The 42,652-nt window shown below is 73.4% G+C and carries 41 protein-coding genes and 1 pseudogene (1 of these 42 running past the window's edge); 27 read left to right on the top strand and 15 right to left on the bottom strand.

Features of this window, described 5'->3' with window-relative positions; all coding sequences use genetic code 11:
• The first annotated feature begins 176 nt into the window (after nucleotides 1–176).
• On the top strand, nucleotides 177–554 hold the full coding sequence (locus ACIRJT_RS35875) for a hypothetical protein (RefSeq protein WP_403917957.1): 378 nt from the start codon (nucleotides 177–179) through the stop codon (nucleotides 552–554).
• Between the two features lie 113 nt (nucleotides 555–667).
• Nucleotides 668–1,807, top strand: a complete 1,140-nt coding sequence (locus tag ACIRJT_RS35870; RefSeq protein WP_403917954.1) for an amidohydrolase — start codon at nucleotides 668–670, stop codon at nucleotides 1,805–1,807.
• 85 nt (nucleotides 1,808–1,892) lie between these two features.
• On the opposite strand, the gene ACIRJT_RS35865 is transcribed toward ACIRJT_RS35870, so the two are convergent.
• The 3 genes from ACIRJT_RS35865 to ACIRJT_RS35855 all read right to left on the bottom strand — a co-directional run bounded on the left by ACIRJT_RS35865 (nucleotide 1,893) and on the right by ACIRJT_RS35855 (nucleotide 4,670).
• On the bottom strand, nucleotides 1,893–2,876 hold the full coding sequence (locus ACIRJT_RS35865; protein WP_403917952.1) for a heme A synthase: 984 nt from the start codon (nucleotides 2,874–2,876) through the stop codon (nucleotides 1,893–1,895).
• Between the two features lie 88 nt (nucleotides 2,877–2,964).
• Nucleotides 2,965–3,732, bottom strand: a complete 768-nt coding sequence (locus ACIRJT_RS35860; RefSeq protein WP_403917950.1) for an ABC transporter permease — start codon at nucleotides 3,730–3,732, stop codon at nucleotides 2,965–2,967.
• Entirely contained in the window at nucleotides 3,729–4,670 is a 942-nt protein-coding gene (locus ACIRJT_RS35855) for an ABC transporter ATP-binding protein (RefSeq protein WP_403917948.1), read from the bottom strand. The genes ACIRJT_RS35860 and ACIRJT_RS35855 overlap by 4 nt, the downstream gene beginning before the upstream one ends.
• 136 nt (nucleotides 4,671–4,806) lie before the next feature.
• On the opposite strand from ACIRJT_RS35855, the gene ACIRJT_RS35850 reads away from it, so the two are divergent.
• The 8 genes from ACIRJT_RS35850 to ACIRJT_RS35815 all read left to right on the top strand — a co-directional run bounded on the left by ACIRJT_RS35850 (nucleotide 4,807) and on the right by ACIRJT_RS35815 (nucleotide 11,433).
• The gene (locus ACIRJT_RS35850) at nucleotides 4,807–5,550 is read left to right on the top strand and encodes a helix-turn-helix transcriptional regulator (RefSeq protein ID WP_403917945.1); all 744 of its coding nucleotides are present in this window, start codon (nucleotides 4,807–4,809) and stop codon (nucleotides 5,548–5,550) included.
• Entirely contained in the window at nucleotides 5,547–6,968 is a 1,422-nt protein-coding gene (sufB, locus tag ACIRJT_RS35845) for a Fe-S cluster assembly protein SufB (protein ID WP_215110317.1), read from the top strand. Before ACIRJT_RS35850 ends, sufB begins: the two co-directional genes overlap by 4 nt.
• Nucleotides 6,969–7,069: 101 nt before the next feature.
• On the top strand, nucleotides 7,070–8,251 hold the full coding sequence (sufD, locus tag ACIRJT_RS35840; RefSeq protein ID WP_403917940.1) for a Fe-S cluster assembly protein SufD: 1,182 nt from the start codon (nucleotides 7,070–7,072) through the stop codon (nucleotides 8,249–8,251).
• A complete protein-coding gene (locus ACIRJT_RS35835) occupies nucleotides 8,251–8,568 on the top strand; it encodes a bifunctional 3-phenylpropionate/cinnamic acid dioxygenase ferredoxin subunit (RefSeq protein ID WP_403917937.1) in 318 nt (105 codons plus the stop codon). The genes sufD and ACIRJT_RS35835 overlap by 1 nt, the downstream gene beginning before the upstream one ends.
• Nucleotides 8,569–8,575: 7 nt before the next feature.
• On the top strand, nucleotides 8,576–9,367 hold the full coding sequence (gene sufC, locus ACIRJT_RS35830; RefSeq protein ID WP_403917934.1) for a Fe-S cluster assembly ATPase SufC: 792 nt from the start codon (nucleotides 8,576–8,578) through the stop codon (nucleotides 9,365–9,367).
• Nucleotides 9,364–10,632, top strand: coding sequence for a cysteine desulfurase (locus ACIRJT_RS35825; protein ID WP_403917931.1), 1,269 nt, complete (start codon nucleotides 9,364–9,366; stop codon nucleotides 10,630–10,632). The genes sufC and ACIRJT_RS35825 overlap by 4 nt, the downstream gene beginning before the upstream one ends.
• Nucleotides 10,633–10,642: 10 nt before the next feature.
• Nucleotides 10,643–11,098: a Fe-S cluster assembly sulfur transfer protein SufU gene (gene sufU / locus ACIRJT_RS35820; RefSeq protein ID WP_403917928.1), complete on the top strand. Its 456-nt coding sequence runs from the start codon at nucleotides 10,643–10,645 to the stop codon at nucleotides 11,096–11,098.
• The gene (locus ACIRJT_RS35815) at nucleotides 11,095–11,433 is read left to right on the top strand and encodes a metal-sulfur cluster assembly factor (protein WP_003969897.1); all 339 of its coding nucleotides are present in this window, start codon (nucleotides 11,095–11,097) and stop codon (nucleotides 11,431–11,433) included. The genes sufU and ACIRJT_RS35815 overlap by 4 nt, the downstream gene beginning before the upstream one ends.
• Nucleotides 11,434–11,629: 196 nt before the next feature.
• Here the strand turns inward: ACIRJT_RS35815 and ACIRJT_RS35810 are convergent, their stop codons facing one another.
• Nucleotides 11,630–12,619, bottom strand: coding sequence for a hypothetical protein (locus ACIRJT_RS35810; RefSeq protein WP_403917924.1), 990 nt, complete (start codon nucleotides 12,617–12,619; stop codon nucleotides 11,630–11,632).
• 288 nt (nucleotides 12,620–12,907) lie between these two features.
• Here ACIRJT_RS35810 and ACIRJT_RS35805 point away from each other — a divergent pair, with 288 nt between their 5' ends.
• Nucleotides 12,908–13,234, top strand: a complete 327-nt coding sequence (locus ACIRJT_RS35805) for a multidrug efflux SMR transporter (protein WP_215111704.1) — start codon at nucleotides 12,908–12,910, stop codon at nucleotides 13,232–13,234.
• Nucleotides 13,234–13,794 carry a TetR/AcrR family transcriptional regulator gene (locus tag ACIRJT_RS35800; protein ID WP_403917921.1) on the top strand — a complete coding sequence of 187 codons (561 nt, stop codon included), beginning with the start codon at nucleotides 13,234–13,236 and terminating at the stop codon, nucleotides 13,792–13,794. Before ACIRJT_RS35805 ends, ACIRJT_RS35800 begins: the two co-directional genes overlap by 1 nt.
• 81 nt (nucleotides 13,795–13,875) lie before the next feature.
• On the opposite strand, the gene ACIRJT_RS35795 is transcribed toward ACIRJT_RS35800, so the two are convergent.
• Entirely contained in the window at nucleotides 13,876–16,275 is a 2,400-nt protein-coding gene (locus ACIRJT_RS35795) for a BTAD domain-containing putative transcriptional regulator (protein WP_403917919.1), read from the bottom strand.
• Nucleotides 16,276–16,702: 427 nt separating this feature from the next.
• Between ACIRJT_RS35795 and ACIRJT_RS35790 the strand changes: the two genes are divergently transcribed.
• The 7 genes from ACIRJT_RS35790 to dapD all read left to right on the top strand — a co-directional run bounded on the left by ACIRJT_RS35790 (nucleotide 16,703) and on the right by dapD (nucleotide 22,276).
• Nucleotides 16,703–16,924, top strand: coding sequence for a hypothetical protein (locus ACIRJT_RS35790; RefSeq protein ID WP_361867594.1), 222 nt, complete (start codon nucleotides 16,703–16,705; stop codon nucleotides 16,922–16,924).
• 47 nt (nucleotides 16,925–16,971) lie between these two features.
• Complete coding sequence (locus tag ACIRJT_RS35785; protein ID WP_403917916.1) at nucleotides 16,972–17,187, top strand: hypothetical protein; 216 nt, start codon at nucleotides 16,972–16,974, stop codon at nucleotides 17,185–17,187.
• 258 nt (nucleotides 17,188–17,445) lie between these two features.
• Nucleotides 17,446–18,006: a MauE/DoxX family redox-associated membrane protein gene (locus tag ACIRJT_RS35780; RefSeq protein WP_403917914.1), complete on the top strand. Its 561-nt coding sequence runs from the start codon at nucleotides 17,446–17,448 to the stop codon at nucleotides 18,004–18,006.
• Complete coding sequence (locus ACIRJT_RS35775; RefSeq protein ID WP_403917911.1) at nucleotides 18,003–18,692, top strand: redoxin domain-containing protein; 690 nt, start codon at nucleotides 18,003–18,005, stop codon at nucleotides 18,690–18,692. Before ACIRJT_RS35780 ends, ACIRJT_RS35775 begins: the two co-directional genes overlap by 4 nt.
• On the top strand, nucleotides 18,689–20,659 hold the full coding sequence (locus tag ACIRJT_RS35770) for an ABC transporter ATP-binding protein (RefSeq protein WP_403917908.1): 1,971 nt from the start codon (nucleotides 18,689–18,691) through the stop codon (nucleotides 20,657–20,659). The genes ACIRJT_RS35775 and ACIRJT_RS35770 overlap by 4 nt, the downstream gene beginning before the upstream one ends.
• Nucleotides 20,656–21,126, top strand: coding sequence for a S26 family signal peptidase (locus ACIRJT_RS35765; RefSeq protein ID WP_403917905.1), 471 nt, complete (start codon nucleotides 20,656–20,658; stop codon nucleotides 21,124–21,126). Before ACIRJT_RS35770 ends, ACIRJT_RS35765 begins: the two co-directional genes overlap by 4 nt.
• Before the next feature lie 151 nt (nucleotides 21,127–21,277).
• Nucleotides 21,278–22,276 (top strand): 2,3,4,5-tetrahydropyridine-2,6-dicarboxylate N-succinyltransferase, encoded by a 999-nt coding sequence (gene dapD, locus ACIRJT_RS35760; protein ID WP_403917902.1) that lies wholly within the window; start codon nucleotides 21,278–21,280, stop codon nucleotides 22,274–22,276.
• A 24-nt stretch (nucleotides 22,277–22,300) separates the two neighbouring features.
• On the opposite strand, the gene dapA is transcribed toward dapD, so the two are convergent.
• Nucleotides 22,301–23,182, bottom strand: coding sequence for a 4-hydroxy-tetrahydrodipicolinate synthase (gene dapA, locus ACIRJT_RS35755; protein ID WP_403917899.1), 882 nt, complete (start codon nucleotides 23,180–23,182; stop codon nucleotides 22,301–22,303).
• 174 nt (nucleotides 23,183–23,356) lie between these two features.
• Here dapA and ACIRJT_RS35750 point away from each other — a divergent pair, with 174 nt between their 5' ends.
• The gene (locus ACIRJT_RS35750; protein WP_403917897.1) at nucleotides 23,357–24,040 is read left to right on the top strand and encodes a DUF4232 domain-containing protein; all 684 of its coding nucleotides are present in this window, start codon (nucleotides 23,357–23,359) and stop codon (nucleotides 24,038–24,040) included.
• A gap of 27 nt (nucleotides 24,041–24,067) precedes the next feature.
• Here the strand turns inward: ACIRJT_RS35750 and ACIRJT_RS35745 are convergent, their stop codons facing one another.
• Nucleotides 24,068–24,841, bottom strand: a complete 774-nt coding sequence (locus ACIRJT_RS35745) for a phosphodiesterase (protein ID WP_403917894.1) — start codon at nucleotides 24,839–24,841, stop codon at nucleotides 24,068–24,070.
• 167 nt (nucleotides 24,842–25,008) lie between these two features.
• Between ACIRJT_RS35745 and ACIRJT_RS35740 the strand changes: the two genes are divergently transcribed.
• The gene (locus tag ACIRJT_RS35740) at nucleotides 25,009–25,722 is read left to right on the top strand and encodes an antibiotic biosynthesis monooxygenase (protein ID WP_403917892.1); all 714 of its coding nucleotides are present in this window, start codon (nucleotides 25,009–25,011) and stop codon (nucleotides 25,720–25,722) included.
• A 122-nt stretch (nucleotides 25,723–25,844) separates the two neighbouring features.
• Nucleotides 25,845–27,320 carry a hypothetical protein gene (locus tag ACIRJT_RS35735; protein ID WP_403917889.1) on the top strand — a complete coding sequence of 492 codons (1,476 nt, stop codon included), beginning with the start codon at nucleotides 25,845–25,847 and terminating at the stop codon, nucleotides 27,318–27,320.
• A 79-nt stretch (nucleotides 27,321–27,399) separates the two neighbouring features.
• Here ACIRJT_RS35735 and ACIRJT_RS35730 read toward each other — a convergent pair whose 3' ends face one another.
• Both ACIRJT_RS35730 and ACIRJT_RS35725 read right to left on the bottom strand, forming a co-directional pair.
• Nucleotides 27,400–29,787 carry a protein kinase gene (locus ACIRJT_RS35730; RefSeq protein WP_403917886.1) on the bottom strand — a complete coding sequence of 796 codons (2,388 nt, stop codon included), beginning with the start codon at nucleotides 29,785–29,787 and terminating at the stop codon, nucleotides 27,400–27,402.
• The gene (locus ACIRJT_RS35725; protein WP_403917883.1) at nucleotides 29,784–32,144 is read right to left on the bottom strand and encodes a PQQ-binding-like beta-propeller repeat protein; all 2,361 of its coding nucleotides are present in this window, start codon (nucleotides 32,142–32,144) and stop codon (nucleotides 29,784–29,786) included. Before ACIRJT_RS35725 ends, ACIRJT_RS35730 begins: the two co-directional genes overlap by 4 nt.
• Nucleotides 32,145–32,914: 770 nt before the next feature.
• On the opposite strand from ACIRJT_RS35725, the pseudogene ACIRJT_RS35720 reads away from it, so the two are divergent.
• A pseudogene (locus ACIRJT_RS35720) lies at nucleotides 32,915–33,211 on the top strand (TROVE domain-containing protein); the annotation flags it as partial.
• An 85-nt stretch (nucleotides 33,212–33,296) separates the two neighbouring features.
• Nucleotides 33,297–33,527 (top strand): hypothetical protein, encoded by a 231-nt coding sequence (locus ACIRJT_RS35715; protein WP_003969918.1) that lies wholly within the window; start codon nucleotides 33,297–33,299, stop codon nucleotides 33,525–33,527.
• A 110-nt stretch (nucleotides 33,528–33,637) separates the two neighbouring features.
• Here the strand turns inward: ACIRJT_RS35715 and ACIRJT_RS35710 are convergent, their stop codons facing one another.
• The 3 genes from ACIRJT_RS35710 to ACIRJT_RS35700 form a co-directional block, all read right to left on the bottom strand.
• On the bottom strand, nucleotides 33,638–34,876 hold the full coding sequence (locus ACIRJT_RS35710; protein WP_403917881.1) for a TerD family protein: 1,239 nt from the start codon (nucleotides 34,874–34,876) through the stop codon (nucleotides 33,638–33,640).
• A 75-nt stretch (nucleotides 34,877–34,951) separates the two neighbouring features.
• Nucleotides 34,952–35,173, bottom strand: a complete 222-nt coding sequence (locus tag ACIRJT_RS35705; RefSeq protein ID WP_403917879.1) for a hypothetical protein — start codon at nucleotides 35,171–35,173, stop codon at nucleotides 34,952–34,954.
• A gap of 108 nt (nucleotides 35,174–35,281) precedes the next feature.
• Complete coding sequence (locus ACIRJT_RS35700) at nucleotides 35,282–36,091, bottom strand: NAD-dependent epimerase/dehydratase family protein (RefSeq protein WP_403917876.1); 810 nt, start codon at nucleotides 36,089–36,091, stop codon at nucleotides 35,282–35,284.
• A gap of 208 nt (nucleotides 36,092–36,299) precedes the next feature.
• On the opposite strand from ACIRJT_RS35700, the gene ACIRJT_RS35695 reads away from it, so the two are divergent.
• Entirely contained in the window at nucleotides 36,300–37,262 is a 963-nt protein-coding gene (locus ACIRJT_RS35695) for a 5-dehydro-4-deoxyglucarate dehydratase (protein ID WP_403917873.1), read from the top strand.
• Nucleotides 37,259–38,434 carry a hypothetical protein gene (locus tag ACIRJT_RS35690; RefSeq protein ID WP_403917870.1) on the top strand — a complete coding sequence of 392 codons (1,176 nt, stop codon included), beginning with the start codon at nucleotides 37,259–37,261 and terminating at the stop codon, nucleotides 38,432–38,434. Before ACIRJT_RS35695 ends, ACIRJT_RS35690 begins: the two co-directional genes overlap by 4 nt.
• Here the strand turns inward: ACIRJT_RS35690 and ACIRJT_RS35685 are convergent.
• Nucleotides 38,420–39,706, bottom strand: coding sequence for an MFS transporter (locus tag ACIRJT_RS35685; protein WP_403917868.1), 1,287 nt, complete (start codon nucleotides 39,704–39,706; stop codon nucleotides 38,420–38,422). The genes ACIRJT_RS35690 and ACIRJT_RS35685 overlap by 15 nt on opposite strands.
• A 153-nt stretch (nucleotides 39,707–39,859) precedes the next feature.
• Between ACIRJT_RS35685 and ACIRJT_RS35680 the strand changes: the two genes are divergently transcribed.
• On the top strand, nucleotides 39,860–40,444 hold the full coding sequence (locus tag ACIRJT_RS35680; protein WP_403917865.1) for a YdeI family protein: 585 nt from the start codon (nucleotides 39,860–39,862) through the stop codon (nucleotides 40,442–40,444).
• A gap of 134 nt (nucleotides 40,445–40,578) precedes the next feature.
• On the opposite strand, the gene ACIRJT_RS35675 is transcribed toward ACIRJT_RS35680, so the two are convergent.
• Complete coding sequence (locus ACIRJT_RS35675) at nucleotides 40,579–42,030, bottom strand: peptidoglycan D,D-transpeptidase FtsI family protein (RefSeq protein ID WP_403917864.1); 1,452 nt, start codon at nucleotides 42,028–42,030, stop codon at nucleotides 40,579–40,581.
• A 90-nt stretch (nucleotides 42,031–42,120) separates the two neighbouring features.
• Nucleotides 42,121–42,652 carry the 3' portion of a response regulator gene (locus tag ACIRJT_RS35670; RefSeq protein ID WP_403917861.1) on the bottom strand. Its footprint extends 131 nt past the window's final position, so 532 of the gene's 663 nt are visible here — the last part of the coding sequence; the start codon falls outside the window, past its right edge — the gene reads right to left on this strand; its stop codon occupies nucleotides 42,121–42,123.

Here is a 42,652-nt window from a genome sequence, read left to right as displayed (position 1 = left end):
GGGGGGGGGGGGGGGGGGGGGGGGGGGCGGGGGGCGGGGGGGCGCGCGGGCGGCCGGCCGCCGCGCCCCCCCCCCCCCCCCCCCCCCCCCGCCGCCCGGCCCCCCCCCCCCCCCCCCCCCCCCCCCCCCCCCCCCCCCCGTCGCCAGTTCATCTACCCGTCGGTAGCATCCTGTTCATGGCAGAGACGGCAGCAGACGTAAGCGGCAGCGGGCAGACCTCACGCACGGACGCCAGGAAGGCGGCCCGCGCCGAGCGCAGGGCGGCGAAGCTGGCCCGCGAGATCGGTTCCTTCGCCAAGGAGCACGGCGGCGCCGAGGGACAGGTCGCCTACATCGGCCAGGCGGGCGCCCGCATCGTGCTGGTAGGCGAGGACGGCGCCTGGGGCGACCTCGTGGCCCCGACCTACGCGGTGGCCGAGAGCGCGGCGCGGAAGTCCGGCATCACGATGCACGAGGAGTTCGACGGCGAGTTCGCGCTCAAGGTCCGCACCGGCCCGTACGAGTGGTCCCGGATGGCCGGGATCCAGGTCGGCGGCCCCTCCAACGACGGCTGAGACGACAGCCGACCGCCGAGGCGCGGCGCCGCTTCCGGCGCCGCCGGGCAACACCTGACGCGGGGCCCGCCCGTTAGGCCGTGCACACGCACGCCTTCCCCAGGGAGCCCCGGATGACCGACACCGTTCCCGTGGCCGACCTGGTCGACCAGAACTGCCACGGCGTCCTGCGCACCGAGCTGGGCCTCGGCACCTTCGAGGCCCGGCTCACCGCCGCCCGCGCACCGGCGGCGCCCGGCACCACCTTCTTCGACACCCAGACCGGCTTCGCGGTACGCCGCTGGTGCCCGCCCCTGCTCGGGCTCGAAGCGCACTGCCCGCCCGCCCACTACCTGGCCAGGCGGCGCGAACTGGGCGTCGCCGAGGCCTCCCGCCGCCTGCTGCGCGCCACCGGGGTCTCCGCCCACCTCGTCGACACCGGACTCCCCGGCGACCTCACGGGACCGGCCGAGCTGGCCTCGGCGGCCGGGTCCGAGGCCCGTGAGATCGTCCGTCTCGAAGTCCTCGCCGAACACGTCGCCGACACCTCGGGCACCGTCGACGCCTTCCTCGTCAACCTCGGCGAGGCCGTCCACACCGCCGCGGCCTCCGCCGTCGCGTTCACCTCGGCCGCGGCGGTCGCCTCCCTCGGCGGGGCCGCCCCCTTCGTCGCCCCCGAGCCGCCGGGGCCGGTCCTCCTGCGGGCGGCGGCCGGGCGCTGGCTGGCCCGGCGGGAGGAGGCGCGCCGGGCGGCCCGCCGGGGCGCGGGGGAGAGGGGCGGCGGGGCCTTTGCCGAGCCGGAGCTGCTGGACCATCTGCGCTGGTCCGCGGTGGCCTGCGGGCTGCCGCTGCAACTGCGCCTGGGCGCCGCGGATCCGGCCGGCCTCGCCGGCTTCGCCGCCGCGACCGAGGGCCACGGCTGCGACCTCGTCCTTCTGCACGGCTACCCGCACCACCGGCAGGCCGCAGCCCTGGCCGGCCGGCACCCGCACGTCTACGCCGATCTGGGGACCGTACCGGCGTGGACCGGGGCGCGGGCGGCGGGCGTGCTGGCGGAGGTCATGGAGCTCGCGCCGTTCGGCAAGCTGCTGTTCTCCAGCGGGGCGCAGGGGTTGCCGGAGCTGCATCTGGTGGGCGCGCGGCAGTTCCGCGAGGCGCTGGGGCGGGTGCTGGGCGGCTGGGTCGCGGACGGCGCGTGGACCCGGCGGGACGCGGTCCGGGTCGCCGCGATGGTCGGGTCGGGCAACGCGCGCCGGGTGTACGGGCTGGAGTGAGGGGCCGCGGCAATGTTAGGGGACACGGCACATGTGAGGGGCGGCGGGCCACCGCGGCCCGCCGCCCCTCAGTGACGGATGTCCGTCAGACCGCCGCCGGTGTCGACTCCGGCCGCTCGGCGGACGGGCAGGGCAGCGGGGCGGGTGCGTCGTCGCCGCGCTCGCGCATGCTCAGCACCAGCCGGATCACGGCGATCCACAGGATGGCCGAGCCGAACATGTGGACGCCGACCAGGATCTCGGGGACGTCGCTGAAGTACTGGACGTACCCGATCGCTCCCTGGGCGAGCAGCACGACCAGCAGGTCGCGGGCGCGGGCCCGGGTGTCGGCGGGCGCGTCGACCACCCGCAGGGCCAGCCACATCGCGATGGCCAGGGCGCAGACGACCCAGGCGGAGATGGCGTGCACATGGGCGGCGGCCGACCAGTCCCACGGCATGCGCGGTACGTCGCTGCTGTCGCCGGCGTGCTTGCCGGACCCGGTCACCGAGGTGCCCAGCACGATCAGGATCACCGTGGTCGCCACGATCGCCCAGGCCAGGCGCCGCACCGGCAGGGGGGTGCGGGGGCGCGCGGGACCGTCGCCCTCGCCGACCCGCACCCAGGTGATCACGGTGACCGCGAGAAGCGCGTTGGCCAGCAGGAAGTGCCCGGCCACCGTCCAGGGGTTGAGGCCCGCCCAGACCGTGATCCCACCGAGGACGGCGTTGCCCAGCACGATCCAGAACTGCAGCCAGGCCAGCCGGGCGAGCTTGCGGCGGCGCGGCTTGACCGAACTGATGGCGATGATCGCCCAGCCGACCGCGGCCGAAAGGACGTAGGTCAGCATCCGGTTGCCGAACTCGATCGCGCCGTGCAGCCCCTGTTCGGGCGTCGCGAACAGACTGTCGTCGGTGCACTTGGGCCAGGTGTCGCAGCCGAGGCCCGAACCGGTGAGCCGGACGGCCCCGCCGGTGACGATGATGAAGACGCTCATCATGACGGCGGAGAGCGCGGCGCGCTTCACCACCCTGGTGGACGGCGTCCAGCGCTTGGCGATGAGGGAGATGGGGGTTTCCACGCGGACCATCGTAGGACGGGGCTTGTGCATGTTTTCACGAGGGGGTGGGTTCGTACCCGGTTGCCCGCACACGTCCCCGGAACATGCCCCGGTCGGGCTACTCCCAGCGGAAGAACTTCGCCGCCGCGCCGAGCCCCAGCACCGCCCACACCACCAGGATCCCGGCCTGCGTCCACGGCATCGACGCACCGTGCTGGAGGACGTCCCGCAGGCCCTCCGAGAGCGCCGATACGGGCAGCAGCCCCAGCACCGACTGCACGGCGTCCGGGAACTTCTCCAGCGGCACGATGACCCCGCCGCCGACCAGCAGCAGCAGGAACACCAGGTTGGCGGCGGCGAGCGTCGCCTCCGCCTTGAGCGTCCCCGCCATCAGCAGCCCGAGCCCGGAGAACGCGGCCGTTCCCAGCACCAGGAGCAGCAGCACCGAGAGCGGATTGCCCTGCGGCGACCAGCCCAGGGCGAAGGCGATCGCCGTCAGCAGCACGATCTGGAGCACCTCGGTGACCAGCACCGACAGCGTCTTCGCGGTCATCAGCGCCCAGCGGGGCAGCGGAGAGGCCCCGAGGCGCTTGAGGACCCCGTAGCGGCGTTCGAAGCCGGTGGCGATGGCCTGGCCGGTGAAGGCGGTGGACATCACGGCGAGCGCCAGGATGCCCGGGGCCAGGAAGTCGACCGACGCGCCCGAGCCGGTGTCCACGATGTCGACGGCGCTGAACAGCACCAGCAGCAGCGTCGGGATGATCACCGTCAGCAGCAGCTGTTCGCCGTTGCGCAGCAGCATCCGGGTCTCCAGCGCGGTCTGCGCGGCGATCATCCGGGGGAGCGGGGCCGCGCCGGGGCGCGGGGTGTACGTACCGGCGCTCATGCGCGCAGCTCCTTGCCGGTCAGTTTCTTGCCGGTCAGTTCGAGGAAGACGTCCTCCAGGGTGTGCCGCTCCACGGAGATGCCCTCGGGCATCACGCCGTGCTGGGCGCACCAGGAGGTCACGGTGGCCAGCAACTGCGGATCGATGGACCCGGTGATCCGGTACGTCCCCGGCAGCGGCTCCGCGGCCCCGGAGCCGTCGGGCAGCGCCTTGACGAGCGAGCCGAGGTCGAGGCCCGGGCGGCCGGTGAAGCGCAGGGTGTTCTCCGCGCCGCCCCGGCAGAGCGCCTCCGGGCTGTCCCGGGCGATGACCCGGCCCGCGTCGATGATCGCGACGTCGTCGGCGAGCGTCTCGGCCTCGTCCATGAAGTGGGTGGTCAGCACCACGGACACCCCGTCGGCGCGCAGCTCGCGCACCAGCTCCCAGGTGGAGCGGCGGGCCTGCGGGTCGAGCCCGGCGGTCGGCTCGTCGAGGAAGACCAGCTCGGGCCGGCCGACGACCGCCATGGCCAGCGAGAGGCGCTGCTGCTGGCCGCCGGAGAGCCGTCGGTAGGTGGTCCGGCCGCAGTCGCCGAGGCCGAGGCGTTCGGTCAGGGCGTCCACGTCGAGGGGGTGGGCGTGCAGCTTGGCCATGTGGCGGAGCATCTCGTCGGCGCGCGCTCCGGAGTAGACGCCGCCGGACTGGAGCATCACCCCGATCCGCGGACGCAGCCGCTCCGCGTCGGCGACCGGATCGAGGCCGAGGACGCGTACGGTGCCGGCGTCGGGGCGGCGGTAGCCCTCGCAGGTCTCGATCGTGGTGGTCTTCCCGGCGCCGTTCGGGCCGAGGACGGCGGTCACCGCGCCGGTCGCGACCACCAGATCGAGGCCGTTCACCGCGGTCTTCGTGCCGTACCGCTTCACCAGGCCCTTGACCTGTACGACGGGCTCGTTCTCCATGGCGCACCAGTCTAGGCAGCGTTCGGGAGGGGGCGTCTCCCGGGGCCGGATTAGGTAACCCTAAGTGACGAACCACACCGTTGATCGTTCCGGACCGTGGTTGTCAGAGTCGAATGAATTACGCAACAATGGTGTTGTGAAATACGACGGACGGGCTCCCCAGGAGGAACTCGCGACCGGTGAGCGCTCGACGCGCAACCGGGTCGCGCGCTCCATCCTGGACCACGGCCCCTCCACCGTCGCGGACCTCGCCAAGCGCGTCGGCCTCACCCAGGCCGCCGTCCGCCGCCACCTGGACGCCCTCGTCTCCGACGATGTCGTCGAAGCCCGCGAACAGCGGGTCTACGGGGCAAGGACCCGCGGCAGGCCCGCCAAGGTGTTCGCCCTGACGGACTGCGGCCGGGACGCCTTCGACCAGTCCTACGACAAGCTGGCCGCCGACGCCCTGCGCTTCATCGCCGCGTCCGGGGGCGACGAGGCGGTCCTCGCCTTCGCCCGCGCCCGGATGGCCGCGGTGGGCGAGGCGTACCGCGCCGTGGTCGAGGCCGCGGCGCCCGAAGGGCGCACCGAGGCCCTGGCCAAGGCCCTGTCGGCCGACGGGTACGCTGCTATGGCGCGAAGCGCGCCGGGCCCGCAGCAGGGCGAGCAGCTGTGCCAGCACCACTGCCCGGTGGCGCATGTCGCCGAGCAGTTCCCACAGCTGTGCGAGGCGGAGACGGAATTCTTCTCCAGCCTTCTCGGGACCCATGTGCAGCGTCTGGCCACCCTCGCCCACGGCGATGGTGTGTGCACGACCTACGTGCCGAGAAGCGGCCACGCTCCACCCCCACAGACCACCCATTCAGCATCTGCAAGCACGGCCGGGAGGAACCCCGCATGACGCTCCCCACGGAGACTGCCCACCCTGAGCTCGAGGGTCTGGGTACGTACGAATTCGGCTGGGCCGACTCCGACGCGGCAGGCGCGGCGGCGAAGCGCGGTCTCTCCGAGGCTGTCGTCCGCGACATCTCGGAGAAGAAGAACGAGCCCGAATGGATGCTGAAGCTGCGGCTCAAGGGCCTCAAGCTCTTCGGCAAGAAGCCCATGCCGAACTGGGGCTCCGACCTGTCGGGCATCGACTTCGACAACATCAAGTACTTCGTGCGGTCCACGGAGAAGCAGGCGGCCTCCTGGGAGGAGCTGCCCGAGGACATCAAGAACACGTACGACAAGCTCGGCATCCCCGAGGCGGAGAAGCAGCGCCTCGTCGCCGGCGTCGCCGCGCAGTACGAGTCCGAGGTCGTCTACCACCAGATCAACGAGGAGCTGGAGGCGCAGGGTGTCATCTTCATGGACACCGACACCGCGCTGAAGGAGCACCCGGAGCTCTTCAAGGAGTACTTCGGCACCGTCATCCCCGTCGGTGACAACAAGTTCGCCTCGCTGAACTCGGCCGTCTGGTCCGGCGGATCGTTCATCTACGTGCCCAAGGGCGTCCACGTGGACATCCCGCTCCAGGCCTACTTCCGTATCAACACGGAGAACATGGGCCAGTTCGAGCGGACGCTGATCATCGTCGACGAGGACGCCTACGTCCACTACGTCGAGGGCTGCACCGCCCCGATCTACTCCTCGGACTCGCTGCACAGCGCCGTGGTCGAGATCATCGTGAAGAAGGGCGGCCGCTGCCGCTACACGACCATCCAGAACTGGTCGAACAACGTCTACAACCTGGTCACCAAGCGGGCCGTGGCCTACGAGGGCGCGACCATGGAGTGGGTCGACGGCAACATCGGCTCCAAGGTGACCATGAAGTACCCGGCCATCTACCTGATGGGCGAGCACGCCAAGGGCGAGACCCTGTCCATCGCCTTCGCGGGCGAGGGCCAGCACCAGGACGCCGGCGCCAAGATGGTCCACATGGCCCCGAACACCTCCTCCAACATCGTCTCCAAGTCGGTGGCGCGAGGCGGTGGCCGCACGTCCTACCGCGGTCTGATCGAGATCGGCGAGGGCGCGCCGGGCGCGAAGTCCAACGTGCTCTGCGACGCTCTGCTCGTCGACACGATCTCCCGCTCGGACACCTACCCCTACGTCGACGTCCGCGAGGACGACGTGTCGATGGGTCACGAGGCGACCGTCTCCAAGGTCTCCGAGGACCAGCTCTTCTACCTCATGAGCCGCGGGCTCACCGAGTTCGAGGCCATGGCGATGATCGTGCGCGGCTTCGTCGAGCCGATCGCGAAGGAGCTGCCCATGGAGTACGCCCTGGAGCTCAACCGGCTGATCGAGCTGCAGATGGAGGGTTCGGTCGGCTAGGTCCTCGTCCGAGGACCACCGGGACGGCCGTTCGCGGCCGTCCCCGCACCCCCACCGAACCACCCCCCTTCTTGACTGAGAAAGCGAGCACTACGACAGCCATGGCTGAGGCTCAGAACACTCCGGTGGGCTCCACCACCGCCGGCTCCATCGCGGTGGCCGCCGAGTCGACCGTCGCCACCCGCATGAGCGCACCCCCGTCCTTCGACGTCGCGGACTTCCCCGTCCCGCACGGCCGTGAGGAGGAGTGGCGCTTCACGCCGCTGGAGCGACTGCGCGGACTGCACGACGGCACCGCGGTCGCGAACGGCGGCGGCGTGAAGGTCGCCATCGAGGCCCCCGAGGGCGTCACGGTCGAGACCGTCGGCCGCGACGACTCCCGGCTCGGCAAGGCCGGCACCCCGGTGGACCGGGTCGCCGCCCAGGCGTACAGCTCCTTCGAGCAGGCCTCGGTCGTCACGGTCGCCAAGGAAGCCGTGCTCACCGAGCCGATCCGGATCGCCGTGCACGGCGAGGGCGGCGTCGCCTACGGGCACCAGCTCATCCAGCTGGGCGCCTTCGCCGAGGCCGTCGTCGTCATCGACCACACCGGTGACGCGGTGCTCGCCGCCAACGTCGACTACGTGCTGGGCGACGGCGCGAAGCTGACCGTCGTCTCCGTCCAGGACTGGGACGACACGGCCGTCCACGTCGGCCAGCACAACGCGCTGGTCGGCCGGGACGCCTCGTTCAAGTCGATCGTCGTCACCTTCGGCGGCGACGTCGTGCGCCTGCATCCCCGGGTCGCCTACGCGGCCCCCGGCGGCGAGGCGGAGCTCTTCGGCCTGTACTTCACCGACAAGGGTCAGCACCAGGAGCACCGCCTCCTGGTCGACCACAACACCCCGCACTGCAAGTCCAACGCGGTGTACAAGGGCGCCCTCCAGGGCGACGGCGCGCACGCCGTCTGGATCGGCGACGTCCTCATCCAGGCCGCGGCCGAGGGCACCGACACCTACGAGATGAACCGGAACCTCGTCCTCACCGACGGCGCCCGGGTCGACTCCGTGCCCAACCTGGAGATCGAGACCGGCGAGATCGTCGGCGCCGGCCACGCCTCGGCGACCGGCCGCTTCGACGACGAGCAGCTCTTCTACCTCCAGTCCCGCGGCATCCCGGCCGAGGAGGCCCGCCGTCTCGTCGTGCGCGGCTTCTTCGCCGAGCTGGTCCAGCAGATCGGTCTGCCGGACGTCGAAGCGCGTCTCATCGAGAAGATCGAGACCGAGCTGAAGGCGTCCGTCTGATGTCCTTCGTCAAGGTCTGTGCGCTGAGCGAGCTGGAGGACGACACCCCCAAGCGGGTGGAGCTCGACGGCACGCCCGTCTCCGTCGTCCGCACCGAGGGCGAGGTGTTCGCGATCAACGACATCTGCTCGCACGCGAACGTCTCCCTCTCGGAGGGCGAGGTGGAGGACTGTTCGATCGAGTGCTGGCTGCACGGATCGTCGTTCGACCTCCGCACCGGCAAGCCGTCCGGCCTTCCCGCGACGCGCCCCGTCCCCGTATACCCCGTAAAGATCGAAGGGGACGATGTGCTCGTCTCCGTCACCCAGGAGTCCTGAGTCACCCATGGCAACGCTTGAAATCCGCGACCTGCACGTTTCCGTCGAGGCCGACAACGCCACGAAGGAGATCCTCAAGGGCGTCGACCTGACCGTGAAGCAGGGCGAGACGCACGCCATCATGGGCCCCAACGGGTCCGGCAAGTCCACCCTCGCGTACTCGCTCGCGGGTCACCCCAAGTACACGATCACCGGTGGCACGGTCACCCTGGACGGCGAGGACGTCCTGGAGATGTCCGTCGACGAGCGGGCCCGCGCCGGCCTGTTCCTCGCCATGCAGTACCCGGTCGAGATCCCCGGTGTCTCGGTCTCCAACTTCCTGCGCACCTCCGCCACCGCCATCCGCGGCGAGGCCCCCAAGCTGCGTACGTGGGTCAAGGAGGTCAAGGAGACGATGGCCGGGCTCCAGATGGACCCGTCCTTCGCCGAGCGCAACGTCAACGAGGGCTTCTCCGGCGGTGAGAAGAAGCGCCACGAGATCCTCCAGCTGGAGCTCCTCAAGCCGAAGATCGCCGTCCTGGACGAGACCGACTCCGGCCTGGACGTCGACGCGCTCAAGACCGTCTCCGAGGGTGTCAACCGGGTCCGCGAGTCCGGCGAGGTCGGCACCCTGCTGATCACGCACTACACCCGCATCCTGAAGTACATCAAGCCCGACTTCGTGCACGTCTTCGCCAACGGCCGTATCGCGGCCTCCGGCGGCGCCGAGCTGGCCGACCAGCTGGAGAACGAGGGCTACGAGGCCTACACGAAGGGTGGCCCCGTGAACGGAGGGAACTCAGGAGGTGCAGCCGCGTGACTGACGCCCGACAGGGGCTCACCGGCCTCCTCGACACCGAGGCGATCCGCAAGGACTTCCCGATCCTGGACCGCACGGTCCACGACGGCAAGAAGATCGTTTACCTGGACTCCGCGGCGACCTCGCAGAAGCCGCGTCAGGTCCTCGACGCGCTCAACGAGTACTACGAGCGGCACAACGCGAACGTGCACCGCGGCGTCTACACGATCGCCGAGGAGGCAACCGCGCTGTACGAGGGCGCCCGCGACAAGGTCGCCGCCTTCATCAACGCACCCAGCCGCAACGAGGTGATCTTCACGAAGAACGCCTCGGAGTCGCTCAACCTCGTGGCGAACATGCTCGGCTGGGCGGACGAGCCCTATCGGGTGGACCGTGAGACCGAGATCGTCACCACGGAGATGGAGCACCACTCCAACATCGTGCCGTGGCAGCTGCTCTCGCAGCGCACCGGCGCGAAGCTGAAGTGGTTCGGCATCACCGACGACGGCCGGCTCGACCTGTCGAACATCGACGAGATCATCACCGAGAAGACGAAGATCGTCTCCTTCACGCTGGTCTCCAACATCCTGGGCACCGTCAACCCGGTCGAGCAGATCATCCGCCGCGCCCAGCAGGTCGGCGCGCTGGTCTGCATCGACGCCTCGCAGGCGGCGCCGCACATGGTGCTCGACGTGCAGGCGCTCCAGGCCGACTTCGTGGCCTTCACCGGTCACAAGATGGTCGGCCCGACCGGCATCGGCGTGCTGTGGGGGCGGCAGGAGCTCCTGGAGGACCTGCCTCCGTTCCTCGGCGGCGGCGAGATGATCGAGACCGTGTCGATGCACTCCTCGACGTATGCTCCGGCGCCGCACAAGTTCGAGGCCGGTACGCCCCCGATCGCCCAGGCAGTCGGCCTCGGCGCGGCCGTGGACTACCTCTCGGCGATCGGCATGGAGAAGATCCACAGCCACGAGAAGGCGATCACCGAGTACGCGGTGAAGCGCCTCCTGGAGGTCCCGGACCTGCGGATCATCGGTCCGGCGACGGCCGAGGACCGCGGGGCCACGATCTCCTTCACCCTCGGCGACATCCACCCGCACGACGTGGGCCAGGTCCTCGACGAACTGGGCATCGCCGTCCGGGTCGGCCACCACTGCGCCCGCCCGGTCTGCCTGCGGTACGGAATTCCCGCGACGACGCGAGCGTCGTTCTATCTGTACTCCACGCCCGCCGAGGTCGACGCCCTGGTGGACGGTCTGGAGCACGTCCGGAACTTCTTCGGCTGAGGGTTGACTGGTGAAGCTTGAATCCATGTACCAGGAAGTGATCCTGGACCACTACAAGCACCCCCACGGGCGCGGCCTGCGGGACGGCGACGCCGAGGTGCACCACGTCAATCCGACGTGCGGCGACGAGATCACGCTCCGGGTGAAGTACGACGGCGAGACCATCGCCGACGTGAGCTACGAGGGCCAGGGCTGCTCCATCAGCCAGGCCAGCGCCTCCGTGCTGAACGAGCTGCTCGTCGGCAAGGAGCTGTCCCGGGCGCAGAAGATCCAGGACACCTTCCTGGAGCTGATGCAGTCCAAGGGCCAGCTGGAGCCGGACGACGCGATGGAGGAGGTGCTGGAGGACGCCGTCGCGTTCGCCGGCGTCTCCAAGTACCCCGCCCGGGTCAAGTGCGCGCTGCTGAGCTGGATGGCGTGGAAGGACGCGACGGCCAAGGCGCTGTCCGAAGGGAAGACCGCATGAGCGACAACGAGACCGCGACCATGAAGCCGGCCTCCGAGGAGGAGGTCCGCGAGGCGCTGTACGACGTCGTCGACCCCGAGCTGGGCATCGACGTCGTCAACCTGGGCCTGATCTACGGCATCCACGTCGACGACGCCAACATCGCCACCCTCGACATGACCCTGACGTCCGCGGCCTGCCCGCTGACCGACGTCATCGAGGACCAGGCGAAGTCCGCCACGGACGGCATCGTCAACGAGCTCCGGATCAACTGGGTCTGGATGCCGCCGTGGGGCCCGGACAAGATCACCGACGACGGGCGCGAGCAGCTCCGCGCCCTGGGGTTCAACGTCTGACACGCTCCGCGAGGAGCGATAACGGCCATGCCCGCCAGGCAGACTGGCGGGCATGGCCGTTTCCCGGTACCCCGTCGACGCTCACGACCTGCCGCGCGTGGCCCGCTTCCGGAGCTCTGTGTGCTGCGCCCCGGGTTCTGTGCGCTGCGCCCCGAGCGGACCCTGACCGACTGGTCCGGGCCCGCCCTTCGCGTGCTCAGGCGTGGGCGGGCGGCGGCGGGCCGTACTGCTCGGGCAGCGTCGTCGCCGCCGCCTCGGCCAGGACCGGGCCCAGGTTCTCCGTGCGCATCCGGAGGTCAACGTACAGCAGGCCGACCACCAGCGGCGGGAAGATCGCCGTGATCAGCTGGGAGATCATCTGGCTGAGGAAGGACAGCAGCATCACGCTGCCGATCACGGCGATGATCATCCCGTTGCTCGGGTCGGCGTCCATGTCCGCGGGGTCGAACATGCCGGGAAGCGCGCCGGCCATCTGGAACGGCATCTGGATCATGAAGCCCATCATGGACGCCAGCGTGTAGGCGAGCAGCCCGATACCGAAGGCCCGCCACCACGTGCCCCGCACCAGCTGGGCCGAGCGGCGCAGGGCCGCGACCGGGCGCTGGTTCTCGAAGACCACCACCGTCGGGGCCAGCGAGAACCGCACCCAGAGCCAGACCGCCACCGGGCCCACGATCAGCACGCCGACGAGGCCGGTCACGATCAGCGGCACGACGCCGTCCTCGTCGCCCAGCGAGATGGTGTAGATCATCAGGCCGGTGAAGCCGACCAGGAAGAGCGCCATCGGCACGATCATGATCAACCCGGTCAGGAACACCGTGCCGATGATCGACCAGACCCGCGACCACGCCCGCTTCCAGACCTCCCCGAAGCGGATCGGGCGGCCGAGGACGGCCTCCTGGAGGACGACGGGGACCGCCGCCTGCACCACGGCCGACGCCAGCATGTAGGTGATCAGGCCGACGATCATCAGCACGCCGAAGGCGATGCCCAGCGGGACGAGTTCGGCGGCGTCGGGGGAGCCCGAGGAGTCGGACGTCAGCTCGTCCCAGTGGGTCGCGACGGCGGAGGCGGCGACCACCAGCGCGGTGATCATCATGAGCGTCGCCGCGCCGAACAGCGTCAGAGCCATCCCGATCAGGGGTTTCCAGTACCGCCCGAGCGTCGAGAAGGCACCGCTGAGCATGTCCGAGACCCTCAGCGGCGCCAGGGGTATGACCCCCGGCTTGGGCGGTGCGGCCCATCCGCCGTGCCAGCCGCCGCCCGGTCCCTGCGCGCCCCCGTGGAAGGGCCCCCCACCATGAGGTGCGCCCCCGTACGGGCCGCCGCCCCACCCTGCGTCCTGCGCCACTGCGTCTCCGTCGTGTCGTCGGCCCGGATGCCGGGCCGTTGTGGTCGGTCGGCACACCGTAGCGCCCTCGACGTGGGCCGATGATATGTACGGGCGTACGCAACGTTGGGTACAGTCGTACACATGGGATACGCATACGGACTGCTGGCAGCCGCGATCGCGGCGGAGGTGGCCGGGACGACGGCCATGAAGTACAGCGAGGGCTTCACCCGGCTCTGGCCGTCGATCGGCACCGTGGTGGGCTACCTCATCGCCTTCACCCTGCTCGCGCAGACCCTCAAGACGCTCTCCGTGGGCACCGCCTACGCCATCTGGGCCGGCGTCGGCACCGCGGCCGTCGCCCTCATCGGGATCCTGTTCCTGGGGGAGTCCAGCGGCCTGGTCAAGATCACGGGCATCGCCCTGATCGTGGCCGGGGTCGTCGTCCTCAACCTGGGAGGGGCGCACTGATGGCCCGGCGGTACGACCCCGGGCGACGGGCGCGGATCATCGACGCGGCGCTGCGCGTGATCGCGGCCGACGGCATGGCCGGTCTCAGTCATCGCACCGTGGCGGCCGAGGCCGATGTGCCGCTGGGCTCGACCACGTACCACTTCGGCTCCCTCGACGAACTCCTGGTCGCCGCCCTGCGCCGGTGCAACGAGAACTTCGTGCAGGAACTGCGCGGCAGTGAGGCCCTGGCCGAAGGGGCTGCCGGCTCCGCCGGTCTCGCGGAGGAGCTGACCCGGCTGCTGGGCCGGTGGTTCGCGGGCGACCGCGGGGCGATCGAGCTGGAGTACGAGCTGTACCTCGCGGCCCTGCGCCGCCCCGCGCTGCGCCCCGTCGCCGCCGAGTGGACGGAAGAGGCCGTCGAGCTGCTGTCCCGGCGCGCCGACCCGGATACCGCGCGGGCCCTCGTCGCGCTGATGGAGGGCGTCTGCCTCCAGGTGCTGCTCACCGGCGGCACGTTCGACGCGCCCTACACCCGCGAGATGCTGACCCGGATCGTGGGCTGCGGCAGCAGTCGCTGATGCTCACGCGAGCCCCCCGCGCCGTCCCCCCACCGGCGTGTTCGGGGTAGCGCAGACGCCGCTCCGCCGGTACGTGACCCCTCACGCCAGGCACGGCAACGTCGGCGCGGCCCCCGCCGGTACCCGGCCCCCACCACCCTCGCCGTACGCACGGCCTCCTCGCGCCCCGGTCTCCACCACGGCGTACCCCGGGCGAAGGCTGTGGACCGCCCGGCGGTGCGCCCCACCGGACAGCTCGCCCCTACCCGCTCCCGCGGCCCTGCCCCCTGCCGCGTGCGCTCGGCCCTGCCGCAGCACCGGGCCATCCAGTACCAGGCCGTCCAGTACCAGGGCCAGCTCCCACACCACCGAGTCCCACTCCCGCCGCTCCGCCAGCCGTCGGGCGGCGGTGAGACACGCCCATTCGGCGTGGAACCACGCCCCCGCCGCACGCCGGTCGGCGGGCCGTTCCGGGGCCACCCCCGGCAGCGGCGACCCCAGCCACCCCGGCCGAGGCCTGTACGGGCCCAGCAGCCGACGGGCCGCCCACGCCGTGTGCGCGTAGTGGTCCAGCACCCGCCGCAGCGCCCGCTCGAACGGCCCCGCTTCCCGCAGTTCGGCCGAGAACACCCGTACCAGCCCGTGCATCCGGTACCGGCCGGGCCAGTGCTGCTCCAGCAGGTGGACCGCCTCCAGCTCCCGCAGCAGCGCCCGCGCCGACACCGGGGAACAGCCCAGCAGACTCCCTGCGGCGCCCAGCCCGATGTCCGGCCCCGGCGCCGCCGACAGCAACCGGAACGCCCCGGCCGCGGCAACGCTCAGTGCCCGGTACGACAGACGCAGCGCCGTCCGGACATCCGCCGATGGATCACCCGTGCCCAGAGCTGTCAGCCGGCCCGCCGGGTCCCGCAGCTCCTCGGCCAGGTCCGCCAGCGGGAAGCACGGCAGGGCCGCCGCCCGCGCCGCGACAACGCCGAGCGCCAGCGGCAGACCCGCGCACCGCTCCAGTACGGCCGCCGCCGACTCCGGCTCGGCCGCCAGCCGCGCCTCGCCCAACCGGTGCCCCAGGAGTTCCCGGGAGTCCGCCCGGGACAGGGTGGACAGCGACACCGCGTACGCCCCCCGGGTGACGGCGAGCCCCGTCAGCCGACGGCGGCTGGTGACCAGCACGGTGGCCCCCGCGCTCCCCGGCAGCAGGGCCGCGACCTGTTCGGCGTCGGCGGCGTCGTCCAGCACGATCAGCACCCGGCGATCCGCGACCAGGCTCCGGTACAGCCCGGCGAGCGCCTGCCGGCCCGCCGGAGCCGCCGCCGGGTCCTCGCCGAGACCGCACAGCAGCAGCCGGAGCGCCGCGGCGGGCGTCAGCGGACCGCCCGAGCGGGCGAACCCGCCCAGATCCACGTACAACTGCCCGTCGGGGAAACGGCAGAGGTTCCGGTGCGCCCAGTGCAGCGCCACCGACGTCTTCCCCACCCCCGCACCGCCGCTGATGACACACACAGGCCCCGCGCCGGGGCCGCCGGGTCCCGCTCTGCCGGCCGTCTCGTCCGGCGACCGGCTCAGCGCCTCGTCCAGCAGCGCGAGCTCAGACGTACGCCCGGTGAAGTGCCGGGTCGCCGAGGGCAGCTCGCGCGGCACCGTGCCGATGCGCGGTCCACCGGGGAGCGGCCGGGAGTCCGCTCCCGTGGGTGCTCCGGACGCCGTGAAGGAGCCCGGCCGCCCGACCGGCCCGAGCGCCGCGTCGCCTGCCAGCACCCGTTGATGCAGCCGCCGCAGCTCCGGCCCCGGATCGCTGCCCAACTCCTCCGCCAGCGCGCACCGCACCCGCTCGAAGCAGCGCAGCGCATCCGCCGTCCGTCCGCTGCGGCTCAGCGCGATCATCAACTGGGCGGTCAGCCGCTCGTCCCAGGGGCGCTCGTCATGGCAGGCGCCCAGTTCCGGCAGGAGCGAGCCGTGACACCCCAGCCGCAGTGCCACGTCGTTGCGGTCCAGGCGGCAGGCGTGCCGTTGCTCCGACAGCGAGGCCCGCGCCGCGTTGAACCACGGGGTGTCCACCGCCGCGAACGGCTCGCCCCGCCACAGCGCGAGCGCCCGGTCGTACAGCTCCAGCGCCCCGCCGTCGTCGGCGGACCGCGCGCGGGCGACCAGATCGCGGAAGAGATGCACATCCACCGTGCCCGGACCGGCCGGCACCGCGTACCCGCCGGGCCGCCGCACGATCGCGGGCCGCCCCGGATCGGCACCGTCCGGTGCGGCGGCGTCCGGCGCGGGTTGCTCCAGCGCCCGCCTCAGCCGTGACAGATAGGTGTGCACGGCCGCCGCGACCCGGCGCGGCGGCCGGTCGCCCCAGACCCGCTCCGCCAGGCCGTCCACCGGAACCACCCGGTCCACATCCATCAGCAGTGCCGCCAGGACGGTCCGCTGCCGGGCCGGGCCCAGATCCACCCGGCGCCCGTCCCGCCGGGCCTCGATCTCCCCGAGGACTCCGTACCAGATTGCCAACGCGCTCCGCCCGTCTGCTGAGTGCCGTCCCACCAGCCGCCGCCGGTTTCAGATCCGATCAAGATTCCTGCAAGAGCGCCCACGGAAGCTGACGGGGTCGAAGGCGCTCCCACGCAACCGGCCGGGAGCACACCGCGGATCTCTCACCCACCGAGAGGATTTCCCTGGACAAGAGGTTCCAGAACCCGCCCGGAGCTTCGGCCGACCGTCCGCACCCCGGGCGGCCGGCCCCACCGGGCGTCGGTAGCCGAAGGCTCGCCGACCGGGCGACCCGGCTCCGCTACGGGGCGGAACAGGCCCCTTGAACGACCGTGGTCCGCCACATTCGGGCGGACAGCGGTCGGCTTCCTCCGCGCCACCGCTGCGAGCGCCGCACCGGCCGGCCCGCCCCGGGCCGGCCGCTCACCCACTGACCGAAGGATCTGCCATGCGTGCCTGGTTCGAGAACCTCTCCGATGCCCTGATCGACCGCCTGGTCCCGAAGACCGAGGCTGCCGCCGCCACCGAGTGCTGGACCGAGGAGGTCTGCCAGCAGGGCCCGCTCCAGCTCTGCGGCTCCACCGGCCGCTGGGGTTACTTCATCTACCAGGTGTGCGCCGACGGCACCCGCAGCTTCCGGGGCGTCCGCTGCGCCCGCTGCAACGGCTGACCTGGCCCCGGCATCCCCTCTCACCTACCGAAGACGAAAGGATCGCCGTGCGCGACTGGATCCGGAACCTGTCCGATTCGCTGGTCGACCACCTGGTTCCCCGGGCCGAGGCGGCTGCCGCCGTCGAGTGCTGGACCGAGGAAGTATGCAACTCAATGATGGTTCCGATATGCCACCACACCGGTTTCAAGGCGATCATCACCACTCAGGTCTGTTCGGACGGAACCCGGGTGTACCTGGGCAAGCGCTGCGCCACCTGCTGACGGCAGCCCCCGCAGAGGCGACCTGACGGTGGCCTCCCGGGGACATGCCCCGGATACGTGCCGCTCCCGGGTCACCGACCCGGGAGCGGCACGCACCACGCCCCGTCGGCAGCGCGGGACGAACCCCTACCGCCGTCGAGGCGCCCGCCGTCGAACGCGCCCGTTCCCACGGCACTCACGCCTGAATCGACCCGCACCGCACCGACCGTGCCGCTCTGTCGGCGCCTGTCGCGGTCGCCCCTCGGAAAGGACACCGTCGTGGAACTCGTCGTCTGGGCGGTCCGTGGCTGTCTGCTGCTGGTGTTCACGCGCTCCGTCCTCGGCAAGGTCCAGAACCCGGCCGCCTTCGCGGAGTTCACCGGGACCGTGCGAGCCCTGCGGCTCCCCGGGCCGTTGCCCGCCCGCCCCCTCGCCGCGCTGGTGGTGACCGCCGAGGCAGTCCTCGTACCCGCCTTCGCCCTGCCCGGCCTCCTCGCTCCGCCGACCGTACTCGTCGCCGGGCTCGGCATCGCCGCCGTGCTGCTCGCCGCCTTCACCGCGCTGGCCGTCGCCGCCGCCCGTAGCGGCCGTCCAACGCCCTGCCGCTGCTTCGGTCGTACGACGACTCCGCTCGGCGCGGTTCATGCCGTACGCAACTCCATCCTGCTGGCCGTGGCGGTCACCGGCCTCGTAGCCGTGGCTGTCCGCGGCCCGGACGCGGGCGCCCCGGTGGCTGTGCTGACCGCCTCCCTCGCGGGCGCGGTTCTCGGCCTGCTCGTCACGGCCCTCGACGACCTCGCCGCGCTCTTCCGTCCCCTGCCCCGAAAGGAAACCCCGTGAGTCCGCTCGCCGCCGCCGTCCTCGCCGTCGGAGCCCTGGCCATGGTCGACCTCGTACTCACCGTCGGAGTCGTCCGGCGGCTGCGGGAACACTCCGACCTGCTGCGACAGGTTTCGGCACCGGCCGCCGCCATGCCCGGAGGCATGTCCGGGATCGCGAGCGTCGGCACCCCTGTGCCCTCCTTCACCGCCGGCCCGTCCGACAGCCCCGTCACCGACCGGGATCTCACCGACGGAACCCTCGTCGCGTTCTTCTCGCCCACCTGCGAGCCATGTCGCGACAAACTGCCCGGTTTCGTCGCCCGGTACGCGGACCGGCCCGAGGAGGCCCGGCAGGTGCTCGCCGTCGTCGTCAACGACTCCTACAGCTCACACGAAGCACGGGACCCGCACAGCTCACACGAAGCACGGGACCCGCACAGCTCACACGAAGCACCGGACCCGCACAGCTCACACGAAGCACCGGACCCGCACGGGCCGGGCATGCCGGGCGAGGACACCGGATCGATGACCGCCGCCCTGGCCGCCGTGGTGCCGACCGTCCAGGAGTCCTATGACGGCCCGGTGACCACGGCGTTCGCGGCCAAGGCGTTTCCCAGCTGTGTACGGGTGGGAAACGGCCCTGACGGTGGTCTCGTGGTGACGGAAGTCGGCCGGTGGCCCCAGACCCCCGTCGCCGCCCGATGACCAGGCCCGTCCCCGCCGCCCGGACCGACGACCAACCCGGCCACTCCCCGCTCCGTGCGGTCCTGGCCGCCGCGGTCCGTCTGGCCGGCCGAGCGGCGCCCGCCACCCTGACGGGCTGGCTGCTGCTCACGGTGGCCGCGTCCGCCGCCCCGGTCGCCGCCGCCTGGACCCTCAAGACCGTGATCGACCGCCTGGTCACCGCCCCCTTTGCCGACGGCTCCCTCACCGGCCCGGTTCTGGTGCTGGTCGGATGCGGTGTCGTCCTCGCCGTCGTCCCCCAGTTCCTCCAGTACCTGCGGGCCCAGCTCGGCCGGGCGGTCGGATTGCGCGCCCAGATCGAACTCCACACCGCCGTCGACCGGTTCACAGGCATCGGCCCCTACGAGAACCCGCGCTTCCTGGACCGGCTGCGCATGGCCCGTCAGTACGGCGGCTCCGCGCCGGTCGACGCCGTCGGCAGTGTCATCGGCACCGTCGGCGCGGTGGTGACCCTGACCGGATTCCTCGGCGCGCTCACCCTGCTGGGCCCCTGGATGGCGGCGGCCGTCCTGACCTCGGGCGTCCTCGTCCTCGGCGCCGAGATCGCGCTCAGCCGTCGACGGGCCGCCCTCGTCTGGTCGGTGGGCCCGGTGGAGCGTCGGGAGCTGTTCTACAGCGCCCTGCTGACCGACCTGCGGGCCGCGAAGGAGATCCGGCTCTTCGGCCTGGGGCGCTTCCTCGGTGACCGGATGGTCGAGGAGCGCCGCACCTCGGATGCGGCGAAACGGGGCCTGGACCGTCAGGAGCTCGCCGTCCAGGCGGGGCTCGCGCTGCTCTCCGCCCTGGTCGCGGGGGCTGGACTGCTGTGGGCGGCCTCGGCCGCCCGCTCGGGTCAGATCACCGTCGGCGGGGTGACCGTCCTGGTCACCGCCCTGCCCGCGGTCCAGGCGGCGCTGGCGGGCCTCGCCGTCGAACTCGCCACGGGCCACCACGCCCTCCTGATGTTCCGCCACTTCCTCACCGTGACCGACGCCGGGCCCGACCTGCCCGTACCCGCCCGGCCGCGTCCCGTCCCGCCGCTGCGCCACTCGGTGGAGTTCCGCGATGTGTGGTTCCGCTACGGGGAGGACCAGCCCTGGGTGCTCCGGGGCGTCGACCTGGTCCTGCCCGCCGGACAGGCCGTGGGCCTCGTCGGTCTCAACGGCGCCGGGAAGTCCACGCTGGTGAAGCTGGCCTGCCGGTTCTACGATCCCGTCCGGGGACAGATCCTCTGGGACGGCGTCGACCTGCGCGAACTGTGCCCGCGTGAGCTGCGCCGCCGGATGGGGGCCACCTTCCAGGACTTCATGGAGTACGACCTGACCGCCCGCGAGAACATCGCCCTCGGCGACCTCACCGCGCTCCAGGACCGCGACCGGGTGGAGGAGGCCGCCCGTGTCGCGGGAATCCACCACCGGCTGACCGGCCTGCCCCACGGCTACGACACCCTGCTGAGCCGGATCTTCTTCAGCGAGCGGGACAAGGACGACGCCACGACCGGAGTCGTCCTGTCCGGCGGACAGTGGCAGCGGCTCGCCCTCGCCCGCTCCCTGATCCGGGACGACGCCGACCTCCTCGTCCTCGACGAGCCCGGCTCCGGTCTCGATCCCGAGGCGGAGTACGAGATCCACCGCCGGCTGCGACGCCACCGGGCGGGCCGGGCGGGGCTGCTCATCTCCCACCGCCTCAACACCCTGCGCGACGCGGACGTGATCGTGGTCCTGGAGGACGGCCGGATCGTCGAACGGGGACCGCACGCCGACCTGATGCGCCGTTCCGGGGTGTACGCCCGGTTGTTCACCCTCCAGGCCAGCGGGTACGCGCCCGACGCCGGTGCGCACGGCGCGGGGGCCTCCGTACCCACCACGTCGGCCACCGGCGCCGATGCCGGGCCGCGGCCGCCCGCCGACGTGGTGGCCGCAACCTCCCGGAGCGGAGGAGCCGCGTGATCGTGCGCCTCGCCCGCCGTCTGCTGCGGAACCGCCTGCTGGCCGTCACCGTCACCGGCCCGAGCATGGAACCCGCCCTCCGTGACGGGGACCGCGTCCTGGTCCGCCGCCGCGCGCGCCGGGTGGCCCGGGGAGACGTCGTCGTCCTCGAACCGCCTCCCGGCGCGCGTGACGAGGGGCTCACGCAGGAGGGCCTGATCATCAAACGGATCGCCGCCGGACCCGGCGACCCGGTTCCCGCGCACATGGCCGAGCGGCTGGACGCACCTCCTGGCTCGATCGTGCCACCCGGCCACTACCTGGTCCTGGGCGACAACCGGCGCGTGAGCATCGACTCCCGCCGCTTCGGCTATGTCCCCCGCACCCTGCTGACCGGCAGGGTGATACGCCCCCTGCGCCGACACACCCCCGTGGTTCCGGCGGAACCTCCCGTCTTGGAGGTGAGACCGGTGATGGACGCGGGGTGACCGTTCGGGGACCGCTCCGGCCACCGCCGCGCCCTGCTCGCCACCGCCGTCGGCTGCCCGGAACCGGGGAAGCGGCCGCGGGTGGCGGGTAAGGGGCCGCACGCCGAGACCGGTTCGCCCGAGCGGGCCCCGGCCGGTTAGGTTGCTGTTCATGACCGACACGACTTCCCAGGGTTCTGCCCGCACCACCGGCGCCGTCGCCGCCGGCCTCGCCACCGTCGCCGGTGACGGCACCGTCCTCGACACCTGGTTCCCCGCCCCCGGCCTGACCTCCGACCCCGGCCCGGCCGGCACGACGCGCCTCGGCCCGGACGAGGCCGTCAACCTGCTCGGCGAGGGCGCCGCCAAGGCCCTCGGCGTGGACGCCCGGCGCGGCGTCGAGGTCGTCGCCGTGTCCACGGTCATCTCCTCGCTCGACGACAAGCCGCTCGACGCGCACGACGCCTACCTGCGCCTGCACCTGCTCTCGCACCGGCTCGTCCGGCCGCACGGCCAGAACCTCGACGGCCTGTTCGGGCTGCTCGCCAACGTCGCCTGGACCTCGCTCGGCCCGGTCGCCGTCGACGACCTGGAGCGCGTGCGGCTCAACGCCCGCGCCGAGGGCCTGCACCTCCAGGTCACCTCGGTCGACAAGTTCCCCCGGATGACGGACTACGTCGCCCCCAAGGGCGTACGCATCGCCGACGCCGACCGCGTCCGGCTCGGCGCGCACCTCGCCGCCGGGACCACGGTCATGCACGAGGGCTTCGTGAACTTCAACGCGGGCACGCTTGGCACCTCCATGGTCGAGGGCCGGATCTCCGCGGGCGTCGTCGTCGGCGACGGCTCGGACATCGGCGGCGGCGCGTCCACCATGGGCACCCTCTCCGGCGGCGGCACGGAGCGCATCGTCATCGGCGAGCGCTGCCTGGTCGGCGCGGAGGCGGGCGTCGGGATCGCGCTCGGCGACGAGTGCGTCGTCGAGGCCGGTCTGTACGTCACCGCCGGCACCCGGGTCACGCTGCCGGACGGCAAGGTCGTCAAGGCCCGCGAGCTGTCCGGCGCCTCCAACATCCTCTTCCGCCGCAACTCGGTCACCGGCACCGTCGAGGCCCGCCCGAACAACGCGGTGTGGGGCGGCCTCAACGAGGTCCTGCACGCCCACAACTGACCCGTTCGCCGGGCCGCGAGGAGATCAGGCGGCCAGGAGTTCCTCGTACGCCTTCCGCAGCCCGTCGGTCGCCCCGCGCCCGGCGGGCTGCAGCGGTTCCCGGACCGGTCCCGCGCCCAGGAGCGCCTTCGCGGTGACGGTTCCGGGGAGGCCGCTCGCCATCATCAACTCGGTGAGGTGGGCCGTGAGCCCGTTGAGCCGGGCCGCCTCGTCGGTGCGGCCCGCGTCGAACGCGTCCAGCGGCGCCCGTACCTGGCGCGGGGCCACGTTCGCGACCGTGCTGACGTATCCCGCGCCGCCCATCGCGTACAGCGGCAGGTTCAGTTCCTCGCAGCCCGAGTAGTACGCCAGCGAGGTGCGGGCCAGCACCTTCGTCGAGCCGAGCAGGTCCAAGGAGCAGTCCTTCACCGCCACCACGCGTGGGTGCTCCGCAAGCCGCAGCAGTGTCTCCGGCTCGATCCGGGTGCCGGTGCGGCCGGGGATGTCGTACAGCATCAGCGGCAGTCCGGTGGAGTCCGCGACCCGCAGGAAGTACGCCTCGACGGCGGCCTGCGGCGGGCGGCTGTAGTAGGGGCCGACCACCAGCAGCCCGTCCGCGCCCGCCTCCTCGGCCTCCCGCGCCAGGCGCAGGGTGTGCGCGGTGTCCGGGCCCCCGACGCCGGTGAGCAGCGGCACCCTGTCGCCGACCTCCGCCCGGACGGCCCGCAGCAGGGCGGACTTCTCGGCGTCCGTCGTGGTGGGGGACTCGCCCGTGGTGCCGCTGAGGACGATCCCGTCGCAGCCCTCCGCCACCAGGCGCGCGGCGTGCGCACGGGCGGCGTCGGGGTCCAGGGCCCCGGTGGCGGTGAAGGGCGTGATCATGGCGCAGAGCGTGCGGCCGAAGGGGCGCGGTGCGGTGGCGGTCATGTCCGAAGTGTCGGCTCCCAGAACCCTGTAGGTCCACTTAGATCTTCTTGCGGTGACCGGCAAGGGATGCTGAAGAGTCCGGAGGAGAGGTGGCTGCTTCCCGCACTGCTTCTGACATGATCGAACGTATGGACGGCGGGCCGCGACGGCGGACCGTGGCGAGGGGGCATGGGCATGGGTGTGGGCATGGGTGTGTGCGTACGGGGGCGGACGCGGGTACGGAGGCGGGTCGCCGCCGTCCTGGTGTCGGCGACGGTGACCACGCTGACCGGCTGCTCCGGCTTCCTCGTCCCGGCCGGCGAGGGCGAAGAGCCGGAGCCCGCCCCTTCCGCCTCCGCGCCCCGCTCCGGCATCGTCCGCGCCGAGACGCTGCCCCCGACGCCCGCGCCCGCCTACGGCGAGTCGGTGCGGCCCGGCCCGCCCTCCGCGCCGCCGGAGAAGTGCCCCGCCTCCGGGGCCGTGGTGACCATGGGAGAGGTGCTGACCGCGATGATGAGCCGTGCGGTCGCCCTGACCCTGACCAACTGCGGCGTCAAGCCCTACCGGGTCGACGGCTACCCCTCGGTCCAGGCCCTCGGCGAGGACGGCGAACGCCTCCCCGTGAAGGTCAACCCGGCCGGCTCGCAGTTCGGCCGTGACCACGGGCCCGAGGCGCTCACGCTGAAGCCGGGCGGCACCGCGCGGTCGATGCTCGCCTGGGTCTCCACGCAGGAGGGCGGCGAGCTCGTCATGGCCGACGCCCTGGAGCTGGCCGCCGCCCCCGACGCCGGGGCACGGGTCTACCCGCTGGAGGGCCACGACATCCGGTACATGGACGAGCTGAACATCACGGCCTGGCGGGCGGAGCTGCCCGAGTGACCGACCGGGCGGGGTCTGCCCGGCCGGTCAGCCGTCGCACACCGGCACGGTGTGGGTGACCCAGTCCGTGCCGGGCGGCCCCTTGGGCAGTACGTGCAGCAGGAAGGCCGCCGGCTCGTCGGGATAGCCGGGCACGCCCTCCCGCAGCGTCAGCCCGCTCTGCCGGTACGTACTCGGCGCGACGGCCACCGTGCTGCCCGCGAAGGACGCCGTGACCGGGCGGTGCACATGGCCCGCCAGCACCCGCACGACCCTCGGATGCGCGGCGACCACCTCCGCCAGCGCGGGTCCGTCCGCCAGGCGCATCGCGTCCAGGAACGGAATGCCGACCGGAACCGGCGGGTGGTGCAGACAGACGAGGGCCGGTACGCCGGGGCGCCGGGAGAGGTCCCGGTCCAGCCGGGGCAACTGCTCGGGACCCAGTCGCCCGCCCGGCGCACCGGCGACCCGCGAGTCCAGGACCAGGACGGTGAACGCCGGGTGCTCCACCGCGTACGACGTCAGTGTCCCCCCGCCCAGGAAGCGCGTCCCGCCGAACGCGCCCACGAGCGCCTGGGGCACGTCGTGGTTGCCCGTCACCAGATGCAGCGGCAGCGGGAACGCGTCGACCTCCTCGCGCAGCGCCGCGTATTCGCCCGGCTCCCCGCGCTCGGTGAGATCACCGGTGATCACGACGCAGTCGGGGAGCGGGTCCAGGGCGAGCACCCCGCGCAGGGCCGCCCGCAAGCCGGCGGCGGGCGCCGCCGCCCCGGGACCGGTCGTGAGGTGCGGGTCGCTCAGGTGCGCCACGGAGAGGGTCATGCCTCCACCTTTCCCCGGCCGCCTCCGGCCGCACCCGAGGCGCTCACGCCGTGGGCGAACGGGCGCGGCACGCCTTCCGGGAACGGTCTTGACCTCGACCGGACTTGAGGTGTGATCGTGAGGGGCACCAGGCACCGACCGGTGCGCGTGACGAAGGGAACTCCGCCATGACCACGCACTTCACCGACCGCCCCGACCCGGCCCGCGCCGACGCGCGGATCGCCAAGGCCAGCACCTGGAACGTCGGCACACCGCAGCGCCGGCGAGACGCCGTCGACGCCATCCGGAAGGCGTGGGAGAGCCGGGAATGGCCGCACCCGGGGCTGCTCTCCTACAGCGTCCACGAAGGGGAGGACGGGGTGACCCTGCTGCACTACTCCCAGTGGACCGGCGAACAGGCCTACCAGGACTTCGTGCGGCAGGGGCGCGACGTCCGCAACGCCGAGATCGACGCCGCCGTCCCCGGCATCGAACGCCTCGGACTGCACACGTACGAGCTGTACCGCTCCGGCCTCCGGGCCGAGGGCGACACCAGGGAGACCGGCTGCGTCGTCGTCGTGGACGTCGAGTTCGACGGGCCCGACCCGGCCCGCCAGCGCGACTGGGTGGACGCGGTGTTCGAGGCGCTCGGCGAAGAGGCCGAACTGCCCGCCGGCGGCATCGCCGCGCACTTCCACGTCAGCACCGACGGAGCCCGGGTCCTCAACTACGCCGAGTGGGAGAGCGCCGAGCACCACATCGCGGCCCTCGCCGCACCGGGAGAGGGCGTCGGCTCCCCGTCCCCGCTCTGGGAACGCGTCCGGAAGTACCCGGGCATGACCGGCGGCGGCGTGCACCGCTACACACCCGCGCTCAGCATGGAACCGGGCGCGGGCGCATAGGGGCGCGCCGGGCGGTATGTGGTGAAGCGGCGGGCGGCACGCGGCGCATTGCGTCTAGGCTTGGGCGGCTGAACCGCGTACACACTCCGTACGCCCCGAGCACGCACCGAGGAGAACCCCCGATGTCCGCAGAGCGCCCCTCCCTGCCGCCGGTGCGGCTGAACTCCGAGGCCGAACTGGCACGGGACGCGCTCGCCGCTCCGCTGTTCGTCCGCGCCGTCAAGCTCGCCCGGTGGGCGGGACCGGGCAGCCGGGTCGGGGCCGGTGGCGAACTGGTCGAGGACCAGCTGCCGGCGGCCGCCGAGCACCTCGCCCTCCCGGCCGACGAGGACGGCGCCGCATACGCCAGCGAGGCCTGGCGGCTCGCCGTGGACACCGGCCTCCTCGACGTCACCGACCCCGGGGAGGAGGGCGAGGGTGCGGACGGCGACACCGAGGGCACCGCCACCGCGGGCGAGAACCTGGCCCTGCTCACCGGCGGCTCGCCGCAGGATGTCCTGTCCATCTGGCTGGACGGCCTGGACGCCGTGCACGCCGATGCCACCGCGCCCGTCCTGGACGACTTCGCGGACCTCGTCGGCGAGGACGGCTCGATCGACTTCGACGCCCTGGACTGGGACCCGGAGGCCGAGGCGGAGTTCCTCGACGGCGTCCTCGGCAACCTCTACCTGCTCACCCTCGCGGACAACGGCGCGGGCGAAGGGCCGGTGCCGCTGCCCGCCCTCGCCGCGTCGATGATCGTCCCCGACGACATGGGCGAGCCCACCGACGACATCCTGGAGCGGGTGTCCGAGGCGATGATGCGCCTCGACGACCAGTTCCGGCTCCTCGAACCCATCGGGATCGTCGAATACCACCCGGTCGACGAGGCGTTGCTGGTCGAGGAGGGCGAAGCCGCGGACGCCGCCGGCGCCGACGACGAGGACGTCACCCGGTACGGCATGGTCAAGCTCACCCCCCTCGGCCTCTACGGCATCCGGGCCCGGATGCTGGAGGCCGGGGTGGACGCCCCCGCCGTCGGCGACCTCGCGGGCAAGGGCGCCGACGTCCTCCTCGACGGCATCGCCCACTACCCGGAGTCCGCCGCCCGCGCCGAGGTCAAGCTCTGGCTCGCGGGCCACGGCGCCAAGGGCGCGGTGGCCGCGGCGGCCGAGCTGCTGGCCGCCGCGCGCGGCACGGACGAGGGCGGGCCGCTGCGCCGCCTCCACTGCCAGCAGGCCCTCGCCCTGGCCGGCCCCGAGGCGGAGCCCGCCGTACGCGCGGTGCTCGGCGACCCGGAGCTGGGCGGCCTGGCCCGCGTCTGGCTCGCGGAGCGCGGCGCGGACGACGTGCCCGTCCCCCCGGAGGACATGATCTTCTGGCTGGCCATCGACACGATCGCCGCCCAACTGGACGCGGACGGCGAGCTGGACGAGCTCCAGGGCCTGATCGAGGGGCTCTCGGCCCAGCACAGCGGCTTCTTCGACGAGGTCTGGCGCGTCGACCACCCGGCCACCGCCGATGTCCTGGAGGCCATGGGCCGACTGCACAGCGACAAGAAGGCCGCCAAGGACGCCCGCAAGGCCGCGTTCAAGGCCCGCTCGCGCGCGGGCGGTTGAGGGCATGAACGCCGGGCCCTGAGCGGCGTTCGGCTGAAGAGCTCTGCTCCTGCGGAGCAGCCGTCAGCGGTTCGCGGCCTCAGGAGTCCCGTACCGGCGCGGCCGTGTGGTTGTACGCCCGGATCTCCTTCGTGCCGATGCGGGCGTACCAGCCGGACGGGTCCGCGGCGAGGTCCCGGACGTCGGTGACGCCCCAACCGCGCTGCACCGCGCCCCGGTTCACGTCCAGGGCCCGGCACAGCTCGCCCGTCGCCGCGTACACCGTGCCCCCGGCCACCACCGGCGGCACCTGGCCGACTCCGCCGAGCGTGGCCGCCCAGCGCTCCTCGCCGCTGTGGAGGTCGAGACGCTGGAGGACCCCCGCCCGCGCCCAGTGAAGCAGTGATCCGCCGGTCGTCACCGGGGCCCGGACGCCGCCCGTGCCCGCGGGCCAGCTGGTGTCCAGGCCCACCGTCCCCGCCGACCAGAGCTCCCGGCCGGTGGCGGGTGCGTAGGCGTGGACCCGGCCCCCGGTGGTCAGCAGCACCGTGGATCCGGCCGCGGCCAGCGCGCTGGAGCCGGAACTCGGTCCGTCCTTCAGCGCGGCGGCGGCCAGGCGGCCGCCGTCGCGCGCCCGGAGGAAGTGCAGGGCGCCACCGAGGCCGAGCAGGACGAAGCAGCCCGCCGCCGGGATCGCGGCCAGAGCGGCCACCGGGCCCTCGAACTCCTCGTACGACCAGCGGAGTTCACCGCTGACCGCGTCGACGCACCGGATTTTCCCACCGCCCTCGTCGGCCAGCAGCACCGACCGGTCCAGCACGGCGGGCGGCCGGACCTCCGCCGTGCCCCCGGTCCAGCGCCGCGCACCGGTACGCAGGTCCACGGCGTTCAGCGTCGGCGCGTCGCCGTCCGCCGCGAAGCCGGAGACCAGCACCCCCGAGGCGACGGCGAACCACAGGGGGACCGGGTGCTCCGCGGGCGGGCCGAGCGGTTCGCCCGTCGCCAGATCGAGGGAGCCCAGGCCCACATCGGCCGCCGCCAGCACGGAACCGGACACCCCCCACCGCGTCGGGGCGGTCTCCTCGGCGTCGGCCAGCCATCGGCGCCCGGCGTCACGGACCCGCCGCGCGGTGACGTATCCGCCGCTGCTGCCCGCCTCCCCGACATCGGGCTCGGCGACGCCGTGCACCAGCAGCGAACTCCCGGCCGACCGCAGCGCGTCCACGGTGGTGCCGTCGAACGCGGGGGCCAGGGTCCAGCGCAGGGCGCCCTGCCGGGCGCTCCCCGGCCGGATCCGCAGGGGGTCCTCGGCCCACTCCTCCTTCCCGCCGGCCCCGCCGCTCCGGCGGATGGCGTACGTCACGAGCGAGGCGAGCCCGCCGCCCCCGGCCAGCAGCAGACCGCGCCGGGCGAGCTCTCCGCGCCTGGCCGCCGGGCTCCTCACCACGGGCGGCGGTGGCAGGGCGGACCGTGGGCGGGGGCGGGCCGGGCCCGGTGCCGGGGCGGCCCGGGTCGCCCTCCGCGGGCCGGCGGGTGCCGCGGCGGGCCGCCCCGCCGCCTCGCCCAGGACCAGTGAGCGCAGCGGCTCCGCGCGCCACCACAGCTCCGGATGCGGATCCGCGGTCGCCCGCAGCAGCTGGTCCACCGTCGGACGCAGGCCGGGATCCTTCTCCAGGCAGGCCGTCACCACCTCCCGTAACCCGTCGGGTACGGCGGAGAGGTCCGGGTCCTCGTGGACGGCCCGGTAGAGCAGCACCGCCGGGGTCGCCGAGCCGAACGGGCTGCCTCCGGTGGCGGCGAACACCAGCACCGCCCCGAGCGCGAACACATCGGCGGCCCCGGTCACGGCGGCCCGGGTCACGCCCGCCCCGCTCACCGCCGCCCCGGCCACCGCCTCCGGGGACTCCGCGCCTGCGGTGACGACGGCCCCGGTGATCTGCTCGGGGGCGATGAACCCCGGCGTACCGACGACGTCGCCCGCCCCGGTCAGCCCGTGGTCGCTGATCGCGCGGGCGATCCCGAAGTCGATGACCCGGGGCCCGTCGGCGGTGATCAGCACGTTCGACGGTTTGAGGTCGCGGTGGACGAGCCCCGCCCGGTGGACGGCCTCAAGCGCCTCGGCGAGGGCCGCGCCCAGGGACCGTACGGCGGAGGGCGCCAGCGGTCCGGTCTCCGCCACCGCGTGCCGCAGCGTGACGCCCGGCAGATACGCGGTGGCGAGCCAGGGCCGGGACGACTCCGGGTCCGCGTCGAGCACCGCCGCCGTGTGCGCCCCGGTCACCGCACGGGCGGCGGCGGCCTCGCGGCGGAACCGTTCACGGAAGTGCGGATCGGCCGCCAGGTGTTCGTGCACCGTCTTCACCGCGACGGTCAGCCCGCCGGGCGTCCGGCCCAGGTAGACGGTGCCCATGCCGCCCGCCCCGAGCCGGCCCAGCAGCCGGACGGAGCCGAGCCGTTCGGGATCACCGGGGAGCAGGGGGCCGGTCACGCGGACTCCGGTCCGGTGAACGTCTGCACGGTCCCGCCGGCACAGACGTGGAGGAGACCCCCGCCGGCGGCGGCGAGGAAGGGCCCGTCCTCCTCCACGGGCACCGACCACAGCCGGCGCTCGCGGAGGGCGTCGAGGGCGTGCACCCCCCAGAACGCGCCCTCCCCTAACTTCTTCTCGCGGCCCGGCTCCGGCCCGGTGGCGTACAGGGTGCCGTCCGCCACCAGCGGCGGCGCGTCGTCGATGCCACCGTCGCCGCCGCCGGAGGCGAGCCGCCCGACGTCCGGGCACCTCCAGCGGACCCGCCCGCTCCGGGCGTCGAGCGCGGTGACCCCGCCCGCCGTCGCGGCGTGCACCACGCCACCGGTCGCCGCGGGCGTGACCGTGGGCGACCCTTCGAGGGTCCGCTGCCAGGCGGTGCGCCGGGCCGCCAGATCGACCGCGACGATCCTGCCGCCGCGCGCGTAGTACCGGGTGCCGGAGGCGCCGGGGTGGGCGTGCGGATACGGGGCGCCGCCGGGTATCTCCGGCTCCGGCCGCGGTGTCGCGCCGGAGGTCCGCAGCACGAACAGCGGTTCCTCGGCGGGGGCCCCGTGACGGGTGGGGAGGCGGAGCGCGACGGCCAGCCGGCCGCCCGCCGCGTCGATGCCGGTCACCGCGGCCCGCGTCCCCTCGTGGAACCAGCGGGCCTCTCCCGTACGGGAGTCGAACCCGTAGGCGCGCCAGGGGCGGTCGCCCAGGGAGCGCTTCGACCACAGGGAGGCGTCGGAGGCGTAGGAGACCAGGGCAATCGTCCCGCCGTCGACGGCGAAGAACGCCGACTGGCCGTCGGGGGCGGTGGACGTCCGGGCACCGGGCGGCCGGTCCGGGAGCACCGACCAGCGCCGGTTGCCCGTCCGGGCGTCGAGGACGAGGAGTTCCGGTACGAAGAGCAGCCCGGAGAGCAGCAGGTGCACCTGGTCCCCGAGCGGCCGGACGGCCGTGACGTCCCGCGCCGGATACCGCCAGCGCACCGCACCGGTGGCCGCGTCGAGTGCGGTCACCGCGGCCGCGTCCGTGACGAGGAGTGCGCCGCCGTGGCGCAGCACCCGGCCGGTGGAGCCGGGGTCGCCGACGGTCCTGGTCCACAGCAGACGGCCCCGGGCCCAGCGGTTCCGCGGCGCGGACGAGGCTCCCCGGGCGCCGGCCGGGTCGTCCTTCTCGGTGCGTCGGAGCAGGGCCGCGCCGCCGAGAAGACCCCCTGCCGTCACGAGCGCGGCCCCGCCGAACGCGAGCAGCCGCCGCCGGGCCGGCCCCCGGCCCGGCCAGGCGCCGTACGGGACGGCGTCCTGCGGCGCGACCACGCGACGGGTCCGGTACGGGACGGCGTCCGCCGGGGTGCGCGAGGCACCGGAGGCGGGGAGGGCGGGGGCGGGGGCGGGCACGGCGTCGGCCGGGGGGCCTGCCTCGTCCGCGCCGGCCGGGGCGCCCGCGTCGTCCCGTCCGCCGTCCGCCACCAGCGCCGCGACCCTGTTCTCGTGGTCGCGGACCAGGCCGGCCACCGGGTCCCGCTCCCACCACCCCCGGCCGGCCGGGGACCTCTCCGCGCACCACTCCAGCACCTCGGCCACGGTGGGACGCCCGGCCGGGTCGCCCGTCAGACAGGAGGCGAGGAACGCGCGCCACTCGCCGGTCGGGGCCCCGTCCAGATCGGCCTCGCCCCGCACCGTCCGGTACAGCACCTGGTGCGCGGGGCCGGAGCCGAAGGGAGGTCGGCCCGTCGCCATCCGGGCGAGCAGCGCCGCGAGGGCGAACACATCGGCGGCGGGGGACGGCTCCTCGTCGGCCGTCAGCAGTTCCGGGGCGATGAACCCGGGTGATCCGATGACCTCACCGGTGCCCGTGAGCGTCTCGTCGGCCGCGCGCCGGGCGATGCCGAAGTCCAGGACCTTCGGGCCGCCCCGGGTGAGCACCACGTTCGCCGGCTTCAGATCGCGGTGGACCAGCCCGGCCCGGTGGATGCTCGCCAGCGCCTCCGCGAGCGCCGCGCCCAGGCCGGCCAGCGGCCCCGCGCCCAGCGGCCCGAGCGCCCCGGCGGCCCGGGTGAGCGTCGGCCCCGCACAGAACTCGGTCGCCAGCCACGGCTGTACGGCGTCGGGGCCGGCGTCCAGCACCGCGGCGGTGAACGGACCGGCGACCGCCCGCGCGGCAAGCGTCTCGCGCCGGAACCGCTCCCGGAACAGCGGGTCGGCCGCGAGGTGTTCATGGACGGTCTTCACCGCCGCGAGCCGCCCCGATGCCGTCCGGGCCAGGTGGACCCGTCCCATGCCGCCCTCGCCGAGCAGTGCCACGATCCGGTACCCCGCGACCCGCTCCATGTCGTGCGTTCCCCCTCATCGTGCCACCGGGCCGGGCACGATCACCGCGGGCCCCTTCTGTGCGACGCCCGCGCCGTCCGGTTCGGTTGCGTCCCCGAGGGCTCCCGTCGCGCTCTCTTCGTGGACGGGGCAGGCGCCGGGGCAGGGGCCGTGGCAGGGGCCGGCGAAAATCCTTCGCGTGCGACCTGGCCGTTCCCTAAGGTCATGGACATGCACCCCCGGTGCGAAGGCGGCGGCTCCTTCCTCGCAACGAAATGTGCCGCAGCCACTGGTGATCTCGGGGGCGCGAGCGCCGGGGTGCCCGGTGCGCAGGCGACGGATACTTCTCTGGATCCGAGGGGCGCGGGTTCGAGTCCCGCCCGGCTCCGGTCGGTGGCTTCAGTCGGTCAGAGCATCGGATTGTTCTCCGTCGCCGACTCCTGATCTCGGGCACCCCGTTCCGCCGCCGCGTCCCTCCCCAGGAGCTCGGGGGAATTCTTCCCATGGCCCGTTTCAACTTCCACACCCACAGGTCCCGGTCCACCGGTTCCGTGCCCACCTCGCCCGTCGCGACGACCGGCGCGCTCGCGCCCAACCACCAGGGCGGCACCGGGCACGCGCGCGACGCCCGCTCCGAACTCTTCCTGCTCGCCGTCGCCGACTTCGTGGCCCAGGGCACCTTCTACGAGGGCGGGGACCAGCGCGACGACCGGTTCGCCGCGCTCGTGCGCCGCCTCGCCGTGGAGGACCCCACCTGGACCGCGGGGCTGCTCCACTGGCTGCGCCGCGACGGCCGCTTCGGGATGCTGGGCGGCACGAACACGGCGGAGGCGGTGCGGCGGCATTACCGGGACCACGACCGGGTGCTCATCGTCACCGACGAGCAGGTCGCGGACACGCGCCGTGGCGACGCGACCCGGAGCGTTCCGGACACGGTGCCCGTCTACACCTGGAATCTGGCGGGATACCGGCTCGGCCACGCCCCGTCCGGCGAGGGAAACCGCCACACGTTCGGGGGGCTTTCCGACGCGGCGTTCCGCATGGTTCCGCTGCTGGAAGCGGGAGGAAGCGCTGACTGGCCGTGGTGAGCGCTGATTACGAATCCGGCACGTCTGGGGCCCCGGGCCCCGGCGGGCATGGCGTCGGGCCTTCACAGGGCGCATACTCGACGTAATGAAACAGTCAGCCGGATCCCGGCGTCACCTGCCTTCCAGTCCCTTCAACCGCCCGGCCCAGGAGGCCCCACCGGTCGAATGCTTCGATGTGGGCGACAGGGTGTCGCACGACCAGTTCGGGCTCGGCAGGATTCTTGCTGTCGAGGGCGACAACGACGCAGTCCTCATCGACTTCTCGGGGCGACAGGGAAGGATCCTGAGCCCGTACTCCAAGTTGACCAAGCTCTGAGACGCGAGACGAGCACGAGCAGCGTCCGTCTTCTCCGGATCCGGGGCGCCTGAACCACTTCAGGCGCCCCGGACTCCGTCGCGGCCCTCCGAGGGAGGGCCCACTGCGGGCTACAGGGACTTGGCGGCGGGCTTCACCATGCCCCGCACGGTGCGCGACTTCACGAACTCGCCCATCGCGGTCATCTCCCACTCGCCGGTGAACTGCTTGATGAGCTTGGCCATCATCACGCCGGTCTGCGGCTCGGCTCCGGTGAGGTCGAAGCGGACCAGTTCCTCGCCGGACGCGTCGTCGATCAGCCGGCAGTAGGCCTTGGCCACCTCGTTGAACTTCTGGCCGGTGAACGAGTTCACCGTGAAGACCAGGCCGGTCGCCTCGGCGGGGATCCGGCCGAGGTCCACCATGATCACCTCGTCGTCGCCCGCGCCCTCACCCGTGAGGTTGTCGCCGGAGTGCTTGATCGCCCCGTTCAGGATGGTCAGCTTGCCGAAGTAGCAGCTGTCCAGGTGGTTGCGGTTGGGGCCGTAGGCGATCACCGACGCGTCCAGGTCGATGTCCTTGCCGCGGAACGCGGGCTCCCAGCCCAGGCCCATCCTGACCCGCGAGAGCAGCGGGGCGCCGCCCTTGACGAGGGACACGGTCTGGTTCTTCTGGAGGGTGACCCGGCCCTTGTCCAGGTTGATCTTCCCGGAGCCCGCGGGCGCGGCGGGGGCCGCCGGGGGAGCGGGCGGCGCGGCCGGAGCGGGCGGGGCGATCCGCGGGTCGACGGGGGCGGCGACCGGAGCGACCGGGGCGGGGGCGACCGGGGCGGGGGCGGTCGGAGCCGGGGCGGCGACCGGGGCCGCGGGCTCCTCGACCGAGACGCCGAAGTCCGTCGCGATCCCGGCCAGCCCGTTCGCGTAACCCTGGCCGACCGCGCGGGCCTTCCAGGCCCCGTTGCGCAGGTAGATCTCGATGACCACGAGCGCCGTCTCGGCGCCCAGCTGCGGCGGGGTGAAGGTGGCGAGCGCGCTGCCGTCGTCCGCGTTGCGCACGGTGGCGGTGGGCTCGACGCCCTGGAAGGTCTGGCCCGCGGCGTCCGGGCTCGCGGTGACGACGATCTTCTCGATGCCCGGCGGGACGGCCGCGGTGTCCACCACGATCGCGTCGGGCGCGGAGCCCCCGCCGGAGCGGTAGGTCACGCCGGGGCCCGAGGGCTGGTTGTAGAAGATGAAGTCGTCGTCGGAGCGCACCTTGCCGTCGGCGGTGAGCAGCAGGCCCGAGACGTCGAGCCGCACCGGAGCGGCGACGTCCACCGCCACGCGGGCGGCGGAGAGAGGGATGTTCGAGCCGGGGGTCATTGCGGTCATGCACGGGGTAACGAACGACCCGGCTTTGCCGTTCCCTTACCTTCGGCCGTCCGGAGCACGGCCGCGGAAGGGCTCTCAGCGGCGGTTGCGCGGGTGGTCGCGGGCCGTGCGCTCGTTGCCGTGCTTGTACGCGCCGGTCCAGCGCGCCATCACCAGTTGGGCGTCGCCCGAGCCCACCTCGGCCAGGAACTTCGCCGCCCGGCCGCCGCGCAGGGTGCCCGCGGGGCGGCCGTGGTGGGTGATGGTGACGCTCTGGTCGCCGTGCTGGTCGTACTGGAATCCGGAGGGTCTCGGCATGGCCCGTATCCTGCCCGCCCGGCCACGCCCGCGTCGCCCGGATTTCCGCCGCCCGGCGCCCGTCGCGCCTCCCGCCCGACCTCCGCCCTCCCCGCCGCTCGGGGCGGATCAGTGCGGCCAGATCGGCGGGTCGGTCGCGAAGTGGCCGCCCACGCGGGCGTGCGCCGGGTTGTCCGGGTCCAGCTCGCCCTGCTCGGCGACGAGCTTCGCCGCGTACGGCTCCGAGTCGTCCAGCGGCCGGTAGCCCAGTGCCAGCGCCGGTGCCAGGTCCCACCACAGGCGGGTGTTGGCGGAGGAGCCGTAGACGACGGTGTGCCCGACGTCCTCGGCGGTGAGGGCCGCGTGGAACAGCCGTGCGCCGTCGCCGGGGCTCATCCAGACCGACAGCATCCGTACCGAGGTGGGCTCGGGGAAGCAGGATCCGATGCGCACGGAGACCGTCTCCAGCCCGTGCCGGTCCCAGTAGAGCTGGGCCAGGTCCTCGCCGAAGCACTTGGAGAGCCCGTAGAAGGTGTCGGGGCGGCGCGGGGCGTCCAGGGGGATCGGCGGACCGCCCGGAGCCGGGCGCGGGGTGTGCCCGATGACGTGGTTGGAGGAGGCGGCCACGATGCGCCGGACGCCCTCCTCGCGGGCGGCCTCGTAGAGGTGGTGCGTGCCCTGGATGTTGGCGCGGAGGATCTTGTCGAACGTGGACTCCAGCGAGATGCCCGCCAGATGGATGACCGCGTCCACCCCGCGCACGGCCTCGCGCAGCGCCTCCCGGTCGTTCAGGTCGGCGGTGATCGCCCCGGGCTCGCCCTCCACCGGCACCAGGTCGAGGAGTCGCAGGTCGTATCCGTAGGCGGGCAGCAGCCCCCGCATCAGGGTGCCGAGGCCGCCTGCGGCGCCGGTGAGCAGGACGGTACGGGGAGCGGTCATACGGGGATCTCCTCGGGGCGTACGCGGGCGCTGTGCGCAATCCTGGCTGGCATTCACATGCGTGGACAAAGTAAGGAGCGGAGATGGGGTGCGTCAAGAGCCTGCGGCCGCCTTGACCTGCCATCGAAGGCTGCCTTAGCGTTGTGATGTTCAGAAATATGGACGCCGATCAGAATTGTGCACGCCTGTATCCGCTCAGGGAGCGCCCGTGACCTCAGCCCCCCTTGCCGCCCGGCTCAGCGAAGTCGCCGGGCCGCTCTTCTTCCCCGTGACCGCGTTCGGGCCGGACGGCACCGTCGACCTCGCCGTCTTCCGCGCCCATGTGCGCGCGGGGATCGACGCCGGAGCCGCCGCGGTCTTCGCCTGCTGCGGCACGGGCGAGTTCCACGCGCTGACCCCCGAGGAATTCCGCCTCGCGGTCGCCGCCGCCGTCGAGGAGAGCGCCGGACAGGTCCCCGTCCTCGCGGGAGCCGGTTACGGCACGGCGCTCGCCGTCCAGTACGCGCGAGCCGCCGAGGACGCCGGGGCGGACGGACTCCTCGCCATGCCGCCCTACCTCGTCGTCGCCGACCAGCGAGGACTGCTGAAGCACTACGCGGCGCTCGCCGCGGCCACCGGCCTGGAGACGATCGTCTACCAGCGCGACAACGCGATCTTCACCCCCGAGACGGTCGTCGCCCTGGCCCGCACGCCCGGCATCATCGGGCTCAAGGACGGCCACGGCGACCTCGACCTCATGCAGCGCATCGTCAGCGCGGTCCGCACCCACCGGCCCGACGGCGACTTCCTCTACTTCAACGGGCTGCCCACCGCCGAACTCACCGGCCCCGCCTACCGGGGCATCGGCGTCACCCTCTACTCCTCCGCCGTCTTCGCCTTCGCCCCGGACATCGCCCTCGCCTTCTACCGGGCCCTGGACTCCGGCGACGAGGCCCTGGTCGACGGGCTGCTCGACCACTTCTACCGGCCGCTCGTCGAACTGCGCGCCAAGGGCCGCGGGTACGCCGTCTCCCTGGTCAAGGCCGGTGTCCGGCTCCAGGGCCTGGAGGTCGGCGAGGTCCGCACCCCGCTCACCGAACCGCCCGGCGCGCACATCGAGGACCTCATCGAGATCATCGCGAGCGGCCGCGCCCTGCTGGCGGAGCACACCTCAGCGGGAGGCGGTGCGTGAAGGCGGGCGCGTTCCTCTACCCGTGGGACGTCGTCGGGGACCCGGACGCCGCCGCCCGGATCGCGGACCTCGGCGTACGGCAGGTCACCCTGGCCTCCGCCTACCACTCCACCCGGGCCCTGACCCCGCGCCACCCCGCCCACCGCGTCGTCACCGCCGAGCACGCCGCCGTCCTCTACCCGCCGGACCCGGACCGCTGGGCGGGGCGGGCCCTCGGCCCGTACCGCCAGAGCTGGACGGCCGGCGACGATCCGTACGGGGAGGCCGCGGGCGCGCTGGCCGCCGCCGGTCTGGAGGTGCACAGCTGGGTGGTCCTCGCGCACAGCTCGCGGCTCGGCGCGGAGCACCCGGACACCTCGGTGGTCAACGCCTACGGGGACCGCTACCCCTGGGCCCCCTGCATCGCCCGCCCCGCCGTGCGCGCGTACCTCGTGGACCTCGCGGCGGAGGCCGCCGCCCGGCCCGGTACGCGCGGGACCGAGCTGGAGTCCTGCGGCTGGTACGGCTTCGCCCATCTGCACGCCCACGACAAGGTCGCCGGCGTGGTCCTGGGCGAGGCGGCGCAGTACCTGATGTCGCTGTGCTTCTGCCCGGAGTGCCGCGAGGGGTACGGGGAGGAGGGCGCCGACCCCGGCGACCTGTCCGCCGCCGTCCGCCGCGCCCTGGAACCGGCCTGGTCCGGCGGCGGCTCCCCGGAGTCCGGCCGGGACGGCATCGGCACGCTGCTCGGTCCCGAACGCGCGGACGCGACCCTGCGGTGGCGCGGCCGGGTCGCCCGCGCGTTCCAGGAGGCGGCCGTCACGGCGGTGCGGGCGGCGGCCCCGCCCGGCTTCCAGGTGCTGCTGCACGCCGACCCCGTCCCGTACCGCACCGGGGCCAATGTCGGCGTCGAGACGGACCACATCCTGGCCGTGGCCGACGGCGTGGTGCTGCCCTGCACCGGACCCGACAGCGCCCGGGAAGCGGTGCTCGGGCCGTTCGCCGGCCGGGGCGGTGTGCGCGCCGCCAACTTCGGGATCGTCACCGGGATGGGCGGAAGCCCACGCACCCTGGAGCGCGACGCGGCCCACGCCGCCTCGCTCGGCGCGGACCAACTGCGCCTGTACCACGCGGGGCTCGCCTCGGGCCCGGACCTGGAGGCGGTCGCCGCGGCGCTCTCACGGCTGGGGTGAGGCGGGGCCGGACGCCCCTGCGGGCCCGGACGCCCCTGCGGGCCCGGACGCCTCTGCGGGCCCGGACGCCGACGCGGGGGAGGTGCGGCGCCGTGCCGACCCCGCCACCAGCAGCGCCGCGGCCACCAGCCCCGCCGCCCCGCAGGCCGCTGTCAGCACCCGAACGTCCACCACCGCGACGAGCCCCGCCCCCACCGCCAGGGCCACCGCGTTGGGCGCCGTCATCAGCGAGCCCGCCGTCGCCGCCGTCCGCCCCAGCACCGCGTCCGGCGTCTCCCGCTGCACCGCGGTCATCGCCGCGATCAGCACGCACGGCAGGCCGAACCCGATCGCCGCGCTCGCCGCCAGGGCCACCACGTCGTGCGGCAGCGTCCGCGCACCCACCGCCAGCGCGAACAACGCCATCCCGCCCGCCGCGAACACCCGCTCCGGCAGTCGCCGCAGCAGCGGCCCCACCAGCAGCCCCACCGCCACGGAACCCGCGCCCTGCACCGCGTACAGGACCCCCGCGTACTCCGGCGTCCGACCCAGCACGTCATCGACGTAACCGAACGTCACGGCCCCGTTCACCCCCGCCAGCAGCATCGTCGCCGCCCCCGCCGTCACCAGTGGGCGCAGCACGGCCGAGGCACGTATCCGCCGCAGCCCGGCGAGGAGTTCACCGCGCCACGCTTCCACCGGGGGCCGCGGGGCCTCCCGCGCCGGCAGCCGGGCGAAGATCAGAGCGGCCAGGGCGCACGTCGCCGCGTCCAGCAGCGCCACGGCCGGGCCGCCGAACCGCGCGTACAGCCCGGCGCCCGCCAGCGGAGCGACCAGCTTCATGCCCTCGTTGGCCGTCATCCGCAGTCCGTTGAAGTCCGCCAGCAGCGAGGCCCGCACGGTCCCCGCGACGAGCGCCGACTCGGCCGCGTCGAGCAGCACGCCGCTCGCCCCGTAGAGGACCAGCACCACGAAGAGCAGCCAGACGGTGCGGCCCGAGTCCACCAGCACCAGCGCGGCCAGCAGAGCGGCCATCGCCAGGTTGACCCGGACCAGCAGCTTCTTCCGGTCCATCCGGTCCGCCAGCGCGCCGAGCGCGGGCCCGACCAGCACCGGGGCCCACATCGCGCACACCGTCAGCGCCGCCAGACTGTTCGACCCGGTCAGCGACTTGACCCAGATCCCCGCCGTGAGCCACATCGCGGACGTACCGAACCCGGAGACGACCACCCCCGCCAGATACCGCCCCGCCGTCGGGTCCCGCAGGACCCGCACCACCGCCGGACCGCCCATGCCGCCGCGCCCTCCGCCTCGTGCTCAGCACCCCGTCCGTGCGGGCCGTGCGGCTCATGCTCCGGGGTAAGGCGCTGCCACGGCATGGGGTGGATGCCCTAGGTTCCGCCCGGCCGGCCGCACCCGGGCGCGGCCGGGGCCGGCCTGGCCCGCATGAAGGAGCACAAGGGGGTGGAGGCCGTCGCGTTCCCGGACGCGGCCGCCTTCGAGGAGTGGCCGGCCGAGCACCACACCAGCCGCGAGGGCGTATGGGTCGAGGTCGCGAAGAAGGCGTCGGGGATCGCGTCGGTCACCGCTGACGAACTGGTCGACGTGGGGCCGTGCCGGGGCTGGATCTCCGGGCAGCGCCGGGGCCTGGACGACCGGTACTACCTGCATGAGTACGGGCCGCGGCGACCGAGGAGCCTGTGGTCGCGGGTGAACGTCGAGAAGGTCGCGGCCCTGGCGGCGGCGGGCCGGATGCGGGAGCCCGGCCTCGCCGAGGTCCGACGGGCCCAGGAGGACGGCCGCTGGGACCGTGCCTACGCGTCGCAGGCGGCGGCTGTCGTCCCCGACGACCTCGCCGCGGCGCTCGCCGCGGACCCGGCGGCCCGTGCGGCGTTCGACGGGCTCGACCGGACCGCCCGCTACCTGGTGATGCTCCCGTTCCTCCAGGCCGTGACACCGCGGACGCGGCGGACACGGCTGGAGCGGGCGGTCCGGGATCTGGCGGAGGCGCGGCCCGCGAGGGAAGGGTGATCGCACCGCTGGAACGTCCGGGCCACCGGGCCGATCGCCCGGCCGGTGCGGTCGTCACCGCTCCGGGCGACCCTGTTGTCGCCGCTCCACCCGGACCGGCGGCGCCGGTCGTCACCGCTCCGGCGCCCCTCGCGTCACCGCTCCAGCGCCGCCCTCATCGTCTTCTGCGCGATCGGCGCGGCCAGCCCGTTGCCGCTGATCTCGGAGCGCGCCGCCCCGGAGTCCTCGACGATCACCGCGACGGCGACCTCCTTGCCGCTGTCGCGGTCCTTCGCGTACGAGGTGAACCAGGCGTACGGGGTGCTGCTGTTGTCCACGCCGTGCTGCGCGGTGCCCGTCTTGCCGCCCACCTCGGCCCCGGGAATCCGGGCGTTGGTGCCGGTGCCCTCCTCGACGACCGTCACCATCGCGCTCCGCAGCTGCTCGGCGGTCGACTCCTTCACCACGCGCTCGGTGTCGCCGTCGGCGGTCTCCTCCAGCACCGTGCCGTCCCCGTCGGTCACCTGGGAGACCATGTGCGGTGCGGCCAGCTCACCGCCGTTGGCCAGCGCCGAGGTGACCATGGCCATCTGGAGCGGGGTCGCGGTGACCTCGAACTGGCCGATCCCCGTCAGTGCCGTCTGGGCCTTGTCCATACCGGTCGGGTAGACGCTCTTCGCCGCCCGCACGGGGACGTCCAGCTTCTCGGTGTCGAACCCGAACGCGTCCGCCATCTCCTTGACCTCGTCCTGGCCGAGGTCGGCGGCGGCCTTCGCGAAGACGTTGTTGCAGGAGTACTGGAGCGCGGTGCGCAGGGTCGCGTTCTCGCAGGGAGCGGACGCGTTCTCGTTGGGGAGCACGGTGGTGGTGCCGGGCAGGGTGTACGGGTCGGGGCTGTCGGTGCGCTCGTCGACCGAGCCGTACAGCCCGTTCTCCAGCGCGGCCGCCGCGACCACCAGCTTGAACGTGGAGCCCGGCGGCAGCGGCTGCCGCATCGCCCGGTTGACCAGCGGCTTGTCCGGGGCGTCCAGCAGGGCCTGCCAGGCGTCCTGGTCCGCCGTCCCGCTGATCGTCGAGGGATCGTAGGAGGGGGTGGAGACCATGCCGAGGATCCGGCCTGTCCTCGGGTCGATGGCCACCGCCGCGCCCTTGGTGTCGCCGAGCGCCTCGTAGGCCGCCTTCTGGACGTCCGGGTCGATCGTCGTCAGCACGTTGCCCGGGTCGGCCTGCCCGCCGGTGAGCAGGTCCTTCGGGTCCTTCAGCCGGTCGTCCGTGCCGTCCAGGACGTCGCTGTAGATGCCTTCGAGCTGATTCGCCCCGTACGCCTGCGAGCTGTAGCCGGTGACCGGCGCGTACAGCTCGCCCCGGGGGTACGTGCGCTTGTACCGGAGGTCGCCGCCACTGGTCCCCTTCGATCCGGTGACCGGCGAACCGGCCACGATGATGTCCCCGAGCGGCTGCGCGTACTGCGCGATGGTGTTCCGCCGGTTGTGCTCGTCGTCTGCGAGCGCCTTGGCCTGGTAGCCCTGCACCCACGTCGCCCGCACCAGCAGGGCGAGCACCATGAGCAGACAGAAGACCGAAGCGCGCCTGATTGTCTTGTTCATCCCGCTGGAGGGACGAGCGGGCGCGCTCCGGTCGTTCCCGAACGTGCCGCTTCTCACCGATTTCTCACCCGGCGCGCCGAGCCGCGTGGCTCAGCCCGGGGTGATGAAACCGGACTCGTACGCCGCGATGACCGCCTGGGTGCGGTCCCGGGCGCCGGTCTTCGCGAGGACCGCCGCCACATGCGTCTTCGCCGTCGCCGGGCCCACCGAGAGCCGCCCCGCGATCTCCGCGTTGGTCAGCCCCGCCGCCATCAGCCGCAGCACGTCCGCCTCCCGCCCGGTCAGCCTCGCCACCCACGCCGGAGCCCCGCCCGCCCGCCGCCCTGCGTGCTCGGTGGCCAGCGTGCGTACCGCCGCCGGATAGAGGAGCGAGTCGCTGTACGCCACCAGGCGCACCGCCTGCACCAACTCCTCGGCGGCCGCCCGCTTCAGCAGGAACCCGGCCGCCCCGACGCGCAGGGCCTCGTACACGTACGCGTCGTTCTCGAAGGTCGTCACGACGACGATCCTCGGCGGGTCCTCCAGTGTGGCGAGGATCTGCTCCGTGGCCCGGATGCCGTCGATCTGCGGCATCCGCACGTCCATCAACACCACGTCGGGCCGCAGCGCCCGCACCACGGAC

It is taken from the genome of Streptomyces sp. NPDC102283, from assembly GCF_044766265.1.
Taxonomy (GTDB): domain Bacteria; phylum Actinomycetota; class Actinomycetes; order Streptomycetales; family Streptomycetaceae; genus Streptomyces.
The sequence above is the reverse complement of the archived record's forward strand: the minus strand, read 5'-3'. Positions and strand labels throughout refer to the sequence as shown.

Excerpts from the sequence above, each read along its gene's own strand:
- ACIRJT_RS35700 (WP_403917876.1), bottom strand. The coding sequence starts at position 36,091 with ATGACCGCTCCCCGTACCGTCCTGCTCACCGGCGCCGCAGGCGGCCTC.
- ACIRJT_RS35815 (WP_003969897.1), top strand. The coding sequence starts at position 11,095 with ATGAGCGACAACGAGACCGCGACCATGAAGCCGGCCTCCGAGGAGGAG.
- ACIRJT_RS35705 (WP_403917879.1), bottom strand. The coding sequence starts at position 35,173 with ATGCCGAGACCCTCCGGATTCCAGTACGACCAGCACGGCGACCAGAGC.
- ACIRJT_RS35740 (WP_403917892.1), top strand. The coding sequence starts at position 25,009 with ATGACCACGCACTTCACCGACCGCCCCGACCCGGCCCGCGCCGACGCG.
- ACIRJT_RS35870 (WP_403917954.1), top strand. The coding sequence starts at position 668 with ATGACCGACACCGTTCCCGTGGCCGACCTGGTCGACCAGAACTGCCAC.
- ACIRJT_RS35800 (WP_403917921.1), top strand. The coding sequence starts at position 13,234 with ATGGCCCGGCGGTACGACCCCGGGCGACGGGCGCGGATCATCGACGCG.
- ACIRJT_RS35680 (WP_403917865.1), top strand. The coding sequence starts at position 39,860 with ATGAAGGAGCACAAGGGGGTGGAGGCCGTCGCGTTCCCGGACGCGGCC.
- ACIRJT_RS35710 (WP_403917881.1), bottom strand. The coding sequence starts at position 34,876 with ATGACCGCAATGACCCCCGGCTCGAACATCCCTCTCTCCGCCGCCCGC.
- ACIRJT_RS35805 (WP_215111704.1), top strand. The coding sequence starts at position 12,908 with ATGGGATACGCATACGGACTGCTGGCAGCCGCGATCGCGGCGGAGGTG.
- ACIRJT_RS35770 (WP_403917908.1), top strand. The coding sequence starts at position 18,689 with ATGACCAGGCCCGTCCCCGCCGCCCGGACCGACGACCAACCCGGCCAC.
- ACIRJT_RS35685 (WP_403917868.1), bottom strand. The coding sequence starts at position 39,706 with ATGGGCGGTCCGGCGGTGGTGCGGGTCCTGCGGGACCCGACGGCGGGG.
- ACIRJT_RS35750 (WP_403917897.1), top strand. The coding sequence starts at position 23,357 with ATGGGTGTGGGCATGGGTGTGTGCGTACGGGGGCGGACGCGGGTACGG.
- dapA (WP_403917899.1), bottom strand. The coding sequence starts at position 23,182 with ATGACCGCCACCGCACCGCGCCCCTTCGGCCGCACGCTCTGCGCCATG.
- ACIRJT_RS35790 (WP_361867594.1), top strand. The coding sequence starts at position 16,703 with ATGCGTGCCTGGTTCGAGAACCTCTCCGATGCCCTGATCGACCGCCTG.
- ACIRJT_RS35745 (WP_403917894.1), bottom strand. The coding sequence starts at position 24,841 with ATGACCCTCTCCGTGGCGCACCTGAGCGACCCGCACCTCACGACCGGT.
- ACIRJT_RS35735 (WP_403917889.1), top strand. The coding sequence starts at position 25,845 with ATGTCCGCAGAGCGCCCCTCCCTGCCGCCGGTGCGGCTGAACTCCGAG.
- ACIRJT_RS35715 (WP_003969918.1), top strand. The coding sequence starts at position 33,297 with ATGAAACAGTCAGCCGGATCCCGGCGTCACCTGCCTTCCAGTCCCTTC.
- dapD (WP_403917902.1), top strand. The coding sequence starts at position 21,278 with ATGACCGACACGACTTCCCAGGGTTCTGCCCGCACCACCGGCGCCGTC.
- ACIRJT_RS35865 (WP_403917952.1), bottom strand. The coding sequence starts at position 2,876 with ATGGTCCGCGTGGAAACCCCCATCTCCCTCATCGCCAAGCGCTGGACG.
- ACIRJT_RS35875 (WP_403917957.1), top strand. The coding sequence starts at position 177 with ATGGCAGAGACGGCAGCAGACGTAAGCGGCAGCGGGCAGACCTCACGC.
- sufC (WP_403917934.1), top strand. The coding sequence starts at position 8,576 with ATGGCAACGCTTGAAATCCGCGACCTGCACGTTTCCGTCGAGGCCGAC.
- ACIRJT_RS35725 (WP_403917883.1), bottom strand. The coding sequence starts at position 32,144 with ATGGAGCGGGTCGCGGGGTACCGGATCGTGGCACTGCTCGGCGAGGGC.
- ACIRJT_RS35835 (WP_403917937.1), top strand. The coding sequence starts at position 8,251 with ATGTCCTTCGTCAAGGTCTGTGCGCTGAGCGAGCTGGAGGACGACACC.
- sufB (WP_215110317.1), top strand. The coding sequence starts at position 5,547 with ATGACGCTCCCCACGGAGACTGCCCACCCTGAGCTCGAGGGTCTGGGT.
- ACIRJT_RS35860 (WP_403917950.1), bottom strand. The coding sequence starts at position 3,732 with ATGAGCGCCGGTACGTACACCCCGCGCCCCGGCGCGGCCCCGCTCCCC.
- ACIRJT_RS35810 (WP_403917924.1), bottom strand. The coding sequence starts at position 12,619 with ATGCTCAGCGGTGCCTTCTCGACGCTCGGGCGGTACTGGAAACCCCTG.
- sufD (WP_403917940.1), top strand. The coding sequence starts at position 7,070 with ATGGCTGAGGCTCAGAACACTCCGGTGGGCTCCACCACCGCCGGCTCC.
- ACIRJT_RS35855 (WP_403917948.1), bottom strand. The coding sequence starts at position 4,670 with ATGGAGAACGAGCCCGTCGTACAGGTCAAGGGCCTGGTGAAGCGGTAC.
- ACIRJT_RS35675 (WP_403917864.1), bottom strand. The coding sequence starts at position 42,030 with ATGAACAAGACAATCAGGCGCGCTTCGGTCTTCTGTCTGCTCATGGTG.